The organism is Amycolatopsis jiangsuensis, from assembly GCF_014204865.1.
In the GTDB taxonomy this organism is placed as follows: domain Bacteria; phylum Actinomycetota; class Actinomycetes; order Mycobacteriales; family Pseudonocardiaceae; genus Amycolatopsis; species Amycolatopsis jiangsuensis.
In genome coordinates this window covers 3,461,012-3,516,177 of the sequence record NZ_JACHMG010000001.1, presented here as the reverse complement: position 1 = coordinate 3,516,177, position 55,166 = coordinate 3,461,012, and the positions used below count along the sequence as shown (strand labels likewise).

General features: G+C 70.1%; 56 protein-coding genes and 1 pseudogene (2 of these 57 running past the window's edge). 28 read left to right on the top strand and 29 right to left on the bottom strand.

The features are described 5' to 3' along the window. Positions 1-1,147, bottom strand: the 5' portion of a protein-coding gene (locus BJY18_RS15470; RefSeq protein WP_184780650.1) for an MFS transporter. 86 nt of this gene lie to the left of the window's left edge; 1,147 of the gene's 1,233 nt are visible here — the first part of the coding sequence; the start codon lies at positions 1,145-1,147; its stop codon lies off the left edge, out of view. A 107-nt stretch (positions 1,148-1,254) separates the two neighbouring features. Between BJY18_RS15470 and BJY18_RS15465 the strand changes: the two genes are divergently transcribed. The 7 genes from BJY18_RS15465 (at position 1,255) to BJY18_RS15435 (ending at position 8,232) form a co-directional block, all read left to right on the top strand. Further along, positions 1,255-2,649, top strand: a complete 1,395-nt coding sequence (locus BJY18_RS15465; RefSeq protein WP_184780649.1) for a purine-cytosine permease family protein — start codon at positions 1,255-1,257, stop codon at positions 2,647-2,649. 10 nt (positions 2,650-2,659) lie between these two features. Further along, positions 2,660-3,223, top strand: coding sequence for a helix-turn-helix domain-containing protein (locus BJY18_RS15460; protein WP_312873852.1), 564 nt, complete (start codon positions 2,660-2,662; stop codon positions 3,221-3,223). Positions 3,224-3,340: 117 nt separating this feature from the next. Continuing rightward, positions 3,341-4,351 (top strand): class I SAM-dependent methyltransferase, encoded by a 1,011-nt coding sequence (locus BJY18_RS15455; protein ID WP_184780647.1) that lies wholly within the window; start codon positions 3,341-3,343, stop codon positions 4,349-4,351. Between the two features lie 108 nt (positions 4,352-4,459). Further along, positions 4,460-5,515 carry an ABC transporter substrate-binding protein gene (locus BJY18_RS15450; protein ID WP_184780646.1) on the top strand — a complete coding sequence of 352 codons (1,056 nt, stop codon included), beginning with the start codon at positions 4,460-4,462 and terminating at the stop codon, positions 5,513-5,515. A gap of 25 nt (positions 5,516-5,540) precedes the next feature. Next, on the top strand, positions 5,541-6,326 hold the full coding sequence (locus BJY18_RS15445; protein WP_184780645.1) for an ABC transporter ATP-binding protein: 786 nt from the start codon (positions 5,541-5,543) through the stop codon (positions 6,324-6,326). Then, on the top strand, positions 6,313-7,197 hold the full coding sequence (locus tag BJY18_RS15440; RefSeq protein ID WP_184780644.1) for an ABC transporter permease: 885 nt from the start codon (positions 6,313-6,315) through the stop codon (positions 7,195-7,197). The genes BJY18_RS15445 and BJY18_RS15440 overlap by 14 nt, the downstream gene beginning before the upstream one ends. 45 nt (positions 7,198-7,242) lie before the next feature. Then, positions 7,243-8,232, top strand: coding sequence for a YdcF family protein (locus BJY18_RS15435; protein ID WP_184780643.1), 990 nt, complete (start codon positions 7,243-7,245; stop codon positions 8,230-8,232). A gap of 56 nt (positions 8,233-8,288) precedes the next feature. Here the strand turns inward: BJY18_RS15435 and BJY18_RS15430 are convergent, their stop codons facing one another. Then, the gene (locus tag BJY18_RS15430; RefSeq protein ID WP_184780642.1) at positions 8,289-9,845 is read right to left on the bottom strand and encodes a DEAD/DEAH box helicase; all 1,557 of its coding nucleotides are present in this window, start codon (positions 9,843-9,845) and stop codon (positions 8,289-8,291) included. Between the two features lie 231 nt (positions 9,846-10,076). On the opposite strand from BJY18_RS15430, the gene BJY18_RS15425 reads away from it, so the two are divergent. Beyond that, the gene (locus tag BJY18_RS15425) at positions 10,077-11,801 is read left to right on the top strand and encodes an acyl-CoA dehydrogenase family protein (protein WP_184780641.1); all 1,725 of its coding nucleotides are present in this window, start codon (positions 10,077-10,079) and stop codon (positions 11,799-11,801) included. A gap of 62 nt (positions 11,802-11,863) precedes the next feature. Here the strand turns inward: BJY18_RS15425 and BJY18_RS15420 are convergent, their stop codons facing one another. Next, on the bottom strand, positions 11,864-14,275 hold the full coding sequence (locus BJY18_RS15420; protein ID WP_221457750.1) for a Tex family protein: 2,412 nt from the start codon (positions 14,273-14,275) through the stop codon (positions 11,864-11,866). 128 nt (positions 14,276-14,403) lie between these two features. On the opposite strand from BJY18_RS15420, the gene BJY18_RS15415 reads away from it, so the two are divergent. After that, positions 14,404-15,414 (top strand): chitinase, encoded by a 1,011-nt coding sequence (locus BJY18_RS15415; RefSeq protein ID WP_376774669.1) that lies wholly within the window; start codon positions 14,404-14,406, stop codon positions 15,412-15,414. Between the two features lie 15 nt (positions 15,415-15,429). Here BJY18_RS15415 and BJY18_RS15410 read toward each other — a convergent pair whose 3' ends face one another. Together BJY18_RS15410 and BJY18_RS15405 are read right to left on the bottom strand one after the other, a co-directional pair. Continuing rightward, positions 15,430-17,121, bottom strand: coding sequence for a GMC family oxidoreductase (locus BJY18_RS15410; RefSeq protein WP_184780639.1), 1,692 nt, complete (start codon positions 17,119-17,121; stop codon positions 15,430-15,432). Then, a complete protein-coding gene (locus BJY18_RS15405) occupies positions 17,118-18,575 on the bottom strand; it encodes a flavin-containing monooxygenase (protein WP_184780638.1) in 1,458 nt (485 codons plus the stop codon). The genes BJY18_RS15410 and BJY18_RS15405 overlap by 4 nt, the downstream gene beginning before the upstream one ends. 131 nt (positions 18,576-18,706) lie before the next feature. On the opposite strand from BJY18_RS15405, the gene BJY18_RS15400 reads away from it, so the two are divergent. Then, positions 18,707-19,756: an AraC family transcriptional regulator gene (locus BJY18_RS15400; protein ID WP_184780637.1), complete on the top strand. Its 1,050-nt coding sequence runs from the start codon at positions 18,707-18,709 to the stop codon at positions 19,754-19,756. Here the strand turns inward: BJY18_RS15400 and BJY18_RS15395 are convergent. Continuing rightward, positions 19,683-20,339, bottom strand: coding sequence for a TetR/AcrR family transcriptional regulator (locus tag BJY18_RS15395; RefSeq protein ID WP_184780636.1), 657 nt, complete (start codon positions 20,337-20,339; stop codon positions 19,683-19,685). The two genes, BJY18_RS15400 and BJY18_RS15395, sit on opposite strands and share 74 nt — an antisense overlap. 153 nt (positions 20,340-20,492) lie before the next feature. Here BJY18_RS15395 and BJY18_RS15390 point away from each other — a divergent pair, with 153 nt between their 5' ends. Both BJY18_RS15390 and BJY18_RS15385 read left to right on the top strand, forming a co-directional pair. Then, entirely contained in the window at positions 20,493-20,732 is a 240-nt protein-coding gene (locus BJY18_RS15390; RefSeq protein ID WP_184780635.1) for a hypothetical protein, read from the top strand. A 67-nt stretch (positions 20,733-20,799) separates the two neighbouring features. Further along, a complete protein-coding gene (locus BJY18_RS15385) occupies positions 20,800-21,360 on the top strand; it encodes a GNAT family N-acetyltransferase (RefSeq protein ID WP_184780634.1) in 561 nt (186 codons plus the stop codon). A 6-nt stretch (positions 21,361-21,366) separates the two neighbouring features. On the opposite strand, the gene BJY18_RS15380 is transcribed toward BJY18_RS15385, so the two are convergent. The 3 genes from BJY18_RS15380 to paaI are packed head-to-tail and all read right to left on the bottom strand — an operon-like array spanning position 21,367 to position 23,632. After that, positions 21,367-21,960 (bottom strand): TetR/AcrR family transcriptional regulator, encoded by a 594-nt coding sequence (locus BJY18_RS15380; protein ID WP_184780633.1) that lies wholly within the window; start codon positions 21,958-21,960, stop codon positions 21,367-21,369. Continuing rightward, a complete protein-coding gene (paaK, locus tag BJY18_RS15375; protein ID WP_184780632.1) occupies positions 21,957-23,240 on the bottom strand; it encodes a phenylacetate--CoA ligase PaaK in 1,284 nt (427 codons plus the stop codon). Before paaK ends, BJY18_RS15380 begins: the two co-directional genes overlap by 4 nt. Then, positions 23,237-23,632, bottom strand: a complete 396-nt coding sequence (gene paaI, locus BJY18_RS15370; RefSeq protein WP_184784632.1) for a hydroxyphenylacetyl-CoA thioesterase PaaI — start codon at positions 23,630-23,632, stop codon at positions 23,237-23,239. Before paaI ends, paaK begins: the two co-directional genes overlap by 4 nt. Positions 23,633-23,840: 208 nt before the next feature. Here paaI and paaZ point away from each other — a divergent pair, with 208 nt between their 5' ends. From paaZ to paaE, 6 genes are read left to right on the top strand one after another with little or no spacing between them, the layout of a single operon-like run. Then, entirely contained in the window at positions 23,841-25,871 is a 2,031-nt protein-coding gene (gene paaZ / locus BJY18_RS15365; protein WP_184780631.1) for a phenylacetic acid degradation bifunctional protein PaaZ, read from the top strand. Then, positions 25,868-26,809, top strand: a complete 942-nt coding sequence (gene paaA / locus BJY18_RS15360) for a 1,2-phenylacetyl-CoA epoxidase subunit PaaA (RefSeq protein WP_184780630.1) — start codon at positions 25,868-25,870, stop codon at positions 26,807-26,809. Before paaZ ends, paaA begins: the two co-directional genes overlap by 4 nt. Beyond that, positions 26,806-27,090 (top strand): 1,2-phenylacetyl-CoA epoxidase subunit PaaB, encoded by a 285-nt coding sequence (gene paaB, locus BJY18_RS15355; RefSeq protein ID WP_184780629.1) that lies wholly within the window; start codon positions 26,806-26,808, stop codon positions 27,088-27,090. Before paaA ends, paaB begins: the two co-directional genes overlap by 4 nt. A gap of 13 nt (positions 27,091-27,103) precedes the next feature. Next, entirely contained in the window at positions 27,104-27,961 is an 858-nt protein-coding gene (gene paaC, locus BJY18_RS15350) for a 1,2-phenylacetyl-CoA epoxidase subunit PaaC (RefSeq protein ID WP_184780628.1), read from the top strand. Then, positions 27,955-28,467, top strand: a complete 513-nt coding sequence (gene paaD / locus BJY18_RS15345) for a 1,2-phenylacetyl-CoA epoxidase subunit PaaD (RefSeq protein ID WP_184780627.1) — start codon at positions 27,955-27,957, stop codon at positions 28,465-28,467. Before paaC ends, paaD begins: the two co-directional genes overlap by 7 nt. Further along, entirely contained in the window at positions 28,468-29,544 is a 1,077-nt protein-coding gene (paaE, locus tag BJY18_RS15340; RefSeq protein ID WP_184780626.1) for a 1,2-phenylacetyl-CoA epoxidase subunit PaaE, read from the top strand. Between the two features lie 7 nt (positions 29,545-29,551). On the opposite strand, the gene BJY18_RS15335 is transcribed toward paaE, so the two are convergent. The 4 genes from BJY18_RS15335 to ccrA form a co-directional block, all read right to left on the bottom strand. Further along, entirely contained in the window at positions 29,552-30,673 is a 1,122-nt protein-coding gene (locus BJY18_RS15335) for an adenylate/guanylate cyclase domain-containing protein (protein WP_184780625.1), read from the bottom strand. Between the two features lie 3 nt (positions 30,674-30,676). Next, a complete protein-coding gene (locus BJY18_RS15330) occupies positions 30,677-31,126 on the bottom strand; it encodes a universal stress protein (protein ID WP_184780624.1) in 450 nt (149 codons plus the stop codon). A gap of 352 nt (positions 31,127-31,478) precedes the next feature. Further along, complete coding sequence (locus BJY18_RS15325) at positions 31,479-32,723, bottom strand: chromosome segregation protein (protein WP_376774760.1); 1,245 nt, start codon at positions 32,721-32,723, stop codon at positions 31,479-31,481. A gap of 130 nt (positions 32,724-32,853) precedes the next feature. After that, positions 32,854-34,194 carry a crotonyl-CoA carboxylase/reductase gene (gene ccrA / locus BJY18_RS15320; RefSeq protein ID WP_184780622.1) on the bottom strand — a complete coding sequence of 447 codons (1,341 nt, stop codon included), beginning with the start codon at positions 34,192-34,194 and terminating at the stop codon, positions 32,854-32,856. Between the two features lie 212 nt (positions 34,195-34,406). Between ccrA and BJY18_RS15315 the strand changes: the two genes are divergently transcribed. Both BJY18_RS15315 and BJY18_RS15310 read left to right on the top strand, forming a co-directional pair. Continuing rightward, the gene (locus BJY18_RS15315) at positions 34,407-34,775 is read left to right on the top strand and encodes an SPW repeat domain-containing protein (RefSeq protein WP_184780621.1); all 369 of its coding nucleotides are present in this window, start codon (positions 34,407-34,409) and stop codon (positions 34,773-34,775) included. Positions 34,776-34,817: 42 nt separating this feature from the next. After that, positions 34,818-35,402: a TetR/AcrR family transcriptional regulator gene (locus BJY18_RS15310; RefSeq protein WP_184780620.1), complete on the top strand. Its 585-nt coding sequence runs from the start codon at positions 34,818-34,820 to the stop codon at positions 35,400-35,402. Positions 35,403-35,435: 33 nt separating this feature from the next. On the opposite strand, the gene mce is transcribed toward BJY18_RS15310, so the two are convergent. After that, positions 35,436-35,897: a methylmalonyl-CoA epimerase gene (gene mce, locus BJY18_RS15305; RefSeq protein WP_184780619.1), complete on the bottom strand. Its 462-nt coding sequence runs from the start codon at positions 35,895-35,897 to the stop codon at positions 35,436-35,438. A 140-nt stretch (positions 35,898-36,037) separates the two neighbouring features. Between mce and BJY18_RS15300 the strand changes: the two genes are divergently transcribed. Then, positions 36,038-37,225: an acetyl-CoA C-acetyltransferase gene (locus tag BJY18_RS15300; protein WP_184784631.1), complete on the top strand. Its 1,188-nt coding sequence runs from the start codon at positions 36,038-36,040 to the stop codon at positions 37,223-37,225. 3 nt (positions 37,226-37,228) lie between these two features. Continuing rightward, the gene (meaB, locus tag BJY18_RS15295; protein WP_184780618.1) at positions 37,229-38,191 is read left to right on the top strand and encodes a methylmalonyl Co-A mutase-associated GTPase MeaB; all 963 of its coding nucleotides are present in this window, start codon (positions 37,229-37,231) and stop codon (positions 38,189-38,191) included. A 6-nt stretch (positions 38,192-38,197) separates the two neighbouring features. Here meaB and BJY18_RS15290 read toward each other — a convergent pair whose 3' ends face one another. Continuing rightward, positions 38,198-39,199 (bottom strand): trypsin-like serine peptidase, encoded by a 1,002-nt coding sequence (locus tag BJY18_RS15290; protein WP_184780617.1) that lies wholly within the window; start codon positions 39,197-39,199, stop codon positions 38,198-38,200. 115 nt (positions 39,200-39,314) lie between these two features. Here BJY18_RS15290 and BJY18_RS15285 point away from each other — a divergent pair. The 3 genes and pseudogenes from BJY18_RS15285 to BJY18_RS15275 all read left to right on the top strand — a co-directional run. Beyond that, positions 39,315-39,838, top strand: a pseudogene (locus BJY18_RS15285) (peptidylprolyl isomerase); the annotation flags it as partial. 226 nt (positions 39,839-40,064) lie between these two features. After that, entirely contained in the window at positions 40,065-40,466 is a 402-nt protein-coding gene (locus tag BJY18_RS15280) for a hypothetical protein (protein ID WP_184780616.1), read from the top strand. Next, positions 40,467-41,069 carry a DUF3558 domain-containing protein gene (locus BJY18_RS15275; protein ID WP_184780615.1) on the top strand — a complete coding sequence of 201 codons (603 nt, stop codon included), beginning with the start codon at positions 40,467-40,469 and terminating at the stop codon, positions 41,067-41,069. It abuts the gene before it with no gap. 200 nt (positions 41,070-41,269) lie between these two features. On the opposite strand, the gene BJY18_RS15270 is transcribed toward BJY18_RS15275, so the two are convergent. Next, positions 41,270-41,551, bottom strand: a complete 282-nt coding sequence (locus BJY18_RS15270; protein WP_184780614.1) for a hypothetical protein — start codon at positions 41,549-41,551, stop codon at positions 41,270-41,272. 113 nt (positions 41,552-41,664) lie between these two features. Here BJY18_RS15270 and BJY18_RS15265 point away from each other — a divergent pair, with 113 nt between their 5' ends. Then, positions 41,665-42,861, top strand: coding sequence for a helix-turn-helix domain-containing protein (locus BJY18_RS15265; RefSeq protein ID WP_184780613.1), 1,197 nt, complete (start codon positions 41,665-41,667; stop codon positions 42,859-42,861). 438 nt (positions 42,862-43,299) lie between these two features. Here BJY18_RS15265 and BJY18_RS15260 read toward each other — a convergent pair whose 3' ends face one another. The 3 genes from BJY18_RS15260 to BJY18_RS38020 form a co-directional block, all read right to left on the bottom strand. Beyond that, positions 43,300-43,542, bottom strand: a complete 243-nt coding sequence (locus BJY18_RS15260) for a hypothetical protein (protein WP_184780612.1) — start codon at positions 43,540-43,542, stop codon at positions 43,300-43,302. Between the two features lie 62 nt (positions 43,543-43,604). Continuing rightward, positions 43,605-43,733: a hypothetical protein gene (locus BJY18_RS37465; protein ID WP_281393671.1), complete on the bottom strand. Its 129-nt coding sequence runs from the start codon at positions 43,731-43,733 to the stop codon at positions 43,605-43,607. Next, a complete protein-coding gene (locus BJY18_RS38020; protein ID WP_184780611.1) occupies positions 43,734-44,006 on the bottom strand; it encodes a hypothetical protein in 273 nt (90 codons plus the stop codon). A gap of 57 nt (positions 44,007-44,063) precedes the next feature. Here BJY18_RS38020 and BJY18_RS15250 point away from each other — a divergent pair, with 57 nt between their 5' ends. Both BJY18_RS15250 and BJY18_RS15245 read left to right on the top strand, forming a co-directional pair. Continuing rightward, complete coding sequence (locus BJY18_RS15250) at positions 44,064-44,522, top strand: carboxymuconolactone decarboxylase family protein (RefSeq protein ID WP_184780610.1); 459 nt, start codon at positions 44,064-44,066, stop codon at positions 44,520-44,522. After that, positions 44,519-45,259: an isocitrate lyase/PEP mutase family protein gene (locus BJY18_RS15245; RefSeq protein ID WP_184780609.1), complete on the top strand. Its 741-nt coding sequence runs from the start codon at positions 44,519-44,521 to the stop codon at positions 45,257-45,259. Before BJY18_RS15250 ends, BJY18_RS15245 begins: the two co-directional genes overlap by 4 nt. 51 nt (positions 45,260-45,310) lie before the next feature. Here the strand turns inward: BJY18_RS15245 and BJY18_RS15240 are convergent, their stop codons facing one another. The 10 genes from BJY18_RS15240 to BJY18_RS15195 form a co-directional block, all read right to left on the bottom strand. Beyond that, entirely contained in the window at positions 45,311-46,942 is a 1,632-nt protein-coding gene (locus BJY18_RS15240; RefSeq protein WP_184780608.1) for a monocarboxylic acid transporter, read from the bottom strand. Continuing rightward, complete coding sequence (locus BJY18_RS15235) at positions 46,939-47,289, bottom strand: DUF485 domain-containing protein (protein ID WP_184780607.1); 351 nt, start codon at positions 47,287-47,289, stop codon at positions 46,939-46,941. The genes BJY18_RS15240 and BJY18_RS15235 overlap by 4 nt, the downstream gene beginning before the upstream one ends. Before the next feature lie 66 nt (positions 47,290-47,355). Continuing rightward, complete coding sequence (locus tag BJY18_RS15230) at positions 47,356-49,098, bottom strand: sodium/solute symporter (protein ID WP_184780606.1); 1,743 nt, start codon at positions 49,096-49,098, stop codon at positions 47,356-47,358. Positions 49,099-49,118: 20 nt separating this feature from the next. Next, a complete protein-coding gene (locus BJY18_RS15225) occupies positions 49,119-49,469 on the bottom strand; it encodes a DUF485 domain-containing protein (RefSeq protein WP_184780605.1) in 351 nt (116 codons plus the stop codon). Next, positions 49,466-50,221, bottom strand: coding sequence for a LytR/AlgR family response regulator transcription factor (locus tag BJY18_RS15220; protein WP_184780604.1), 756 nt, complete (start codon positions 50,219-50,221; stop codon positions 49,466-49,468). The genes BJY18_RS15225 and BJY18_RS15220 overlap by 4 nt, the downstream gene beginning before the upstream one ends. After that, positions 50,218-51,249, bottom strand: coding sequence for a sensor histidine kinase (locus tag BJY18_RS15215; protein WP_184780603.1), 1,032 nt, complete (start codon positions 51,247-51,249; stop codon positions 50,218-50,220). Before BJY18_RS15215 ends, BJY18_RS15220 begins: the two co-directional genes overlap by 4 nt. 140 nt (positions 51,250-51,389) lie before the next feature. Then, on the bottom strand, positions 51,390-52,385 hold the full coding sequence (locus tag BJY18_RS15210) for an ABC transporter substrate-binding protein (RefSeq protein ID WP_184780602.1): 996 nt from the start codon (positions 52,383-52,385) through the stop codon (positions 51,390-51,392). 26 nt (positions 52,386-52,411) lie between these two features. Continuing rightward, complete coding sequence (locus BJY18_RS15205; protein WP_184780601.1) at positions 52,412-53,455, bottom strand: ABC transporter permease; 1,044 nt, start codon at positions 53,453-53,455, stop codon at positions 52,412-52,414. A 73-nt stretch (positions 53,456-53,528) separates the two neighbouring features. Beyond that, the gene (locus tag BJY18_RS15200) at positions 53,529-54,290 is read right to left on the bottom strand and encodes an ATP-binding cassette domain-containing protein (RefSeq protein WP_184780600.1); all 762 of its coding nucleotides are present in this window, start codon (positions 54,288-54,290) and stop codon (positions 53,529-53,531) included. A 3-nt stretch (positions 54,291-54,293) separates the two neighbouring features. After that, on the bottom strand, positions 54,294-55,166 hold the 3' portion of the coding sequence (locus tag BJY18_RS15195; protein WP_184780599.1) for a class I mannose-6-phosphate isomerase. Its footprint extends 165 nt past the window's final position; only the last 873 of its 1,038 coding nucleotides appear in the window; its start codon lies beyond the right edge, outside the window — the gene reads right to left on this strand; it ends in the stop codon at positions 54,294-54,296.

Genomic DNA, 55,166 nt, shown 5'->3' with positions numbered 1-55,166 from the left:
GCACGAGTCCGCCGGCCAGCACCACGGCCTGGTCGCCGAAGGCGCCGGCCAGCGGCCCGGCGAGCAGTTCGCCGATCGGGATGCCGAGATAGGAGCCGAAATCGTCGAAGGCGGCCATCCGGGACAGCAGCGGGCGCGGGACGTTTTCCTGCATGGTGGTGTCCCAGGCGATCCCGAACACGCCGAAACCGGCGCCGGCCACCAACGCCGCGGCGAGCAGCACCGGCAGGCTCGCGTGCACGCCCAGCACGATCAGCGGGGCCGCGCCCACGGCCGCGCAGAGCAGACCGAGCGTCAGCAGCCGCGGTATCGCCCACCGGTACATGGCCAGCCCGGCGAGAAGTACCCCGATCGCCCGGACGCTCAGCACCACGCCCCAGCCGGCCGCGCCCACGGTCTGGCGCGCGATGCCGGGGCCGAGGACGAGCCAGCCGCCCGCATGCACGATGTTGACCACGGCGAACGCCGTGACCACTCGCCACATCCATGGGATGCGCAGAAAGGCTCGCCAGCCGGTGCGCACGCCACTCAGGACACCTTCCCGGTGCGACGATTCCGTGGATGGCAGCGTGATCGAGTGGTACAGCAGCGCGGCGAGCAGGAACGAGATGCCGTCGGCGGCGATCGCCCAGCCGCCGCCCACCGTGGCCACCAGCACGCCGCCCAGCGCCGGGCCGGCCACCTTGGTCACGTTCCGCGCGGTGGCCAGCAGGGAATTGGCCCGGCGAAGGTGTAGCCGGTCGACCAGCTGCGGCACGATGCCGCGCAGCGCGGGTGTGGTGAACGCGGTGCAGACGCCACCGGCGAATTCGGTGACCGCGATCGCCGGAAGCGAATAGTGCCCGGTGAGCAGGATCGCGGCCGCGACCAGCTGAGCCGCGCCGGCCCCGAGGTTGGACAGCCGCAGCACCCGGTTGCGCGGGAACCGGTCGGCGACCGAACCGCCGACCAGCACCAGCGCGAGGATCGGCACCATCCCCGCGGTGAGCACGATCCCCAGGTCGGTGGTGCTCCGGCCGCTGCCGAGCACGGCGAACGACAACGCCACCGGGGTCATCGAACTGCCCAGATAGGAGACCAGGCGTCCGGTGTAGAAAACCGCGAACCGCCGGTGCCACAGCGCCGGCGCGCCGGTCGTTTCCCCCATCCCGCGAGTCTGGCACCGCTCGCGCGGGGTCGGGAAGGCCACACCGGCTTGGCCGGGTACCCGGCGCCGGGACAGACTCACCTCCTCAGCCGGGAGAGAGGCACAGCATGAGCGGGATCGACGCCGACGTCTTCGGGGGACGGATGCCGTCCGGGGCCGGGGATCTCACGATCGAGACGCACGGGATCGCCCCGGTTCCCGAGGCCAACCGGTTCGGCAGGCCGTGGCGGCTGGCCGGGGTGTGGTTCGCCCCGAACCTCACCATGACCGCGGTGTTCACCGGCACCCTCGGTGCCACCCTCGGCCTCGGGTTCACCACCGGGTTCGTCGTCGCGCTGGTCGGCACGGTGCTCGGTTCCCTGCCGGTCGCCTGGCTTTCGACCTGGGGACCGCGTACCGGTACCGGACAGCTGCCGCTCGCCCGGCTGCCGTTCGGCCGCGTCGTGGTGCTGCCCGGGCTCGTGCAGTGGCTGGGGTCGATCGCGTGGGACGCGCTGGTCGGCCTGTTCGGCGGGGAGGCGCTGGCCGAGCTGACCGGACTGCCGTTCTGGGCCGCGATGCTGGTGGTGCTGGTGCTGCAGTGCCTGCTCGGGGTGTTCGGCTACGCGGTGATCCACCGGGTCCAGGCGGTGATGAGCGTGGTGCTCGTGGTCGCGTTCGTGGCGCTGGCGGTGAAGGTGGTGCTCGACCACCCGATCACGGTCACCGACTCGGCGCGTGGCGCTGATTTCGCCGGCGCCGTCGTGCTGTTCTCCACGATCACGCTGAGCCTGGCCATTTCGTGGGCACCCTACGCGGCGGACTTCAGCCGGTACCTGCCTTCGACCACCCGACCGGCCGGCGTCTTCTGGTTCACCCTGCTGGGCCTGGTCGCGTCGTATCTGCTGGGGGAGGGCATCGGGCTCGCTCTCGGCACCGCACTGGGCGACCAGACCGCGGCCGGGGTGTCCGCCCTGGTCGGCGGCGGCGTGCTGGGCGGCCTCGCGTTACTGGTGATCGCACTGGTTACGGTGTCGTCCAACGCGATGAACGACTACAGCGGGTCGCTCGCGCTGCAGACAGTCGGGGTGCGTGTGCGCCGTCCGGTGTCCGCGGTGGTGGTGACGGTGCTGGCGTTCGCGCTGATCCTCTGGATGCACAGCGGGGACCTGGCGGCAAAGTTCGAGAACGTGCTGCTGTTCGTGAGCTACTGGATCCCGCCGTTCCTGGGGGTGGTGGTGCCGGACTGGCTGCGCCGCACCCGGGGCGGCCGCCGCGTCGAGGTGCTGGCCGAACTGAACCGGCCGGTGCGGAGCTGGGCAGCGCTGGTGGCGTTCGTGGCCGGGTTCGCCGCCGCGGTGCCGTTCATGAACACGACTGTCTACACGGGACCGGTGGCCGCCGCGCTGCACGGCGCGGATCTGGCCTATTACGCGGGATTCGTGGTGTCGCTACTGGGGTATCTGCTGCTGCGCGGCCGGCGGACCTCCGGCACGCTGGCGGAGCGTGCTGGATCGGCATAGCCTCTTGCCCGTGACGCACGACGACGCCGAGCTGGACAGCCTGGTGCGCAAACGCATCCGCGCTCTGCGGGTGGCGCAGGGATGGTCGCTGGAGGAGCTTGCGGAGCGCGCGCGGCTGAGTCCGTCCTCGCTCAGCCGGATCGAGAACGGACAGCGCCGCCTCGCGCTCGACCAGCTCGTCACGCTCGCCCGTGCGCTGGACACCTCGCTGGACCAGCTCGTCGAGATGGACACCGACGACGTGATCTCGCATCCGATGATCGACAGTGCGCAGGGGTCGATGCGCTGGCCGATCAAAGCCGATCCGGGCATGACCGTGGTGCGCCGCCGCGTGACGGACCCGCCGCCGGACAGTCCCGCGCGCATGCGAGCGCATCCCGGCCGTGAGTGGCTGGTCGTGCTCTCCGGCGCCGCCGTACTGCTGCTGGGCAACCGCCGGTTGCGTGTCGAGGCCAACCAGGCCGCGGAGTTCCCCACGATGCTGCCGCACGCGATCGGCACCGCGGGTGGGCCGTGCGACATCATCGGCATCTTCGACCGCGACGCCCGCCGCGGGCACCGGAACGAGCAGTAGCCGACGAGCCCGGCAACCCGGCCTGCGCATGCGTGTCCGGCAGCGGCAGGACCGATTGTCTTGCCGAATGCGCAAGAAGCTGTGCTGGAGACGCATGGAGTTCGTACTGTCGGTGGCATGACGAACGCCGCTCACTCACACACCTCATCGCCGCACGTCGCACATCGGGATGTTGCGCATCAAGAAGCTGATCATCGGGATGGTGAACGTCAAGACGTCCATCAAGACGCTCGACATGACGTTGGCCATCAGGACGCCGCTCGCCAGGCCGTCCATCCAGACCCCGCTCGTCAGGACGCCGTCCAAAGGGAAGTCCTCGACCTGGATGCCGAGGTGCTCGCCGACCACGCCGCATCGATCACGGCCTGGCTGCCTGTCGAAGCCGATCCTCGCCGGATCGTGGATCTGGGCAGCGGCACCGGGGCGGGCACGTTCGCCCTTCTCGACCGGTTTCCCGAAGCACACGTGACCGCTGTCGACGCTTCCGTCGACCATCTGGCCCGGCTGCGGGAGAAGGCCCGTGAGAAGGGAGTCGCCGACCAGGTGCGGACTGTCGAGGCCGACCTCACTGCGGAATGGCCGGATCTCGGACAGCCCCAGATGATCTGGGCATCTGCATTTCTGCACCATCTGCCGAATCCCGGACCGTTCCTTCGCCAGGTGCACGACGTGCTGGCGCCGGGCGGGCTGCTCGCGGTCGTCGAGATGTCCGGGCTTCCTCGGTTCCTGCCCGCCGACGCGCCGGAGTTCCGGCCGGGGCTGGAGGAACGGTGTCACGAGGTGAGCGATCGACGGTTCGCCGCGCATTTGCCGTACCGGGGTGCCGACTGGGGGCCGCTGCTCACGGCCGCGGGGCTCATTCTTGGCGGCGAGCGCAAGATCACCATCAACGTCGGAATGGACCGTTCCCCAACAATCGGTCGCTACGCGCTCACGGTGATGCGCCGCCTGCGTGCTGCGGTCGCCGACCAGCTGCCGGAGGAGGACCTGGCTGCGCTGGACGATCTTCTCGACACCGACAGCCCTCGCAGCCTTCTGCGGCGTACCGACCTCGCCGTCCGCGCCGAACGCCACGTCTGGGCCGCCCGCCGGCCGGCGGCTTCGGGGCCGAGCAGAGGCGATAACTGAATCTGTCAAGCGATCTCACACATTGTCCCGGGATGCGGATGGCAATGCACGCAACCGGGTGATCGTGGCAGCCTCGCCGGAACCGGCCGTTTCCGAAGGGGCATCCCTGTGCGCACGTTCCCGAGATCCCGTCTGCTCGTCTCCGCGCTCGCCGCGCTCACCGTGGTGGGGGCGGTGGCCGGCTGCTCACGCGCGGACCGCGCGGAGACCGCCACCGACCAGGGTGCCGCCGGCGAGGTACGCGTCGGCTTCTTCCCGAATGTCACGCACACGCCCGCGCTGCTCGGCGTGAAAAAGAACTTCTTCGCCCAGAACCTGGGCAGTACCAAGCTCACCACGCAGACGTTCAACGCGGGACCGGCCGAGGTGAACGCGCTGCTCGGCGAATCGCTCGACGTGGCCTTCCTCGGTTCCGGGCCCGCGATCAACGGCTTCACCCAGTCCAAGGGCGCCATCCAGCTGGTGTCCGGTGCGGTCTCCGGCGGGGCGCAACTCGTGGTGAAGCCGGACATCACCTCGGTCGAGGGGCTCAAGGGCAAGAACATCGCGACGCCGCAGCTGGCCAACACCCAGGACGTCGCGCTGAAGAAGTTCCTGGCCGAGCACCACCTGACCGGCCAGGTGCAGGTGACCAACACCGACAACCCGAAGACCCTCGACGCGTTCCGCAAGGGCGAGGTGGACGGTGGCTGGCTGCCGGAACCGTGGTCGTCGCGGCTGGTGAACGACGCGGGCGCGAAGGTGCTCGTGGACGAGAAAAGCCTGTGGCCGCAGGGTCGCTTTCCGACCACCGTGGTGGTCGTGCGCAGCCAGTTCCTCAAGGAGCATCCGGACACCGTGCGTGCGCTGCTGAAGGGCGAGCTGCAGGCGATCGACTGGGCGAAGCAGAACCCGGCCGAGGCGAAGTCCGTGGTGAACAACGCGTTGAAGGAGCTTTCGGGCAGCACGCTCAGTCCGGCGGTGCTCGACCGGGCGTTCACCAACATCGAGCTCACCACGGACCCGGTCGGTGCGCAGTTCCCGCAGCTGGCCAAGGACTCGGTCACGGCGGGCGTGGTTGACGAGGCCCCGGACCTCAAGGGTTTCGCCGATTTCGGCCCGCTGAACGAAGTGCTGAAGGCGCAGAACCTGCCCGCCGTCTCGGCCCCCGGGCTGGCCAAGTGACGTTCCCACCGGAAGGCGATCCGCGATGACCACCACCTTTCCCGGACCGGCAGCCACCACCTCCGCCGCGGTGCACCTCGAGGACGTGCGGAAGGTGTTCGGCTCGGACGGCGGCGCGGTGCAGGCCCTCGACGGGGTCGACCTGACGGTCGCACCGGGGGAGTTCGTGTGCCTGCTCGGCGCTTCCGGCTGCGGCAAGAGCACCCTGCTGAACCTCGTGGCCGGGCTGGACCAGCCTTCGGCCGGGCAGATCACGCTCACCACCTCGCGGCCCGCGGTGATGTTCCAGGAGGCCGCGCTGATGCCGTGGCTCACCGCCGGCCGCAACGTCGAACTGCCGTTGCGGCTGGCCGGATTCGGCCGCGCCGAACGGCAGGAGAAGGCCGCCGGATTGCTGGAGCTGGTGCGGCTCGGCGACGCCGGTCGCAAGCGTCCGCACGAGCTGTCCGGCGGAATGCGGCAGCGGGTCGCGCTGGCCCGCGCGCTGGCCGCGACGCACCGCGTCGGCAGTGACGACCAGCAGGCGCTGCTGCTGATGGACGAGCCGTTCGCCGCGCTGGACGCGATCACCCGCGACGTCCTGCAGGGCGAGCTGCTGCGGGTGTGGCGCAGCACCGGGACCTCGGTTCTGTTCGTCACCCACGACGTGCGCGAGGCGGTGCGGCTGGGGCAGCGCGTGGTGCTGCTGTCGTCGCGCCCGGGGCGCGTGGTGCGTGAATGGCACGACGTCCCGTCGGCCGACTCGGAGCAGCTGGCCGAGGAGATCACGGCGGACCTGCGTGAGGTGATCAGCACCCATGCCGCAGCCTGACCAGGCGGCCCCGGACCTCGACGAGGCCGTCGGCGCCGGTCTCGACCGGCTCGACACCCCGGTGGGCCCGCGCCGGCCGTCGTTCTGGCGACGGTTCGTGCGCGGTTTCCTGCCGCCGGTGGGCGCGCTCGTGCTGCTCGTGGTGGTGTGGCAGCTCCTGTGGGCCGCGGCGTTCTGGCCGGAGACGACCCTGCCCGCGCCGCTGTCGGTGTGGGACGAGTTCACCGGCACGGTCGCCGACGGTTCGGTCTTCGGCTTCATCTGGACGTCGGTGCACCGGGCCGCGCTGGGCTTCGCGGCGGGCGTGCTGATCGGCACCCCGCTCGGAGTGTTGGTCGCCAAGGTACGTCCGGTGCGGGCCGCGATCGGACCGCTGCTGAGCGGGTTGCAGAGCCTGCCGTCGGTGGCCTGGGTCCCCGCCGCGGTGATCTGGTTCGGCATCAACGACGCGGCGATCTACTTCGTGGTGCTGCTCGGTTCGGTCCCGTCGATCGCGAACGGCCTGGTGTCCGGGATCGATCAGATCCCGCCGATCCTGCCGCGGGTGGGCAAGGTGATGGGCGCGGGCAGGCTGGCCGCGGCCCGGCACATCCTGCTGCCCGCCGCGCTGCCGGGTTTCCTCGCCGGGCTGAAGCAGGGCTGGGCGTTCTCCTGGCGGTCGCTGATGGCCGCGGAGCTGATCGCTCGCTCGCCGAGCCTAGGTGTCGGCCTCGGCACCTACCTCAACGACGGTTCGTCCTACAACTCGATGCCGAAGGTGATCGCGGCGATCTTCCTGATCCTGTTCGTCGGCGTCGCGATCGAGCTCGTCGTGTTCCGTCCGCTGGAGCGTTCCGTGCTGCGGGCGAGGGGCCTGACCACGGCGTTGTGACCCTCGGTGAGCGGGCCGGGACGGCAACCGCGAGAATGCCTGATCATGGTCCCCGCTTTGTTCGCGCTGTTCACCGTTCTCGTGTTCGTGGTGCGCTTCGTCCGCGAACCACGACGGCTGGGGAACGCGGTGTGGTTCGCGATCGCGTTGCTGTTCACCGGGATGTGGCTGTTCAGCCTGCTGCAGCACGCCGGCTGGGCGCAGACCGTTGTCATCCTGGTGTGCGTGGCCGCCGCGGCCTTGGCAGCGCTGCTGCTGCCGTGGGCACTGATCGCGAACGGCGTGGTGATGCTCCGCCGCGAAGGCCGCCGGCCGGCGAACCTGCTGTCACTGCTGGCCGGGCTGGCGATGCTCGGCGTTTTCGCGCTCACAGTGAGCGGCCTGTTCTTCGCGAAACAGCCCTGGCTGCGCACGCTCGCCGTCTCGGCCCTGCTCGTGGCCGGTTACGTCGCTTTCGTGTTCACCGGCCTGGTGCTGTACTCGGTCCTCTACAGCCGGCTGAGCCGCAGGGCCCGCGCCGGTGCGGTGATCGTGCTCGGCTCCGGCCTGCTGGGTGATCGCGTGCCGCCGCTGCTGGCTAGCCGTCTGGATCGCGCGATGCAGGTTTCGCAACGCTCCCCGGAAACCCTGCTGGTGGTCTCCGGTGGCCAGGGGCCGGACGAGCTGACGTCGGAAGCCGCCGCGATGGCCGGATACCTGACCGAAGCCGGCGTCCCGCCGTCGCGGATCGTGCTCGAGGACCAGGCCACCACGACCGACGAGAACCTGCGCTTCAGCGTGGAACTGCTCGCGGGGCGCGGTTTCGAAGGGCGGGTGCTGGCGGTGACGAACAACTACCACGTGTTCCGGACGGCGGTACTGGCGCGCCGCCTGGGCCTGAAGCTGGACGTGATCGGCGCGAAGACCGCGTCGTACTTCGTGCCGAGCGCCTTCCTGCGGGAGTTCGTGGCCCTGCTCGCCCAGTACCGGAAAACCAACGCGGCAGCGCTGGTGGTGCTGGCCGGAGGGCCGGTGCTCCTTGCGGCCCTGGCCTGAGCTGGTCCCCGCCGAGCCACCGTCGTGCTCCGGTCAGGAGACCTTCCCGGAAGGTCTCAGCGGCCTGCCTGGCGGCGGCGCTCGGCCGAACCGGCACCGCCACGGCGGGCGCCGCTCGGCTGCGATTTCGCCGGACGGTTGCCGGTGCGCGTGGACCCGGGAGCGTCCGCCTGGGTGCGGCTTCGCTGCCCGCGTTGACCACCCTGTCCGGTCCGGACACTCCGGTGCTCGGACTGACCGACGCCGCCCTGGCCCGGCTGGGAACCGCGGCGGCCCCCGGTGCGATCCGGCGACCGGCGGGACTGGGCGTTCGTCCTCGCCGCCTGGCCGCCGCGGTTCTCCGACGGCTTTCCGCCGCGACCTCGGCCCCGGCCGGAGCCGGGGGCGGCTCCGGTGGCGGTCACCTTCGACGGCCGGGTGTCCACCACCGGCCGCCGGGACGAAGTGTCGAACGTGCGCTCGCCCGGGGCCAGCTCCGCCAGCAGCGGGTGGTCCGGCCCGATCCGCGTGGTGGTCGGCTTGATGCCGGCCTTGCGGGTCAGCGACCGGACGTCGGCCACCTGGGCGTCCGTCATCAGGGTCACCACGGTGCCCGACGCGCCGGCGCGGGCGGTGCGGCCGGAGCGGTGCAGGTAGGCCTTGTGCTCGACCGGCGGGTCGGCGTGGATCACCAGGGTCACGTCGTCCACGTGGATGCCGCGGGCGGCGATGTCGGTGGCCACCAGGGTCCGGGCGGTGCCGGACGAGAAGGCCGTGAGGTTCTTCGTCCGGGCGTTCTGGCCCAGGTTGCCGTGCAGCTCCACCGCGGGAACGCCCTGTGCCACCAGTTTCCGCGTCAGCGCCTTCGCACGGTGCTTGGTGCGGGTGAACACGAGGGTGCGGCCGGGCGCCGCGGTCAGGTCCACCAGCACCGGCAGCCGGTGCGTTTCCTCGAGGTGCAGGACGTGGTGGGTCATCGTCGTGACCGGCGACTGGGCCGAGTCGACGCTGTGCAGGACCGGGTCGTGCAGGAACTGCTTGACCAGCACGTCGATCCCGCCGTCCAGCGTCGCGGAGAACAGCATCCGCTGGCCGCGTTCGGGCGTGGCCGCCAGGATGCGCCGGACCTCGGGCAGGAACCCCAGGTCGGCCATGTGGTCGGCCTCGTCGAGGACGGTGATCTCGATGCGGTCCAGCTTCACCTCGCCGGACCGCATGTGGTCGGCCAGCCGGCCGGGGCAGGCCACCACGATGTCCACGCCGTCGCGCAGCCGGGTGATCTGCGGGCGCGCGCTCACGCCGCCGAAGATCGTGGTCGTCTTGAGGCCCAGCACCCGGCCCAGCGGCAGGATGGCGGCCTCGATCTGGGTGGCCAGCTCCCGCGTCGGCGCGAGGATCAGCGCCCGCGGGCGGCCCGGGCGGCGGCGGGTGGGACCGGCGGCCAGCCGCGCCAGCAGGGGCAGCACGAAGCCGTAGGTCTTGCCGGAACCGGTGCGGCCGCGGCCGAGCACGTCACGGCCCTCGAGCGTGTGCGGCAGGGTGGCGGCCTGGATCGGGAAGGGTTCGGTCACGCCTTGCGCGGCCAGCGCGTCCACGAGGGCGGTGGGCAGGCCGAGTTCGGTGAAAGTAGTCATCAGTGCGGCGGGCACGCCAGGTGCCCTGATCTCCATACTTGAGAGAAGGGTTGTCCTGCCCGGCGCGGACGAGGTGGCCGCGGCGCGTGGTAGTCGACAACGACGGCCCGAGGCAGAACTGAGCGGACCGTACCCACAGTCTAGCGTGCCGGCCCGCCGCGGCGCGCGTGAGTTTGCCCGCACCGGCCCGGCTTGCTAAGTTACCGGTCGGTAATCACGAGAGGTGGGCACATGAGCGCGACGTCGTTGCTGCTGAATCCGCACGCGTACGACCCACAGCGGTTCGACCAGGAGACCCGGCGGCTGCTGCGCGCCACGATCGACTGGTTCGAGGCACGTGGCAAGCGCAAGCTCACCGAGGACTACCACGATCGCGTCTTCTACGCCGACTTCCTCGAGTTCGCCGGGCGAGAGGGGCTGTTCGCCACCTTCCTCACGCCCGCGCCGGACTCCGCGGGCAATCCGGACAAACGCTGGGACACCAGCCGGATCGCGGCGCTGTCGGAGATCCTCGGCTTCTACGGCCTCAACTACTGGTATCCGTGGCAGGTCACCATCCTCGGCCTGGGCCCGGTGTGGCAGAGCGTGAACGGCGCCGCCCGGAAGCGGGCCGCGGACGCGCTCGCCGCGGGTGGGGTCGGCGCGTTCGGACTGTCCGAACGCGACCACGGCGCGGACATCTACTCGTCCGATCTGGTGCTCACGCCGGACGGCGCGGGCGGCTACCGCGCGAACGGCTCGAAGTACTACATCGGCAACGGGAACTGCGCGCGCACGGTGTCGGTGTTCGGCCGGATCGAGGGGGTCGAGGGGCAGGAGCAGTACGTGTTCTTCGCCGCCGACTCCGAGCATCCGGACTACCACGTGGTGAAGAACGTGGTGCCGTCCCAGATGTTCGTCGCCGAATTCCGGCTCGAGGACTATCCGGTACGCGCCGAGGACATCCTGCACACCGGCGCGGAGGCGTTCAGCGCCGCGTTGAACACGGTTAACATCGGCAAGTTCAACCTGTGCTTCGGTGGCATCGGCATGGCCACGCATTCGCTGTACGAGGCGATCACGCACGCGCACAACCGGGTGCTCTACGGCAAGCCGGTCACCGATTTCCCGCACGTACGACGGGAGTTCGTGGAGTCCTTCGTCCGGCTGGCGGGGATGAAGCTGTTCTCGGACCGCGCGGTCGACTACTTCCGCACCGCGGGTCCGGAAGACCGCCGCTACCTGCTGTACAACCCGATCACCAAGATGAAGGTGACCACCGAGGCGCAGAAGGTGATCGGCCTGGTCGCCGATGTGGTGGCGGCCAAGGGTTTCGAAGCGGACACCTATCTCGCGATGGCCAAGAACGACATCGACGGACTGCCCAAACTGGAGGGTACGGTCGCGGTGAACCTCGCGTTGATCGCGAAGTTCATGCCGGCGTACCTGTTCTCGCCGCAGGAGTATCCGGCGGTGCCGACCCGCGACGACGCTTCGGACGACGGGTTCCTGTTCCGCCAGGGGCCGGCGCGCGGACTGTCGAAAGTCCGTTTCCACGACTGGAAACCGGTCTACGAGAAGGCCGCGCGGATCCCGAACGTCGCCCGCTTCACCGAGCAGGCGCAGCTGCTCGTCCGCCTGCTCGCCGAGGCCACGCCGGACGAGGCGCAGCAGGCCGACCTCGACTTCGGGCTCGCGCTGACCGAACTGTTCACCCTTGTCGTCTACGGCCAGCTGATCCTGGAACAGGCCGAGCTGACCGGTCTCGAGGATGACGTGCTCGACCAGCTCTTCGCTGTGCTGGTACAGGATTTCAGCGCGGCCGCGGTGGATCTGCACGGCAAGGCGAGCTCCACCGGCAAGCAGCAGGAGCTGGCGCTGGCCGCGCTGCGCAAGCCGGTGGTGGACGACGAGCGGTTCGCCCGAGTGTGGGAGAAGGTGCGTGACCTTTCCGGGGCGTACGAAATGAATCCCTGACCTGCGCAGCGAAAAGGCCTCCTCACCGCAACCTGGGTGAGGAGGCCTTTTCCTCGAGGGTGTTACTTGCCGAAGCCGGCGCGGCGTAGTGCGTCTGCCATCGCGCCGCTGCCGCCGGAATCCCGGCGATTGCCGCCGCCGCGGTTCTGCTGCCCGCGACGCTGTCCGCCCTGACCGCCCTGGCCACCGTTGCCGCGATCCCGGCCGCCACCGCCACCGCCGCCGCGGCGTTCCCCGGACGAGGCACCCGGTTCGTCGTCCAGGCGCAGGGTCAGGGAGATCCGCTTGCGCGGCACGTCGACGTCGAGCACCTTGACCTTCACGATGTCGCCCGGCTTGACCACGTCACGCGGGTCCTTCACGAAGTTCTTCGACAGCGCCGACACGTGTGCGAGGCCGTCCTGGTGCACACCGACGTCGATGAACGCGCCGAACGCCGCCACGTTCGTGACCACGCCTTCCAGGCGCATCCCGGGCTTGAGGTCACCGATCTTGTCGACGCCTTCGGCGAAGGTCGCGGTCTTGAACGCCGGACGTGGGTCGCGGCCCGGCTTCTCCAGCTCCGACAGGATGTCGGTGACCGTGGGCAGCCCGAAGGTGTCGTCCACGAACTGCGTGGGCTGCAGCTTCTGCAGCGTGCGCGCGTTGCCGATCAGCTCACGGATCCCGCTGCCGGTGTGGTCGAGGATCCGCCGCACGACCGGGTAGGCCTCCGGGTGCACCGACGAGGCGTCGAGCGGGTCGTCGCCGTCCGGGATGCGCAGGAAGCCCGCGCACTGCTCGAAAGCCTTCGGGCCCAGCCGCGCGACGCCCTTGAGCGAGTCCCGGCTGCGGAACGGGCCGTTGCCGTCGCGGTGCGCCACGATGTTCTCGGCCAGCGAGGTGGTGATGCCGGAGACGCGGGTCAGCAGTGGCGCGGACGCGGTGTTGACGTCCACGCCGACCGCGTTCACGCAGTCCTCGACCACTGCGTCCAGCGACCGCGACAACGAGGTTTCCGGCAGGTCGTGCTGGTACTGCCCGACGCCGATCGACTTCGGGTCGATCTTCACCAGCTCGGCCAGCGGATCCTGCAGCCGTCGCGCGATCGAGACCGCGCCACGCAGTGACACGTCCATGCCCGGCAGCTCCTGGGAGGCGAATGCGGACGCCGAGTACACCGACGCGCCCGCCTCGGACACCACGGCCTTCGTGAGCTTCAGCTCCGGGTGTTTCTTGATCAGCTCCTGGGCGAGCTTGTCGGTCTCGCGCGAGGCCGTGCCGTTGCCGATCGAGATCAGGTCGACGTGGTGTTTCGCCGACAGCGCCGCCAGCTCGGCAATCGAGGCGTCCCATTTGTTCGCCGGCTGGTGCGGGTAGATCACGTGGGTGTCCACGACCTTGCCGGTCGCGTCCACCACGGCCACCTTCACCCCGGTCCGGAAGCCCGGGTCGAGGCCCATCGTCGCGCGCGTGCCTGCGGGCGCGGCCAGCAGCAGGTCACGCAGGTTCGCCGCGAACACCCGCACCGCGTCGTCCTCGGCCGACTGGCGCAACCGCATCCGCAGGTCGATGCCCAGGTGCAGGAGAATCTTCGTACGCCAGGCCCAGCGCACGGTGTCGCCGAGCCACTTGTCCGCCGGGCGGCCCTGCTGGGTCACCCCGAAGCGGGCGGCGATGCGCTGCTCGTAGTCGGTCGGGCCGACCTGCGGTTCCTCGGTGGGCTCCGCGGCCTCCATGGACAGGTCGAGGACTTCTTCCTTCTCGCCACGCAGCATCGCCAGGATCCGGTGCGACGGGAGCTTGGTGTAGGGCTCGGAGAAGTCGAAGTAGTCGGAGAACTTCGCGCCGTCGGTCTCCTTGCCGGACCGGACCTTCGAGGCCAGGTGCCCCTCGGTCCACATCTTCTCGCGCAGCTCGCCGATCAGGTCGGCGTCCTCGGCGAACCGCTCGACCAGGATCGAGCGCGCGCCGTCGAGCGCGGCCTGCGCGTCCGCGACGCCCTTGTCCGCGTCCACGAACACCGCCGCGGCCGCCTGCGGCTCCGTCGACGGATCGCTCAGCAGGCCGTCGGCCAGCGGCTCCAGCCCGGCCTCGCGGGCGATCTGCGCCTTGGTCCGCCGCTTCGGCTTGTAGGGCAGGTAGATGTCCTCCAGCCGGGACTTGGTGTCCGCGGCGAGGATCTGCGCCTCCAGCGCCTCGTCCAGCTTGCCCTGGCCGCGGATCGACTCCAGGACCGCGACCCGCCGCTCGTCGAGTTCCCGCAGGTAACGCAGCCGCTCCTCGAGCGTGCGCAGCTGCGCGTCGTCCAGCATCCCGGTGACTTCCTTGCGATACCGGGCGATGAACGGCACGGTCGATCCCTCGTCGAGGAGACCGACGGCGGCCTTGACCTGTCCTTCGCGCACCCCCAGTTCTTCGGCGATCCGCTGCTCGACCGACTGCACGCTCACTACCCGGCTCCTGCTCCGTCTGCGGTTGCTCCGAGCCTGCATTCTGCCGTCCGCGACCCCCGGCGTCGCGGATGGCCCCCGGCAACGGCCTACGGACGTAGGGTTGACATCCCGTATTGGTCTAGTCCACCTTGGGACGATCTTCCTCACCGTCGTGGAGGTGCTTCCCGTTGTCCCCAGAACGGTCCCGCCGGCTCAGGCCGGTTTTCCTGTCCCTGCTGGCCGTCATGGCCACCCTGCTCGGCATCACCGTGGCCACCGGCAGTGCCACGGCCGCCGAACCGAGAGCGGACGTGCCCAAGCACGCGCTCACCGGGTACTGGCAGAACTTCGTGAACGACGCGAAGCCGCTCAAGCTCGCGGACGTGCCGGAGCAGTACAACATCGTCGCGGTGGCCTTCGCCGACGCGACCGGCAAGCCCGGTGAAGTGAACTTCACCCTCGATCCGGACCTGTCCTCGGCGCTCGGTGGCTACACCGACGACCAGTTCCGGGCCGATGTCAAGACCCTGCAGTCCCGTGGCCAGAAGGTGATCATCTCGGTCGGCGGCCAGAACGGCACGATCAGCGTCGGCGACTCGGCGTCCGCGGACGCCTTCGCGGGCTCGATCACGTCGCTGATCTCCGACTACGGTTTCGACGGCGTCGACATCGACCTGGAGAACGGCGTCAACGCCGAGTTCATGGGCCAGGCCCTGCACGCCATCCACGATGGCGGCGGTTCGGTGATCACCATGGCACCGCAGACCATCGACATGCAGTCCGACCAGGCCGGCTACTTCCAGCTGGCACTGAACACCAAGGACATCCTGACCGTCGTCAACATGCAGTACTACAACTCCGGCACGATGAACGGCTGCGACGGCAAGACCTACTCCCAGGGCAGCGTCGACTTCCTGACCGGGCTCGCCTGCATCCAGCTCAAGGGCGGCCTGCGGGACGACCAGGTGGCCCTCGGCCTGCCCGCGACCAACGCCGCGGCCGGTGGCGGCTACCAGGATCCGAAGAACGTCGTCTCCGCGCTGAACTGCCTGGCCAAGACCAGCGACTGCGGTGACTACAAGCCGGACGCGACCTACCCGAACATCCGTGGCGCGATGACCTGGTCGATCAACTGGGACGCCTCGTCGGACTACGGGTTCGCGAACACCGTGAGCGCGGGGCTGGCCGACCTGCCCTGACGTGGTGCGGGCCGGTCACCGACCGGCATCGTGCAGTGGCAGCCGCAGCGCCCCGGGCGCGGCGGACGGTACGGCGGGTGAGTGCGGCACGACCGGGCTCACCCGCCGGTACCGCTGTCCGAGCGCGGGCCGTGGATCGGGCTCGCCGTGGTTCGGCCAGAACGCCATCGCCCGCTCGGCCTGCGCGGTGATGGTCAGCGACGGGTTCACGCCCAGGTTCGCCGAGATCGCCGAACCGTCCACCACGTGCAGGCCCGGATGTCCGTACAGCCGCTGGTACGGGTCCACGACGCCGGTCTCCGGTGAGTCGCCGATCGCGCAGCCGCCGATGAAGTGACCGGTGAGCGGGATGTTCGCCAGGTCCGTCCAGGCACCTTGGGGCAGTCCGCCGATCTTGCCGGCGACGCGGCGGGTCACCTCGTGCCCGGCCGGGATCCAGTCCGGGCTCGGTTCGCCGGTGCCCTGTTTCGTCGTCATCCGCCTGCCGAGCAGGCCGCGCCGGGTGTAGGTGGTCACGGAGTTGTCGAGCGTCTGCATCACCAGCAGGCCGATCATCCGCTCCGACCAGCGCCGCGGATTGTGCAGCCGTGGCAGGTGCCGCCAATTCCGGGCCAGTTCCCGCAGTCCCAGCACCCATCGGCGCTTGCCGTCCTGTGCGTCCACCAGCACGGTCGCCATCAGGCCGAGCAGGTTGCTGCCCTTGCCGTAGCGCACCGGTTCGACGTGCGTGACGGCGTCCGGATGGATCGAAGACGTGATCGCGACGCCCCGCGTGTAGTCGGTGTCCGTGCGCAGCGAACGCGCGGCGAGGATGGCCTCGGAGTTGGTGCGGGCCAACACGCCCAGTCGCGGCGAGAGACCGGGCAACGTGCCGGTGTCGCGCATCCGGTGCAACAGCCGTTGCGTGCCCAGCGAAGCCGCGGAGAAGACGACTTGCCGGGCGGTGAAAGTCCGCCGTCCTTTTCGGACCCAGCGGCCGGTGCGTTCGGTGTCCACCGCGTAGCCGCCGTCGATCGGGCGCACGGACACCACGGTCGTCAGCGCGTGCACGCGCGCGCCGGCTTTTTCAGCCAGGTACAGGTAGTTCTTCACGGTGGTGTTCTTCGCCCCGACGCGGCAGCCGGTCATGCACTCACCGCACTGGGTGCACCCGCGCCGAGCCGGTCCCGCGCCGCCGAAGAACGGGTCGAGTGTCTGCTCACCGGGCCGTTCGCCGAAGTACACGCCGACCGGGGTGCGCCGGTAGGTGTGCCCGATGCCCAGGTCGACGGCGACCTCGCGCAGCACCTCGTCGGCCGGCGTGGTGAACGGGTTCTCGAGCACGCCGAGCATGCGTTTGGCCTGGTCGTAGTAGGGCGCCAGCTCGGCTTTCCAGTCGGTGATGTGCGCCCACTGCGGATCGGCGTAGAAGGTGTCCGGCGGTTCGTAGAGCGTGTTCGCGTACACCAGCGAACCGCCGCCGACGCCCGAACCGCTCATGATGAACGTGTTGCGCAGCAAGGTCAGCCGCTGGATCCCGTAGCAGCCGAGCTTCGGCGCCCACAGGTACTTCCGCAGGCGCCACGAGGTCTTGGCGAACTCGTCGTCGGCGAAGCGGCGGCCGGTCTCCAGCACCCCCACCCGGTAGCCCTTCTCGGTCAGCCGCAGCGCGGTCACGCTGCCGCCGAAGCCGGAGCCGACGACCACCACGTCGTAGTCGAAGTTCATGCCACCACCCGGTAGTCCGCGGGGTCGAAGGTGCGGGTGCGCCGGTCGTACTCGGTGACCAGGCCGGGCCAGTTGGTGCTCACGCGACCGTCGGGCTGCCGGTACCAGCTCGTGCACCCGGTCCAGACACTGCTGCCGAGGCGCCGCTGCAGCTCCCGGTCGTAGCGTTCCTCGACGTCCTCGCGCACGTCCAGATAGGACACTCCGGGCCGGGCGAGCACCTGCACCGCCTGGCGCAGGTAACGGGCCTGGCGCTCCAGCAGGTAGACGATGGATCCGGTGCCGAGGTTGGTGTTCGGGCCGTAGACGCAGAAGAGATTCGGGAATCCGGGCACGGTCAGGCCGAGGTAGGCCCGTGCGCCGTCGCGCCAGGTCTGCGCGAGTGACCGGCCGCCGAGGCCGAGCACCTTCATCGGGCCGAGGAACTCCGTCGCCTTGAACCCGGTGCCGTGGATCAGCACGTCGGCTTCGTGCTCGGTCCCGTCCGCGGTGCGTACCCCGCGCGGGGTGATCTCGCGGATCGGGTCGGTGACCACGTCGACGTTCGGCTGCGCCAGCGCGGGCAGGTAGTCGTTGGCGAACAGGATCCGCTTGCAGCCCATGGGATAGTCCGGCTTGAGCCGGCGCCGCAGCGCCGGATCCTTGACGTGGCGGCGGCGCAGCTGCGCGGTCCGCAGCTCGAACGGCTTGATCAGCCACGGGTGCCCGGCCAGCGCGTAGCTCGCGTACTCGGCGAGCAGGAAGATCCGCACCCGGCCGAGCAGCTGCGTGGCCGGCACCCGGCGGAACAGCCACTTCTGCCAGCGCGCGTACCGGGTGTCGTGCCGGGCCAGGATGTAGGGCGGGTTGCGCTGGAAGACCGTCACCTTCGCCGCGCGTTTGCGGATCTCCGGGACGAACTGCACCGCGCTCGCGCCGGTTCCGATCACCGCGACGCGCTTGCCCTCCAGTGAGACGTCGTGGTCCCACTCCGCGGAGTGGAACGCCGGTCCGGCGAAGCTTTCGCGGCCGGGGATCGAGGGCAGCGCGGGCCGGGAGAGCTGGCCGACGGCCGGGACGAACACCGTGGCCTCGAAGGTCTCGCCCTGCGCGGTTTCCACGCGCCAGCGGTCTTGGTCGAACGCGGCGGTGGTGACCTCGCGGCCGTAGCGGATGTGCTTGTCGATGCCGTACTTCTCGATCACGTGCTTGAGGTAGGCGTGGATGTCGCGCTGCCCGGAGTAGCGCCGCGGCCAGAACGGGTTGGGCTCGAAGGAGAACGAGTACAGCGGCGAGGGCACGTCACAGGCCGCGCCGGGATAGGTGTTCTCGCGCCACACGCCACCCGGCTCCTGCGCGCGCTCCAGGACCGTGAAGTCGTGGAAGCCGGCCCGCTTCAGCTCGACGGCCGCGCCGATCCCGCCGAACCCGGTGCCGACGATCAGCACCGATGGCGTCCCTGCCGTATCACCCATTCCCCGAAGCTACCCAGGCCCTTCTCCGCGGCGGAAGGCTGCGAACGGTCAGTGAATCGAGAATTCCGGCCAGGTGCGGGTCCGCCGGGTACCGGTCGACGCGACGCGGGTCCTGATCCATAATTCCGGCCATGACCGAGCTGGCCGCCCCCGCGATCCGGGACTGGGACTACCCGCGCGGCACCGCGAGCGTGCTGCTCATGCTGCGGTTCGCCGAGGAACGCGGGATTGCGCCCGAACGGCTGCTGCCCGCAACGTCGCCGGAGGAGCTGCGTGCCCCGGAACGGCAGCTCGACGCCCACCAGGAGCTGGCCGTGGTGCGCGCGCTGTGCTCGACGGCAGGCTCCGGAGACGACGTCGCGCTCGATCTCGGCAGCCGCTATCGCGCGTCCACTTTCGGCATCTTCGGGTTCGCCTGCATCAGCAGCACGACCATGCGGGACGCGATGGAGTTCGCGCTGCGGTATCTGGACCTGAGCTTCACCTTCTGCATCCCGCACGTCGAGCTGGACGGCGACGGCGTCGGACTGGTCCTGGACGACGCGCGGGTTCCCCCAGACGTGGCGCGGTTCCTGGTCCTGCGTGACCTTTCCGCGATCCACACGGTGATGCGGGACCTGCTTCCGGACATCTCGTTGCGGCGTCTGGAGTTCCGGCATCCCGTACCGGACACTGTGGATTCCTATGTGGACGTTTTCGGGCTGGCCCCCGAGTTCGGCGCACAGCAGCACCGGGCGACGCTGGACCCGGCGCTGCTGGACCGCCCGCTGCCGCAGGCCAACGACCAGACCGTGGCGTTGTGTGCCGCGCAGTGCGACGAGCTCGTCGCCCGCCGCCGTAGGCGGTCGGGTACCGCGCAGCTGGTGCGGGAACGGCTGGTGCGGCTCGGCGGGGTGGACGCCGGGATGGACGCGATCGCGCGGCAGCTGACGATGAGCGCCCGGACGTTGCGCCGCCGCCTGACCGAGGCCGGCACCGGCTACCGTCAGCTGCTGGACGAGGTCCGGCACGCGCTGGCCGAGGAAATGCTGAACACCGGCGTGCTGTCGGTGGAGGATGTCGCGCTGCGCCTGGGGTACGCGGAGGCGTCCAGCTTCATCTACGCGTTCAAGCGGTGGACGGGGACGACTCCGGCCGCGTACGTCCGGCGCTCGGTTCCGCGAGTACCGCCGGGTAGGTGACCTCGAGCAGCTGCACCAGTGATTCGACGAGGAAGGTGCGCAACTCCGGACGCTGCAGCGTGCCGCGGACCAGCCATTCCCGGGACGCGGCCCGCAGCATTCCGCCGTAGGCGCGGATCATCGCGCGCAGTGGGGTACGGCCGTGCGCGACGTCGGTCATCAGCGCCGCGGAAAGCACGCGGTCGGCGGCGATTTCGTCCGCTTCGAGCACGATCCGTTCCACCTCCGGATCGTGCGCGGCGGCCTCCGGGCCGATCACGGTGAGCCAGGCGTCGCGGTTGCGCTCCACCACGTCGATCCAGCGGTCGATGCCGACCGTGAGCCGGGCCCGGACCGGCCCGTCGGGCAACGCGTCGACCACCGGTGCGGGCACGATCATCAGCTGCCGCACCACTTCCAGGTACAGCTCGCGTTTACCGCCGAAGTAGTGGTTGATCAGCGGCCGGGCCACCCCGGCCGCCTCCGCGATGTCCGAAGTGGACACCGTGGAGTAGCTGCCGGCCCCGAAGCAGGTGCGTGCCGCGGCCAGGATTTCGGCCCTGCGCTGCGCCGGTTCGAGCCGGCGGCGGGGTCCGCCTGTCATCCGGCCAGCCTCGCCGCCGGTGACCGCGGTTGTCAACCGGGCGGGCACCTGGTCCTCCGCGGGCGGTGCCGTTACCCAACCGGAACGGCGTGCGGGTAACTTCCCCGCCCCGCCGTGCGACGGATCGAGCGAACGCCCACGGTCAGGAGCACGATGGACGGTAGTGAACACAGCCCGGGCAGGTCCGGGCGCCGGGCCTCGGTGTGCCTCCAGCGCCGGCACGTCCGCTGCGACGGTGCCGCGCTGTCCTACGCGGGTATCCTGATCAGCCGCTACGACAACGGGGAGCTGGTCGCGCAGCGCTGGATCCCGCTCGGTGCCGACCCGAGCGAGGAGGACGACGAACTGCTCATCGAACAACTGCGGGCGGCGTTGCTGTGGCAGGCCGACTGAGTAAGTCCGTGGACGGCGCGGCGGCACCCGGTGACACTGGTTCCTCCCGCGGAGAAAGGTACCGCCCGTGCACGTGGTTCTGGAAACCGAGCGGCTGCGGTTGCGACGGTTCACCGAAGCCGACGTGGACACGCTGGTCGAGCTGGACCGCGATCCGGCGGTGATGCGGTTCCTGACCGGGAACCCCACCCCGCGTGCGGAGATCGCGGAGCGGGTACTGCCCGCGATCCTGCGCGACTACGCACTCGGGCCGGCCGGGCGCTGGGCCGCGCACGATCGTTCGGACGGGCAGTTTCTCGGCTGGCTGTCGTTGCAGCCGCCGGCCGACGGCGGTACCACCGAGGTGGAGCTCGGCTATCGGCTGAAAGCCTCGGCCTGGGGTCGCGGTTACGCCACCGAAGGATCCCGCGCGCTGATCGGCCGGGGATTCGCCGAACTGGGCGTGCAGCGGGTCTGGGCGCAGACCATGGCGGTCAACCTGGCTTCCCGGCGCGTGCTGGAGAAGGCCGGACTGGCCTACCTGCGCACCTTCCACCCGCAGTTCGACGATCCGCTCCCGGGCACCGAAGAGGGCGAGGTCGAATACGAGCTGTGGCGGGCGGACTGGCAGGCCCGCCACGGCGGGTGAGCGGCGTCAAGCGCGCAGCCCCTCGAAAGCCATCTTGCAGACCGCGTCCGCCAGGTCGGTGGCCGGGGAGTCACGGCGGGGCCGGTACCACTCGATGAGCGAGTTGACCGTGCCGAACAGCAGCCGGGCCGCGACGGCGGGGTCGAGGTCCGGCCGGACGTCGCCCTCGGCTTCCGCCTGTTTCACCAGGTCGGTCACGAGGTGGTCGAACTCGCGGCGGCGGGCCAGCGCGGCACGCTCGACCTTCGTGTTGCCGCGCACACGCAGCAGCAGCGTCACGAACGGCAGCCGGTCGGCGAGCACCAGCACGCTGCCGCGTACGAGGTGCTCCAGCCGCTCGATCGCGGGCCCGGCCAGCTCGGCGGTCTCGTCCGCGACCGCGAACAGCCCGTCCAGTGCCCGGTCCACCGCCAGCCGCAGGAGCTCCTCCTTGCCCGGCACGTGGTGGTAGATGGCGGATTTCGTGATGCCCAGCTTGCGGGACAGGTCCTCCATGCTGGTCCCGTCGTACCCACGCTCGTTGAACAGCTTCGCCGCCACCTGCAACAGCGATTCGAGGTCGTAGCCGGGCCGCCCGCGCCGGGCCGGGCCGGTGCTCATCCGCGGGCCCGTTCGTCGAGCACCCGGCGCATCTTGCCCAGCGATCGCTCCAGCGTGTCCGGATCGACGACCTCGACCGTCACGCTGACCCCGACCCCGTCCTTGACGCCCGCGATGAGTGCCGCCGCCGCGGTGTCCCGGTCCGCGCCGGACGCGTCGCGGGCGGCCTCGACCCGTACGGTCAGGTGATCCAGCCGGCCACGGGTGGAGCGCACGAGCTGGAAGTGCGGGCTGAGCGCGGCGGTGCGCAGCACGATCTCCTCGATCTGCGTGGGGAACACGTTCACCCCGCGCAGGATGATCAGGTCGTCGCTGCGTCCGGTCACCTTCTCCATCCGCCGGAAAGCCGGGCGCGCGGTGCCCGGCAGCAGCCGGGTCAGATCCCGCGTGCGGTAGCGGATGACCGGCAGCGCCTGCTTGGTCAGCGACGTGAACAGCAGCTCGCCCTGGGCGCCGGAGGGCAGGACCTCCTCGGTGAACGGGTCGATCACCTCCGGGAAGAAGTGATCCTCCCAGATGTGCAATCCGTCCTTGGTTTCCGCGCACTCCTGCGCCACCCCCGGCCCCATCACCTCGGACAGCCCGTAGATGTCCACCGCGTCGAGGGCGAACCGCTCCTCGATCTCCGCGCGCATCTGCTCGGTCCACGGCTCCGCGCCGAAGATGCCGACCTTCAGCGAGGTCGCCCGCGGATCCACGCCCTGGTGCTCGAACTCGTCCAGCAGTGTCAGCATGTACGACGGGGTGACCATGATGATCTCCGGCCGGAAGTCGGTGATCAGCTGCACCTGCCGCGCGGTCATCCCACCCGAGGCCGGAATCACCGTGCAGCCCAGCTTCTCCGCGCCGTAGTGCGCGCCGAGGCCGCCGGTGAACAGGCCGTAGCCGTAGGCCACGTGCACCTTGTGCCCGGGCCGCCCACCCGCGGCGCGGATCGACCGGGCCATCACGGTGGCCCACACGTCCAGATCGCTCTCGGTGTAGCCGACCACGGTCGGCTTCCCGGTGGTGCCGCTGGAGGCGTGCAGCCGCCGGACGTCCTGCTGCGGCACGGCGAACATGCCGAACGGGTAGTTGTCCCGCAGGTCGGCTTTGGTGGTGTAGGGGAACTTCGCGAGGTCGGTCAGCTCGGTGCAGTCGCTCGGGTGCACCCCGGCGTCGTCGAACTTCGTGCGGTAGAAGGGCACGTTGTCGTACGCGTGCCGCAGGGTCCACTGCAGCCGCTCCAGCTGGAGGGCCGCGAGCTCGTCCGCGCTCAGTTTCTCGGCGCTGTCTCTCATGCGTTTTCCCGGGTCTTCTCGATGACGCGGCTGCGGCCGCGGAACTCGGCGACGACCTCGGGACCGTCGGGGGTTTCCCGGTGCACGGTGACGTCGTAGATGCCGTTGCGGCCGTAGCGGGTGCGCTCGGCGGCGGTGGCGACGAGGCGGTCGCCCAGCCGTCCGGCCGCGACGAACGAGATTTCCGCGCCGGAGGCGACTGTCACCGGTCCGTGGGAGTTGCACGCGCAGGCGAACGCGGTGTCGGCGAGCAAGAACAGGTACCCGCCGTGCGCGATCGCATGGCCGTTGACCATCGATTCGGTGATCGTCATGGTGACCACGGCCCGGCCGTCGCCCGCTTCGGCGAGTTCGATGCCGAGCGCGCGGGAGGCCTCGTCGACCTCGAACATGGTGTGTGCGGCGTTGCGTGTCACAGCGGCGGCGACCCTCCTGCGCGGTGCGTAACTTACTGACCGAATGGCCGGTAATTCGCGGATGCGCTCAGTAAAAGCGGGTTACCCCGCGCTGTCAAGCTTCCCTGGGCTTCCGATCGGGCGCGCAACCGGCTACCATGCGAATTACTGAACGTCCGGTTGGTAATTCGGCGAGAGGGTCGGCATGGGTTTGCTCCGCAGCTACGTCTCGGGGGGATGGCACACGGCGCCGGACGAGGGCGCCCCGTTGCACGACGCGGCGACCGGCGAGGAGGTCGCGCGCATCTCCTCGAAGGGGGTGGACTTCGCCCGCGCGCTGGAATATGGCCGCCGCGTCGGTGGTCCTGCGCTTCGTGAGCTGACGTTCCACCAGCGTGCCGCGCTGCTGAAGTCGCTCGCCTCGCACCTGCGTGAGCACCGTGACGAGCTGTACGCGCTGTCCGCGAGGACCGGTGCCACGCTGGGTGATTCCAAGTTCGACATCGACGGCGGCATCGGAGTCCTGTTCAGCTACGCCTCGAAGGGCAAGCGAGAGCTGCCGAACGACACCGTGTACGTCGAGGGTGCGGTGGAGCCGCTGAGCAAGGGCGGCACATTCGTCGCCCAGCACATCGCCACACCGCTGCGTGGGGTCGCGGTGCAGATCAACGCCTTCAACTTCCCGGTGTGGGGTCCGCTGGAGAAGTTCGCGCCCGCGTTCCTCGCCGGCGTGCCCAGCCTGGTCAAGCCGGCCAGCCAGACCGCCTACCTCACCGCGCGGCTGGTCGAGCTGATCGTCGAGTCCGGCATCCTGCCGGAGGGCTCGCTGCAGTTCGTCGCGGGCAGTGCCGGTGACCTGCTCGACCACGTCACCGCGCAGGATCTGGTGTCGTTCACCGGTTCCGCGTCCACCGCGCAGAAGCTGCGGGCACATCCGGCGGTCGTGCGCAACGCGGTCCGGTTCAACGCCGAAGCCGATTCGCTGAACTGCTCGATTCTCGCGCCGGACGCGCGGCCGAGCACACCGGAGTTCGACCTGTTCGTCAAGCAGCTCGTCACCGAGATGACGGTCAAGGCGGGCCAGAAGTGCACGGCCATCCGCCGCGCGTTCGTGCCGGCCGAGATGCTGGACGACGTCGCCGCCGCGGCGAGTGCGCGGCTGGCGAAGGTGACCGTGGGCAACCCGTCGTCCGAAGGTGTCCGGATGGGGGCGCTGGCCAGCCTGGAGCAGCGTGAGGAGGTCCGCCGTTCGCTGAAGGCGCTGCTCGACGCGGGTAGTGTCGTGTTCGGCGATCCGGAGCACGTCGACGTGGTGGACGGGGACGAGGCGACCGGCGCGTTCCTGTCGCCGGTGCTGCTCAAGGCCGATCCGGAGCGGGCCGAACCGCACGAGGTCGAGGCGTTCGGTCCGGTGTCGACGCTGCTGCCCTACACCTCGGTCGAGCAGGTGGTCGAGCTGGCCGCACGGGGTGGCGGGAGCCTGGCCGGATCGATCGTGACCGGGGACCCGGAGTTCGCGCGGCAGGTCGTGCTCGGCGCCGCGCCCTACCACGGCCGGCTGCTCGTGCTGGATTCCGAAGACGCGAAGGAGTCCACCGGGCACGGTTCGCCGATGCCGCAGCTGGTGCACGGTGGTCCGGGACGCGCCGGCGGCGGTGAGGAGATGGGCGGCATCCGCGGGGTGCTGCACCACCTGCAACGCACCGCCGTGCAGGGCAGCCCCACGGTGCTGAGCGCGGTGACCGGCCGCTGGGTCGCCGGCGCGCCGCGGACCGAGGACGACGTGCATCCGTTCCGCAAGTCGCTCGCGGAGCTGAAGATCGGCGACAGCGTCACGGCGGGGCCCCGCACCGTGTCGCAGTCCGATGTGGACCACTTCGCCGAGTTCACCGGCGACACCTTCTACGCGCACACCGATCCCGAGGCTGCGGCGGCGAACCCGCTGTTCGGCGGGATCGTGGCACACGGCTACCTGGTCGTGTCGTTCGCCGCGGGGCTGTTCGTCTCGCCCGAACCGGGACCGGTGCTGGCCAACTACGGGCTGGAGAACCTGCGGTTCCTGACGCCGGTGAAGGTCGGCGACTCGCTGACCGTCACGCTCACGGCCAAGCAGATCACCCCGCGGATCGACCAGGACTACGGCGAGGTCCGCTGGGACGCCGACGTGACGAACGCCGACGGTGACTCGGTGGCCAAGTACGACGTGCTCACCCTCGTCTCGAAGGAGCAGCCGTGACCGCTGTGGCAGAGCCCGAACTGGAAGCGCACTTCGAGCACACCATCGAACGCGACCAGCGCATCGAGCCGCGGGACTGGGTGCCCGAGGGCTATCGCAAGACCATGATCCGGCAGATCGCGCAGCACGCGCATTCGGAGATCATCGGCATGCAGCCCGAGGGCAATTGGATCACCCGCGCCCCCTCGTTGCGGCGCAAGGCGATCCTGCTCGCGAAGGTGCAGGACGAGGCCGGGCACGGGCTGTACCTGTACTCGGCCGCGGAAACCCTGGGCACCGACCGCGCCGAGCTGACCGGGAAGCTGATCACCGGCGGGCAGAAATACTCGTCGATCTTCAACTACCCGACGCTGACTTTCGCCGACGTCGGCGTGATCGGCTGGCTCGTGGACGGCGCGGCGATCTGCAACCAGGTGCCGCTGTGCCGGTCGTCCTACGGGCCGTATGCGCGGGCGATGATCCGGATCTGCAAGGAGGAGTCCTTCCACCAGCGCCAGGGCTACGAGCTGCTGATGACCATGATGAAGGGCACCGAGCAGCAGCGGCAGATGGTGCAGGAGGCGGTGGAGCGCTGGTGGTGGCCGTCGCTGATGATGTTCGGCCCGCCGGACGCCGATTCGCCCAACACCGCGCAGTCGATGGCCTGGAAGGTCAAGCGGCACACCAACGACGAACTGCGGCAGCGCTTTGTCGACATGTCCGTGCCGCAGGCCGAGGCGCTCGGCGTGCGGTTCCCGGACCCGGACCTGCGCTGGAACGCCGAACGCGAGCACTACGACTTCGGCGCAGTCGACTGGGACGAGTTCAAGAACGTGTTGAAGGGCAACGGCCCGTGCAACGCGCAGCGGGTCGCGCACCGGCGCCGCGCGCACGAGGACGGCGCGTGGGTGCGTGAGGCTGCCGTGGCTCACGCGGCGAAGAAAGAGGTTTCGGCATGAAGCACGACTGGCCGCTGTACGAGGTGTTCGTGCGCGGCAAGCGCGGGCTGAACCACGTGCACGTCGGCTCGCTGCACGCCGCCGACCACGAGATGGCCCTGCACCACGCGCGAGATCTCTACACCCGGCGCAACGAGGGCGTGTCCATCTGGGTGGTCAAGGCGGAGGACATCACCGCGTCGTCGCCGGACGAGAAGGATCCGTTCTTCGCGCCCAGCGGGGACAAGGTCTACCGGCACCCGACGTTCTACGACATTCCCGACAACGTTCCGCACATGTAAAGGGTGTCGTGCTGTGTCTTTCGATAACGTCTACGAAGCCATCACCGAGGACAACGACGCGCGCTGGGCGTTCGGCAGCGGGTTCGAGGACCCGCTGTCCGGAGTGGACACGTCCGTACCGTCCGGAGTGGACGGTGCACGGCTGGCTGCCTACTGCCTGATGCTGGGGGACGACGCGCTGATCTTCTCGCACCGGCTGCAGGAGTGGGTCACCCACGCGCCGGAGCTGGAGGACGAGGTCGCGATCGCGAACGTCGGCCTCGACCTGCTCGGGCAGGCCCGGCTGCTGCTCGCCCGCGCAGGCAAGGCGGACGGCTCCGGCCGGACCGAGGACGAGCTGGCGTTCCTGCGCGGTGAGCAGGAGTTCCGCAACGTGCGCCTGGCCGAGCTGGGCGGCGGCCACTTCGGGCACCTGATAGCGCGGCTGTTCGTGTTCGCCACCTGGCGGCTGGCCTTGTTCCAGCGGCTCGAGTCCAGTGTGGACCCGGTGCTCTCGTCGATCGCGGTGAAAGGGGTCAAGGAGCTGACCTACCACCGCGACTACGCGGCGCAGTGGCTGGTCCGGCTCGGCGACGGCACGCCGTTGTCCCGCGAGCGCATGCAGGAGGGCCTGGACGAGGTCTGGCCGTACGTGGACGAGCTGTTCGCCATGCATCCGGACGAGCTGGTGGACGCCGCGACGCTGCGTCCGGAGTTCGATGCAGTGCTGGATCAGGCGTTTGCGGTGGCCACTGTGGACCGTCCGGAGCGCGGGCCGATCGCCGGCGTGTCCGGGCGGACCGGCCGCGACGGCGTGCACACCGAGCGGATGGGCTTCCTGCTCGCCGAGCTGCAGAGCGTGGCACGTGCGATGCCGGGGGCGAAATGGTGACCACCGAAGCGTTTCCTGCCACGGCCGCCAAGGTGGCCGCCACCGTGACCGATCCCGAGCTGCCGATGCTGACCCTGGCCGACCTCGGCGTGCTGCGTGAAGTGTCCGAAAAGGACGGCCGCGTCACGGTGGCGATCACGCCGACGTACACCGGTTGCCCGGCCATGGACACCATGCGGGACGACCTGGAGCACGCGCTGCGTGGCGCGGGCTACACCGAGATCGACATCCGTACCGTGCTGGAGCCGGCGTGGACGTCGGACTGGATCAGCGAGCACGGCCGGCGGAAGCTGGCCGAGGCCGGGATCGCGCCGCCGGGTGCCGCGCCGCGCCGGGCGGAGGGGCCGATCCCGTTGACCCTCGGCCCGTCCGTGCGCCGGGTGGCCTGCCCGCACTGCGGTTCGCCCGACACCGAGGAACAGTCCCGGTTCAGCGCCACGGCGTGCAAGGCGTTGCGGCGCTGCCGAAGCTGTCTCGAGCCGTTCGAACACGTCAAGGAGATCTGAGTGACCGCCACAGTTTCCCGGCGTACCGGCTTCCATCCGCTGCGGGTGGCCGCTGTCGAGCGGCTCTGCGACGACGCCGTGGCGGTCACCTTCGACGTGCCCGCCGAGCTGGCCGAGACCTACGCCTTCGCGGCCGGCCAGTCACTCACGCTGCGCCGGGTCGTCGACGGCCGCGACGAGCGCCGCTCGTACTCGATCTGCGCCGCGGCGGGGGAGCGGCCGCGAGTGGGCGTGCGGCTCGTCCCGGACGGGGTGTTCTCGAGCTGGCTGGTCAACGAGGTGCGGCCCGGCGACACCATCGACGTCGGCGCCCCCACCGGATCGTTCACCCCGGATCTCACCGCGGGCGGGCACCACGTGCTGATCGCCGCCGGCTCGGGCATCACGCCGGTGCTGTCCATCGCCGCTTCGCTGCTGGCGGCGCCGGACGCCACGGTCACGGTGCTGTACGGCAACCGCCGCACCGACACGGTGATGTTCGCCGATGAGCTGGCCGATCTGAAGGACCGCCACCCGGCCCGGCTGGAGCTGGTGCACGTGCTCTCCCGCGAACCCCGGGAGGCCGAGCTGTTCACCGGCCGGCTCGACACGGACAAGCTGGCGGCACTGTTCGGCTCGCTGATTCCGGTGGAGGACGTGGACCACTTCTGGCTGTGCGGCCCGTTCGGCATGGTCAGCGGCGCGCAGGAGCTGCTCGCCGGGCTCGGCGTGCCCGAGGACAAGGTGCACCAGGAACTGTTCTATGTGGACGAGGTCCCGCCGGAGCCGGTGAAGCACGTCGACCCGGCGGTGGCCGGTGCGTCCTCGGAAGTCACCCTGGTGCTGGACGGCCGCTCGACCACGATGAGCCTGCCGCGTGAATCGTCGGTGCTGGACGGCGCGCAGCGCTTCCGGCCCGACCTGCCGTTCGCCTGCAAGGGCGGGGTGTGTGGCACCTGCCGGGCGAAGGTCGTGGCGGGCGAGGTGGATCTGCGCCGCAACTTCGCGCTCGAGAAAGCCGAGGTGGCCGCCGGTTTCGTGCTGACCTGCCAGTCCTTCCCGGTCTCGGACCGGGTGACCGTCGACTACGACGCCTGAGGCTCCCTCACGGATTACGGCGGCGCCGCCTGCCGCGCGAGCCGATCGTGAGGTCCTCGCCGGTTTCCGGGGGTTCGGGGTTGTCCCGGGTCGTCTCGTCCAGGCCGAGCATTTCCGCGGCGCGTTCCTGCGACGAGGCGAACCGGCCGGTCGGCCGCTCGCGTCCCCGCCGCAGCGCGGACGGGCGCAGCCGGTGGTAGCCGCGCACGGCGACCGGGCGGCGGCTGCGAAGCTCGAAGCGCGCCAGCGGTTCCAGCTCGCCCGCGAGTGCGCGGTCGACCAGCACCGTGCCGGGGCGGGCGAGCGAGGTGAGCCGGGCGGCCACGTTCACCACCGAGCCGTACACGTCGCCGAACCGCGACAGCACCCGTCCGGACGCGAGGCCGGCACGGACCGCGGGGAGTTCGCCGGTACCGGTGCGCTCGGCGAGGGTGAGCGCGATTTCCCCGCCGTCGGCGGGAGAATCGGTCACGAACAGCACCTCGTCGCCGATCATCTTCACGACCCGGCCGTGGTGGTCGGCGATCACCTCGGCGGCCAGCGTCTCGAACGAGTCGAGCACCCGGCTCAGCTCCTCCTCGTCGACCTGCCGGGTCAGCCGGGTGTAGCCGACCATGTCGACGAAGCCGACGACCTGCGTGCGGGACTCGAGGTCCTCCTCCGCGTTCGCGAACGCGCGGCCGGCGTAGGCGGCCAGGTGCCGGCGCCAGACGTAACTCTGCACCCGCTCCAGTTCGGGCAGCAGCCCCTCCACGAGCCGGGTGACCTGCGGCTCGTTGCCCGCGAGGTCCGGATTCTCGGTGATCAGCTCCCACAGCATCCGGACCTGCCATTCGGCCAGCCGCGAAAGGTGCTGGCCGAGCGCGCGGGTGACCGCGACCTCGAGACCGGGTTCGACCAGCCCCGACTGCACGAGCTGGTCGGCCGTGCGCATCGCCTCGACGTCGGCGTCGGTGAACACCACCTCGTCGTCTTCGACGGTCGCGAACCCGAGCGCCCGCCACAGCCGGCGTGACCGTTCCTCGGGCACGCCGGCCAGCTTCGCCACGTCGAGGCGGGTGTAGCGGCGAGGGCCGCCCAGCAGCGCGCCTTCGAGGCGCTGCTGCAGATCGCGGCTGGATTCCGGCACGGCTCAGGTGGTGTGCACGATCAGCACGTCGACGCCGGATTTCCGGGCGACCTCGGCCGGTACGGAACCGAGGAGCCGCCCGGCGAGGGTGTTGAGCCCGCGGTTGCCGACCACGAGCAGATCGGCCGAACGCTCGCGGACCACCTTGCGCAACGCGTCCACCGGCTCACTCTCGAGCGCCAGCGTTTCGATGTTCGCGGCACCGGCCTTCGCCGCCCGGTCGCGGGCGCTCTGCAGGGTGTCCTCGGCGGGCGCCGACCCGACCACCTGGTAGGCCTCGTCGCCGAGTTCGTCCTGCGCCCGCTCGACGTCCTGACGGCTGGCGGGGTGGTAAGCGCACACGACGACCAGCGTCGCCGAGGCGTCGGCGGCGACCCCGGCCGCCCGATCCACCGCGGCGAACGACGAGTCGGACCCGTCCGTACCGACCACCACGGTCCGATAGACAGCCATCCACAACCTCCCGGAGCTCGGCTCAGACGGGCCGGCGCGGCCCCTTAGCGAGCGTAGGTTACTCGCCAGTCGGTTTCTCTGCCCAGCGTGGTCGCGGCGAGATTCCTGCCGGTCAGCCGGAGGGGAGCGTCAGCAGGCCGCGGTACCGGCTCGGGAGAACGTGACGTCCGGCTCGGCCTGCCCTCCCGAGACGGCTCGCAGCCCGGCAGCCGACGCGTCGAGCCCAGCCGCGGGAGTCCGGCCCGAAGAGCAGCCGGCCGGCTCCGGCGAACTCCAGCACCGGCAAGGGAAGTCTCGTAGAACAGCTCCCGCAGCTTCCTGCGGGTGACCCCGGCCGGATTCGATACAGCCCCTAGGACTGCGCCTTCGGCACGTCCGAAGCCCGGATCCGGACGGTCTTCTCGACGTCGGATTCCGGCGACGGCTTGCTCTGGTGACCGCGGTTCGGGCCGGACGGTCCGGGTTTGGTGCCCGGCTTGCCGTGCCCCGCGCCGGTGGGCTTGGCCGGGCCGGAGGCGCCTGCCTTGGCGGCGCCCTGGCCACCGGTGCCCGGCTTGGCCGAACCCGGTTTCCCGGGCCCGTCCGGTGCTTCGCCGGCGACCGCGGCCTTGATGTCGGCCGGGACCTCGGCGTCGGTTTCCCCGAGCACGTGGTGCGCTTCGGCCAGCACGGTACGGGCGGAGCGGACCTGCTCGGCGAGGCTGGAGCGGACCGAACGCAGTGCCTCGACGCGCTCGTTGGCCTGGGTGATCCGGCGGTTGGACTCGTCGGTCGCGGTGCGCACGCGGCGGCGGGACTCGTCGGCGGCCTCGGCCAGCCGGGCGTTCGCCTCGGTGATGGAGTCCTGCTTGCGCTTGTTGGCGTCCGCGACCGACTCGCGCTGGCGGCGCTCGATGTCGGCCTTCGCGGTCGTCTCCTCCTCCAGCACCTTCGCGCGGATCGCGGCCGCGTCCTCGGCGGCCTCGCGCACGCGGCGCTCGGCCTCGGACTTGCTGGCCGCCTCCTGCTCGGCCAGCACCCGCATCGCCTCCGCGCGGCGGGTGGCCATCGCGATCTCGAAGTCCTCCTCGACCTGCGTGCGGCGGGCCTCGGACTCACTGTCGAGCCGGCGGCGCTCGGCGTCGGCCTCGTCGGTGATCCGCTTCGCCTCGGCGCGGGCGTCCTCCAGCACCTTGCGGTGCTCGGCCTCCATCTCCTTGCGCCGCAGGTCGAGTTCGGTCAGCAGCTGCTCGTAGCGGGCCCGCATGGCGCTCGCGTCGGTCTCCGCCTTGGCCCGGATGTGCCCGGCCTCCGCCTCGGCACGCGCCCGCGTGTCGGCAGCCTCGTCCTGGGCCAGCCGCAACATCCGCTGCAGCCGCTCGGACAGGCCCTCGACGCTCGTCGGCGGCTGCGCCAGCCGGTCCACCTGGCCGCGCAGATCGGCGATCTCGCCGCGTGCGGTCTCCAGCTGCCGGGCCAGGTCGCCGGACTGGCCGATGGCGGCGTCCCGGTCGGCGGTGAGCATCTTCAGATCGCCGTCGAGCCGTTCCAGATGCTCGTCGACCTGTGCTCGGCTGTACCCGCGCTTCGCCACGTCGAAGCCGGCTCCCAGCGGCACCAGCTCCCGTTCCTCGCCAAGGCTCATGGCCCTACCGTAGTCGCTGCGGGGTCACGGACGGGTGAGCACCCACGGCCGTCCGGCCGCCCGTGCGCCGAGCGGCCGAACGCGGTAGGCCGATGGTCGCCGTTCAGGCGTCGCGGAAGGCGTTGATCGCGTCAACGTGCTTCGCGCGCAGCTGTCCGTCGCGGACGCCGAGGCCTTCCTCCGGCGCCAGCGCGAGCACGCCGACCTTGCCCTGGTGCGCATTGCGGTGCACGTCCAGCGCGGCCTGCCCGGTCTCCTCGAGCGGATAGGTCCTCGACAGCGTCGGATGGATCAGGCCCTTGGCGATCAGCCGGTTGGCCTCCCACGACTCGCGGTAGTTCGCGAAGTGCGAGCCGATGATCCGCTTCAGGTTCATCCACAGGTACCGGTTGTCGTACTGGTGCAGGTAGCCCGAAGTGGACGCGCAGGTGACGATCGTGCCGCCCTTGCGCGCGGCGTACACCGAGGCCCCGAACGTCTCCCTGCCCGGATGCTCGAACACGATGTCCGGATCGTCGCCGCCGGTCAGCTCGCGGATCTTCGCGCCGAACCGCTGCCATTCACGGGAATCCTGCTCGTGGTCGTCCTTCCAGAACCGGTAGCCCTCCGCGGTGCGGTCGATGATCAGCTCGGCACCCATTTTCCGGCAGATCGCGGCCTTCTCCGGACTGGACACCACGCACACCGGGATCGCTCCGCCGTTCAGCGCGTACTGCGTGGCGTACGAGCCGAGCCCGCCGGAGGCACCCCAGATCAGCACGACGTCGCCCTGTTTGAGGTCGGCCCCGTTGCGGGAGACGAGCTGGCGGTAGGCGGTGGAGTTGACCAGCCCGGGAGAGGCGGCCTCCTCCCACGTCAGGTGGGTGGGTTTCGGCATCAGCTGGTTGGCCTTCACGAGCGCGATCTCGGCCAGCCCGCCGAAGTTCGTCTCGAAGCCCCAGATCCGCTGCTCGGTGTCGAGCATCGTGTCGTTGTGCCCGTCCGGGCCCTCCAGCTCCACGTTGAGGCAGTGCGCCACCACCTCGTCGCCGGGTTTCCAGTTGTGCACGCCGGCGCCGGTGCGCAGCACCACGCCGGACAGGTCCGAGCCGACCACGTGATACGGCAGGTCGTGCCGCTTCGCCAGCGGCGAGAGCCTGCCGTACTTTTCGAGGAACTTGAACGTGGGGATCGGCTCGAAGATCGACGTCCACACGGTGTTGTAGTTGATCGCGCTCGCCATCACCGCGACCAGCGCCTCGCCCGGACCGAGCTCGGGCACCGGGACCTCGTCCACGTGCAGGGAACGGCGCGGGTCCTTGTCCTGGCTGGACAGGCCCTCGAACATGCCGACGTCCTCGGCGTGCACGGTCACCCCGCGGTAACTCTCCGGTACCGGCAGCCCGGCGAGTGCGTCGAGGTCGTCGTTCAGGATCGCCTGCCGGATTTCGTCGAGCTGCGTCATCGGAACCTCCAACGGGTCGGGCGCGGCGGGACGGCGGAAACTACTCGCCAGTAACCGAAGGGACCCCACTGTACGAGACAGCAGCCCCGGACACGACCCGAAGTGTGACGCACGAATCTTGACCGCCTGGCCAGTCAAGGCGCACTCTGGACTCAGGAAAACTTCCTGAGCAGCCGTTTCCCGGCTGTTCGTTCCGGTGGAGGTGAGCACGAATGAGTGAAGTCTCGACGCGCGCCTGGACGCGGCCCTACGACTGGGCCGAGGTCGTCATCGGGGTGGTCGCCGCTCTTTCACCCCTTTGGCTGAGCACGACCACGTCCGCGGTGTGGACGATGGTGGTCCTCGGTGCGCTGATCGCGATCGACGGCCTGGTGTCGCTCGCGGCTCCGCGGGCGGTCTACGGCGAGGGCATCCAGATCGTCCTCGGCGCGCTGCTGTTCATCGCGCCGTGGGTGATGGGGTACACCGAGCTGAACGGGGCGTCGTGGACGTCCTGGGTGGCCGGTGCGCTGACGATCATCGCCGGTGCGGCCGCGATGCCGGAGGCCAGTGCCGCGCACCGGGTGGCCGGGCAGCACTGACCGGCCGGAGCCCCGTTCGGGGCAGGTGAAGGAAGGTCGACGATGACCGAGGACTCGGCGAAGGAACGCATCCTGCGTGCGGCGGAGGAGCTGTTCGCCGAGTCCGGCTTCGAGGCCACCCCCACTTCCCGCATCGCGGAGCGGGCGAAGGTGCCCAAAGGACTGGTCCACTACTACTTCCGCCGCAAGTCCGATCTGCTGGCCGCGCTCGTGGACCGGCTGCCGGACGAACGGATCGAACCGGCCGCGGTGGTCGTCCCCGGGGATCTCGCGGGGACGCTCCGCCGGCTGGTGGGCGAGCTGGACCGCCGCTTCACCGGTTCGCTCGGGCTGTCCCACCTGCTGTGGCGGGAGGCCGACACGCACCACGTGGTGCGGGACGCGCTGGCCGAGCGGTTCCAGCAGCTGGTCCGGCTGGTCCGCTCGGTGCTCGTGGCGGCGAGCACGGAGCATCGCCTCGCCGCGGCCGATCTCGACCACGCTTCGGGTCTGCTCGCCCGTGCGGTCAGCCACCGGCACGCCACGGCGCGGCATTCCGGCGACGACCGTCCGGCGGATTTCGACGGCGAGCTGACTTTCGTGGCGAACGCCTTGTCCGCGCGCCCGCCCGCCCAACCGCCCTCGTGAGTGCGCACGCCGGTTCTGTGCACTCACGAGGCGTCAGCGGGTGCCGGCCGGCTCCACCAGTTCCACGAGGACGCCGCCGGCGTCCTTGGGGTGCACGAAGTTGACCCGGCTGTCCGAGGTGCCGCGCTTGGCCTCGGGGAAAAGAAGCCGCAGACCCTGTGCCCGCAGCGCCTCGGCGGCGGCGTCCACATCGGACACTCGGAAGGCCAGCTGCTGCAGACCGGGACCGCTGCGGCCGAGGAACTTCGCGATCGTCGAGTCCTTCCGCAGCGGGGCGAGCAGCTGGATCATCGTCTCGGTGGCCGCGGTGCCCGGCGCCCGCAGCATCGCCTCGCGTACGCCCTGCTCCTCGTTCACCTCCTCGTGCGCGACCTCGAGGCCGAAGTGCTCCCGCTGGAACGCGATCGCGGCGTCCAGATCGGGCACCGCGATACCGACGTGGTCGATCGCGGTCACGAAGGGCTTGAGCACGGATGCGGTGGGCTCGGCGTTCATACCGGGACACAATAGGCGCGCCGACCCGGTGCGGAACCCCACGTGCGCCCCCTCACACTGGCTCCATCAAGAAGCGCCGGGCCCCGGTGGCGCCGGTATCGTGGCAGGACACCCAGTGCGCCGATGCTTTGGAGGACGTCGTGTCCGGTTCCGTGATCCTGGGCGCTGCCCGTACTCCGATCGGGCGGCTGCTCGGTTCGCTGAAGGACTTCTCGGGAGCCCAGCTGGGCGGAGTCGCGATCAAGGCCGCGCTGGAGCGCGCCGGCGTCGCCCCGGAAGCAGTGCAGTACACGATCATGGGCCAGGTGCTCACCGCGGGCGCGGGCCAGATCCCGGCGCGCCAGGCCGCGGTCGCCGCGGGCATCCCGATGGACGTACCGGCGCTGACCATCAACAAGGTGTGCCTTTCCGGCCTCGACGCGATCGCGCTGGCCGACCAGCTGATCCGGGCGGGCGAGTTCGACCTGGTCGTCGCGGGCGGCCAGGAGTCGATGACGCAGGCACCGCACCTGCTGCCGAAGTCCCGTGCCGGCTTCAAGTACGGCGACACCGCGCTCGTGGACCACATGGCCTACGACGGGTTGTTCTGTGCGTTCGACCAGGTCGCCATGGGTGCGTCCACGGAGAAGTACAACTCGCGGTACGGCCTCACCCGCGAGCAGCAGGACGAGTTCTCCGCGCGGTCGCACCAGCGGGCCGCGGCCGCGATCGAGGCCGGATTCTTCAAGGAGGAGATCGCGCCGGTCACGATCCCGCAGCGCAAGGGTGACCCGGTCGTGTTCGACACCGACGAGGGCGTGCGCGCGGACACCACCGCGAGCGGTCTCGGCAAGCTGCGCCCGGCGTTCGCCTCGGACGGCACGATCACCGCGGGCTCGGCCTCGCAGATCTCCGACGGTGCGGCGGCGGTCATCGTGGCCAGCCCGGAGAAGGCGGCCGAGCTGGGCATCACGCCGCTGGCGGAGATCGGCGCGCACGGCGTGGTCGCCGGTCCGGACGCCAGCCTGCACGAGCAGCCGTCCAACGCGATCCGCGCCGCGCTGGCCAAGGCGAAGCTGGACCCGTCGGCGCTGGACCTGGTGGAGATCAACGAGGCGTTCGCCGCGGTCGGCGTGGTGTCCAGTGAGAAGCTGGGCCTGGACGTGGCGAAGGTGAACGTGAACGGCGGCGCCATCGCGCTCGGCCACCCGATCGGCGCCTCCGGTGCGCGGCTGGCCGTGCACCTGGTGCACGAGCTGCGCCGCCGTGGTGGCGGACTCGGCGCGGCCGCGCTGTGCGGTGGCGGCGGCCAGGGCGACGCCCTGCTGCTGCGGGTCCCGTCGGCGTGATCCTTGCCTGCGCCTGATCTCGGCGAACTGGTCGGCCGCGCGCGCGAAGGTCAGCCGCGCGCGGTCGCCAGACTGCTCTCACTCGTCGAGGATTCCTCACCGCGGGTGGCCGAGATCGCCCGCGCGCTCACCCCGTACACCGGCCGGGCTCGCGTCGTCGGCTTGACCGGGCCACCCGGGGTCGGCAAGTCGACATCCACCTCGGCGCTGCTCACGGCCTTGCGTGCCGAAGGGCTGCGTGCCGGGGTGCTGGCGATCGATCCGTCGTCGCCGTTCTCCGGCGGGGCGTTGCTGGGGGATCGGATCCGGATGACCGAGCACGCCACCGATCCGGGCGTGTTCATCCGCTCGATGGCCACCCGCGGGCATCTCGGCGGACTGTCCTGGGCCACGCCGCAGGCGGTACGGGTGCTCGATGCCGCCGGCTTCGACGTGGTACTGATCGAGACTGTCGGGGTTGGACAGTCCGAAGTGGACGTCGTCCGGCTCGCGGACACCACGGTGGTGCTGCTGGCGCCGGGAATGGGCGACGGTGTCCAGGCGGCGAAGGCGGGCGTGCTGGAGATCGCCGACGTGTTCGTGGTCAACAAGGCCGACCGCGAAGGCGCCGAAGCGACCGTGCACGATCTCAAGCAGATGATCTCGCTGGCTCGCCGCGAGCTGCGTGGCCCGAGCTGGCGGCAGCCGATCGTCCGCACCGTCGCGGCGAAGGGGGAAGGTGCCGGCGAAGTCGTGGAAGCCTTGCGGGCACACCACGAATGGCTCACCGAGCACGGTGAGCTGGCCCGTCGCCGCGCGGCCAGGGCCCGTGCGGAGGTCGCGGCGATCGCGTTGCGGCGGCTGCACGCCGAGCTGGCCGACCTGCACCACGGCACCCGGCTGGCGGAGCTCGCGGACCAGGTCGTGGCCCGCGAGCTGGACCCGTTCGCCGCCGCCGACCTCCTGGTCAGCGACCTGAAACGCTGAACCTCGTCAGTTCTGGTGCTGGGCGGCTTGGTAGAGCGGTTCGGTGACGGCCCGGCTGAACTGCGGGCCGGTCAGATACCGCGTGCAGCCGTCGGTTTCGCCGCTCTCACAAGGGGTTCCGGAGGCGGAGAAGAACCCGGCGTGCGTGTTGTCGCCCACGACGGTGCCCAGTCCGGTGTCCGGGTCGAAGTGACGCAGCCGAGGACCGCCACTGGAGCCGCCGCCCATCACGCACGCGGTACCCCACTGGTCGGGTGAGTCCGGATAGTCCGGCGTTCCGGTCCAGTGCCGAGCCTGCCCGGTGCAGTAGGCGAGCCGTTCGCCGGTGTACTCCGGCAGCCCTTCGCGTGCCGGATCGGAGGACGCGCGCGGGTAGCCGAACTGGGCCACGTCGGCGTCTCCGGGCAGGTCGAAGCCGATCCGCTGCGCCGCACCGACGGCGTCCTGCACGCTCTTCCCGTCGGCATTCTTGCCCAGCACCGCGAACGCCTGGTCGTAGGTGTCGAACTTCTCCGCGTTCTGCTGGTCGTTCTCCAGCCACGTCGCGTCGGCCACGCCGTAACGCACAGCGAACTTCCCGTAGGGCGCCTGCCCGTCGTGGTAGCCGGGCACGAACATGAGGTGCGCGTTCCACGCGTTGTTCTCGCCGATCAGGTCGGTGTTGTTGACGCAGTGGCCGGCGGTCACGATCGTGCTGTGGTTCGCGCTGTCGACCACCGTCGCCGTGCAGCTGGCGTCTTCGCCGTGGTCGGTGTAGAAGAGCCTGCCGACGGTTTCGGGCACGGCGTTCGCGGTCGTCCACGGCGCGCCGTCGGCCGCGCTCTTCGGCGGATTGTCCGAGGACGGCTGCGTCAGCGCCGCGATCCGCTCGGGCGTCCAGTAGTCGAACACGGCCTGTTCGTCCGCCGCCGAGGTGGCCAGCGGCTGCACGAGCGGGCCGTCCGCGGCGGGGGCGAACGCGATCCCGGTGGCGAGCGCGGCCAGTCCGGGCAGGAGACGAAGGATCATGCCCGCACGCTAGGCCGCGAGTGTCAGGGACCGGTCAGGAATCGAGGAGAAGCAGACTTTTTTCGGGTGGAGCGCGTCCTATACTGCGAGCTTCGGCGGATGGGGGAGGAACCGGATGAAGCGACTACTCGGGATCGTGCTGGCCGCCCTCGTGTCGGGCATCGTGCTCACGACCGGCGTCGCGGCCGCGGATCCGGCGCCGCCGGCCACCGGTGGACCGTGCGAGTACACCGAAACCCCGGACAACCGGCCGCGCGTCCGGTGCCGTTGCCGCCGGATCCTCGGCACACGCCCGATCGCGGCCAGGTCGGCGTCGCCGTGTTCACCAACCAGGGCACGCTGCCGCTGCGGCTCGACCGGGCCGAGGCGCCGTGCACCGTGCAGAGCTTCCTGCACCTGGCGGGCCACGGCTTCTTCACCCACACCACCTGCCACCGGCTCACGTCCTATCCGACGCTGAAGGTGCTGCAGTGCGGCGACCCGACCGCCACCGGCGAGGGCGGGCCCGGCTATCGCTTCCGCGACGAACTGCCCACGACGTTGCCGCCCGCCCCGTCGGACCCGACCGGCGAGCGCCGGATCTACTCCCGCGGTCTGCTCGCCATGGCCAACGCGGGCCCGGACACCAACGGGTCGCAGTTGGCTTGGTAGTGGCGCCTGCATCACGTAGGCGGCGTCTCTGGGGCAGGTCCATTGACCAAGCGGGAGGAGGGCACTGGGCGAGCCGGCTTGGTGCCGCATGGACCTCGGTCCGCCGACCTGTTCCGTTTGTGTGAGGAACCGGATCCGGTGCGTTAGCATCCGACCGGTTGATCTCGCCGCTATCGGGGTGGCGAGGTGATCGGAACGAGGGGGCTTACGAGCCATGGGCGAACAACAGCCGGAACAACCCAAGATCGAGCTGCCGCCAGTGCCGCCGATTCAGGTCGACGGGTACGGTCCGGGCGGGGGTTACAAGTTCGACGCGGACCAGATCGACGGGGTCATCAAGCAGTGGGAAGACATGCTCGTCGATCTCCAGAATGACCGGGACCACGCGCACAACATCGCTTACGTGAAGGCGCCGGGCGACGAGGTAGCCAGCCACACCTTCATCAACAACGGTGCCGGGCCGTCGGGGCAGTCGTTGTTGGCGCAGCATCAGGCGATGGTTGACTACACGGTGAACTTCATCAGGGCGTTGAGGGCTGCGAAAAACAAGATCACGGTCGAGGAGCAGAAGGCCGCCGACGACGCCAACGCGGCTGGTAAGGGTCAAGGAGTCTGAGTGGTCAGGAAAATGTCTCGCGTCGCTGCCGTGTTCGTGCCGGTTGCGGCTTCGGTGCTGCTCGTCGGGTGTAGCGGTAGCGGTTCTGATGGTTCCACCGGCGGCAGCACCTCGGCGGCGCCGTCGTCGGCGGGTGGTGACTCGTCGCTCAAGGTACCGGCGCCGTTGCCTGCGGACGGGCTGATCGACAACCCGTGCTCGGCGATCAGCGCCGCCCAGTTGACGGAGATCGGGCTGCTCACCGACGGCAAGGTGAGCGCAGACACGCCCAAGCTGTGCCGGTGGACATCCTCGTCCATCGATTTGAACTCGATCAGCTTGTCTGCGGTATCGCAGAACAAGGGCGGCATCGGTGACATCTACGCCCAGAAAGCGCAGTCTGCCTACTTCGAGCCGGTCACGTTGAGCGGATACCCGGGTGTTTTCGCCAGCACCGACGACGGGCGCCCCTCCGGGGTGTGCCAGCTGTGGGCCGGCGTCACGGACCAGCTGGCCGTCTCCATCATCACCAGCATCAACAGCGGGCCGAACAAGACGGACCCCTGTCCGATCGCGCAGAAGGTCGGCAACGCCCTGGTCACGCACCTGAAGGGCGCCGCGTAGCCACCACGACGCTTCGGTGATCGAGAAGCCAGCGGGGCGTCGCTCACCCCTGAGGGTGGTTTGGAACCCGGCAGCCGCACCGGTATCGGGTGCGGTGCGGCGGCCGGGGGTCTATTCGTCGCGGCCGTGCTGTTCGTCGTCGCCGGTCTCGGCGTTGCCGTCCAGCTCAACGGTGCCGTCGTCGCTGATGCACTTGCCCATCACCGGCCACCCCATCCCGGCAGGCAGAGGGGGCAGGCTGAGGTGCCCGGACCGAGCTTGCCCGGCAACACGATCTCGCTGCGGGGATGGCGGTCCGGATAGGTCGCGTCTTCACCACACCACGGCACCGGCCACTGCACGGCCGGGTCGGCAAGCTCGCGCTTGCGGTAGGCGTGGATCCGGCCCTCGTAGGCGAACAGCCGGAGCGCGTAGTCGGTAGAGCGGTGACTGAACCGGGCCACCTCATCGGCCGGTAGCTCGCCGGTGATCCGTAAGCCCATGTGCACCCTCCTCACCGGCTTCGTGGCAATGTGTTACTGCCGTGAGGCTATGAGTGGTTGTTACGCTGGAGGGACACCGAAGGGACACCGGCCAACGGCAGGGGGCATCACGGATGCACGCGCCTGACCTTCCCGGCGACAGCGTTGCCGACCGGCTGAAGGCTGCCCGGAAGCTGAAGGGCGTGACGCAGCTCCAGCTTGCGCAGCGGGCGAACTTCTCCGCTTCCTTGGTCAAGAAGGTGGAGCAGGGTTCCAAGCCGCCGAGCGCGGCGTTCGTCGCCGGCGCGGCGCGCGTGCTCGGGATCAGGGTCGCCACGCTCTACGGCACCAGGACCAGTGAGGTTCTGGACGAGCCGAGCCGGGAATCCGCCGGGGTAGCCGAGCTGCGTAGCGCTCTCGACGCCTACGACGACCCGCGCCCCGAGGGCAACCCGCTCACGCTCGACGCCATCACGGCTCGCCTCGCGGTGATCTCGGAGAAAGCGCAGGCGTTGCGGAACGCGGACATGCTCGCCGAGCTGCCGAACCTGCTGCACCACCTGTACGTCCTGGTCGGACAGCCGGGTCGTGCGGGTGAACTGGCCCGTGCCGCGCTGCACGACGCCTACCGCATGTCCGCCACCGCGGCCGGGCAGTTCCGGCAAGCCGACATCGCGGCGATCGCCTCCGAGCGCCATATTCAGCTCGCGCCCGCCACCGGGGACCCGCTCCGCGTGGCGATCAGCGCGTACCACCGCAGCACCCGCTGCCTGCAGCACGGCGACTACCGCAACGGTCTACGGCTGCTCGACCGAGCGCGCCAGCACGTCGCGGACGGGCCGGATGATCGGGCCGTGGCGATCCAGCTCGACCTGCGCTCTGCTGTCCTCGCCGCACGCGCGGGAGACACGACCGAGGCTGACGGCTATCTGTCCGAGGCGCGCGCATTCTCCGAGGAGTTCGCGCCCCCGGCCGCGCCGTACTACAACGTGGACGCCAGCTCGACGAACATCGTGGTGCACTGGTGCGCGGCCCCGGTCGAGAACTACAACGGCGCCGAGGCTGTCCGGCGCGCCTCGACCGTGACCGTGGTCGACCCCCGGCGCCCGGAACGCGTCGGCCACCACCACATCGACATGGCCCGAGCGTGGATGCTGCACGGCGATCGCGGCCGGACCTTGGACGAGCTGAACGCCGCGCGCCGGGTCGCACCGAATGTCACGCGCCACCATCCCTCGGTCGCCGAGACCGTGCACGCGCTGGCTATGTCCGAACGCCGCACCACCGACTCTCTGGCTGGGTTCGCGCAGTGGGCGGGCATCCAGCTCTGAGCGCGAGAAAGCCCCGGCCACAACGAAAGTTACCGGGGCTGTGCTGGCTACCAGGCGAGGGTCAGTACGACCATTCCCAGCCGTGCGCACTCGGGTCGAAAAGACCGGGCCGTCAGTCAGCTGGAGCGTTCCGCTCTTCGAGGCCGTGGCAATCACGATCTGGCCGGTGTAGGTGCGGTTCGGGGCGTAGGCCGAGGGCAGCTGCTTCGGGGACATGATGCAGGTGTCGGTCTCGGCCTGGTTCGTGACACCGTCCGCGTCGGTCGTAGAGAACGCGTACGGGTTGATCAGGCCGGGCAGGACGCCGAACGTACCCATACCGTTGGCGTCAACTTTGTCGACGCCCGTCTTCACCGTCACGTCCATCAGCACCGTGTGTGTACCCGAAGCGCGCGATGCGTACGCGTCGCACATCGGATCGACGGTGATCTTCGTGATTCAGAAGTCAACCGCCGTACTCCCGTCGTTGTTGCTGATTCCTGCGCGCTCGCCGACCTTCTTCGTGATGTAACCCGATGCTGGCGCCGAGCTGCTGGACGACGCTACCGACGACGGGGCCACGCTGGCTGGTGCTGCTGCATCCGCGGCTTTGGTCGCGGTAGTTGCTGGTTCGTTGCCGCAGGCCGTCAGGCCGAGAGCGACGACAGCCGCAGCGATGGGAAGCGCAATACGCTCGATCATGGTGGTGTCCCTCGGTGTGATGTGCTCGGAAGTCGTGGATGGGCGCCTGTCCGTTACGGCTGTCATGCGAACCTCACCCGGCAGGCCACGGTGTTGGTGTCCTCGAGCGGAGCCTGCTCGGTGCTCGCGATCCGCTTGTCGTCGTAGAAGATCGCGCAGCCCACCGAGTCGTCACCGATCGGTCCGGTCACTTACACGGCCGGGTTCAGCTGCTCGACCTGGTTCGCGGTGTGGAAGTGTGCCGAGTCCTCGCCGGATTCCGGCAAGGCGAACGGGCCGGTGTCGCCGAAGACCTCGCCCTTGACGCGGAGCTGCGCACGCTCGACCACGTCGCGGCCGGTGGCATCGAGCCGGACGCGGACACCCCGCCCGGCACGCCGCCGGTCGACGGGAAACCGGTGCGTACCACGGACCTGGGGCTCGTCCTTCCGCTGTGCCTGTGGTGCGCCCGCTGACTGGACCACCTTTCCCGCACTTCACTGGACCAGGCGGATGGTCCAGTACGCATTAGCGTGGCCGGTATGACGAAGCGAATCGCTCTTGCCCAGGGTGGGCTCTACCGCGCCATGGCCGCATTGCAGGCCGAAGTGGGGAAGGCCGCGGCCGATGCCGGGCTGGACGCGCGGCTGACCGAGCTGGTGAAGATGCGGGCCTCCCAGCTCAACGGCTGCGCGTTCTGCCTCGACATGCACGCGGCGGAGGCCGTCGCGGCGGGGGAGTCGCCGCGACGGCTGTACGTGCTCGAAGGCTGGCGTGAGACCGCGTTGTTCACCGAGCAGGAGCGGGCCGCGCTCGCCTACACCGAAGCGATGACGGTGATATCCGAACACAAGGACGTCCCCGAGGACGTGTACGCCGAGGCGACGCGGGTGTTCACCGAGGACCAGTACCGGGCGCTGGCGTGGTCGGTCGTGGCGATCAATTCGTGGAACCGCCTCATGGTGACCAGTCACGCGCCGCTGCCGGAGCGTGTGGCGTGAGCGCGGAGGCGCTGCGGGCGCTGCACGTACCGGGGAAGCCTCTGGTGCTCCCGAACGTCTGGGACGCGGACACCGCGCGGCTCGTGGAAGCGGCCGGATTCCCGGTGGTGGCAACGAGTTCCGCGGCAGTCGCGGCCGGGCTCGGGCAGCCGGACGGGGAAGGCGCTCCGGTGGCCGAGATGTTCGGCGCGGCCGAGCGGATCGTGCGGGCGGTTTCGGTACCGGTGACCGTGGACGCGGAGGCCGGCTACGGGCTGCCTCCGGCCGAAGTGGCCACGCGGCTGCTCGCGCTCGGCGCGGTGGGCTGCAACTTCGAGGACACCGACCATGCCGGCGGCGGCCGTCGTCCGGTCGCCGAGCAGGCGGACCGGATCGCCGGACTCCGCCGCGGGGCCGGTGACGGCCTGGTGATCAACGCCAGGGTCGACGTGTTCCTCGGCGCGGAGGACGAGAACGCGGTACTGGCCGAAGCGGTGGAGCGCGGACGGGCGTACCTGGCAGCAGGCGCGGACTGCGTGTATCCGATCCTGGTGCGCTCGCCAGAGGTGCTGGGTGAGTTCGTCCGCCGGGTCGGCGGGCCGGTCAACGCGGCACCACTGCCCGGCGGCCCCGGCCTCGCCGAGCTGGCGGAGCTGGGGGTCGCCCGGATCTCGCTGGGCACCGGGCTGTGGCGGCACGTACGCGGACTGCTCGACGCCGCGCTCGACGACATCGCCGCGGGAAAGCTGCCGTACTGACCTCGTGAGTGTCGGGTCCGGTGAGAACCGGACCCGACACTCACGAAGGGGTCAGTGCTGTACGGCCTTTTCGGCACCGGCTCCGGTGAGCGCGCGGACCTCCATCTCGGCGTACTTCGCCGAATCGCGTTCCTTCGACAGGACCGTGCCCAGCCAGCCGAGGAAGAACGCGACCGGGATCGACACCAGTCCGGGATTGTCCAGCGGGAACCAGTGGAAGTCGACGCCCTGCAGCATCGACGTGCTCTTCCCGGTCTTGGGGTCGATCGGCTTCCCGGACACCGCGGGTGAGAACACGATCAGCACGATGGTTACGATCAGCCCGCCGTAGATGCTCCACAGCGCGCCCTGGGTGTTGAACCGCTTCCAGAACAGCGAGTACAGGATCGTCGGCAGGTTCGCCGAGGCGGCCACCGCGAACGCCAGCGCCACCAGGAACGCCACGTTCTGGCCGTTGGCGAGGATGCCACCGAGGATCGCGACGATCCCGATCACCACCGCGGTGATCCGGGCGACCCGGACCTCCGAGCCCGCGACCGCCTTGCCCTTCTTCACCACGTTCGCGTACACGTCATGGGCGAACGACGCGGACGCGGTGATGGTCAGGCCGGCCACCACGGCGAGGATGGTGGCGAACGCGATCGCCGAGATCAGCCCGAGCAGGATGGGGCCGCCGAGGTTCAGCGCGAGCAACGGCGCGGCCGAGTTCACGCCGCCGGGGGCGGCCTTGATGTCGTCCGGGCCGACCAGCGCGCCCGCGCCGTAGCCGAGCACCAGCGTGAACAGGTAGAACACGCCGATCAGCACGATCGCCCACACCACCGAACGGCGGGCGTCCCGGGCGGTCGGCACGGTGTAGAAGCGCATCAGCACGTGCGGCAGGCCCGCGGTGCCGAGCACCAGCGCGATCCCGAGGGAGAAGAAGTCCAGTTTGGACGTTCCGGTCGCGCCGTACTGCTTGCCCGGTCCGAGCAGGGCTTCTCCGGCGTTACCCGCCCGGTCCACCGCACCCTGCAGCAGCGAGGAGAAGTTGAAGCCGTACTTGCCGAGCACCCACAGCGTCATCGCGAGCGCGCCGATGATGAGCAGCGCGGCCTTGATGATCTGCACCCAGGTGGTGCCCTTCATGCCGCCGATGAGCACGTAGGCGATCATGATCACGCCGACCACCGCGATCACCACGGACTGCGCGGCGCCGCCCTCGATGCCCAGCAGCAGCGCGACCAGTCCGCCCGCGCCGGCCATCTGGGCCAGCAGGTAGAAGAACGACACCACGAGCGTGGAGATCGCCGCGGCGGCCCGCACCGGACGTTGTTTCATCCGGAACGCGAGCACGTCGCCCATGGTGAACTTGCCGGTGTTGCGCAGCAGTTCCGCCACCAGCAGCAGCGCGACCAGCCAGGCCACCAGGAATCCGATGGAGTAGAGGAATCCGTCGTAGCCGTAGACCGCGATGGCACCGGCGATGCCGAGGAACGACGCGGCCGACAGGTAGTCCCCGGAGATCGCGATCCCGTTCTGCGGGCCGGTGAACGCGCGTCCGGCGGCGTAGTAGTCGGACGCCGTCTTGGTGTTGCGGCTCGCGCGGAACACGATCACCAGCGTGATCAGCACGAAGACCGCGAAGATGCCGATGTTCAGCGCCGGGTTGCTGCCCTCGACGCCCGCGGCGAGCGTGCTCATACCGGCTCCTTCGGCTGTTCAGGGTGCTCGATGTCGTCGCGGATGCGTTCGGCGAGCGGGTCGAGTTTCCGGTTGGCATAGCGCACGTAGAGCGCGGTGATGACGAACGTGGATACGAACTGCAGCAGCCCGAAGAGCAGGCCGACGGTGAAGTTCCCGGCGAGCTTGGTGCTCATGAAGCCGTGCGCGTAGTCGGCCAGCAGCACATAGAGCAGGTACCAGGCGAGGAACAGCACGGCCATCGGGAACACGAACCGGCGCAGCCGTGCGCGCAGCTGGCGGAACTCGGCGCTTTCGTGCACCTGCTCCCAGTCCGGGTCCGGCGGGTGGTCGTCGGTCATGGGCATCTCCCTCGCGACGCTGCGACTGTGGTCCGCGCCACAGTAGGGAGGTGGCCGGCGCAGCGGAACGGCTCAGCGATGCAAACGCCGGGCGACACGACGAACGGTCGACGAACGGTAGGCGGGTGCCGACGAATGGGGTGGCTCCGGGCCGTGCGCGCGTTCGTCGAGGTGCAGGCGGAGCATGGCGGCCCCGGCCCAGGACGGCGGACGGCCCCGCAGCGAGACCAGTGCCATCACGCCGAACGCCAGGGGCACCGACCAGGGTGCCGGTTGCGACACCAAGATCGCCACCCAGCCGTGCAGCGGCGGTCCGGCCAGCGCGAGCAGGATCGAGCCGGACGACGCGACCAGCCCGGTGAGCACCCCGGCGATCGCGCCCGCGGCGGTCAGCCGCGGCCACCAGATGCCGAGCACCAGCAGCGGGCAGAAGGTCGAAGCGGCAACCGTGAACCCCCAGGTGACGAGGATTCCGGCGTCGATCCGCGCGGTCGGCAGCGCGAGCAGCACCATGGCGGCCGCGGCGAACACCACGGTCACCCGCAGCCGGCGCAGGCCGCCGGGCATCAGGTCGTAGGCCAGCGCCCCGGACATCACCAGCAGCAAACCCAGCGAGGTGGCGAGGAACGCGGCGAACGCGCCCGCGGTGAGCAGCGCGGTGAACAGCTGCCCGGCCCAGCCGTGGTCGACCTGCACCGGGAGGGCGACCACGACGGTGTCGGTTTCGCCGGAGAGGTACAGCTCCGGAACGAGGACCCGGCCGAGCACCCCGTAGACGCCGGGGAAGAGGTAGAAGACGCCGAGCAGCGCCACCGTGATCGCCGCGGTCCGGCGGGCGGCCCGGCCGTCCGGGCTGGTGTGGAAGCGCATCAGCACGTGCGGCAATCCCATGGTGCCGAGCACCGTCGCGATCAGCACCGCCCACGTGCCCAGCAGCGGGTTTCCCTGGTCGGATTCCAGCAGCGGACGCTGCCAGTCCGGCCCGCCCAGCGGCGTTTCCCCGCTCACCGCGGGGACTTGCGCTCCCTCGGCGAAGACCATCCGGTCGCCCTCGTGCACCGGCAGCTCGCCGGGCGGCAGCGTGCGCGGAGTGCCTTGGACGAGGACGGTGGTGGGTTCGCGCAGCGTCAGCGTGACGTCGTGCTCGAACCGCACTGCCGTCTCGTGCGTGAAGTGGGTGAACTCCACCGGTTTCAGGCTCGCGTCGCGGTCCGCTGCGCTCACGTGCAGGACCAGCCACAGCGCGGGAACGAGGAACAGCAGCAGTTTCAGGAAGAACTGGAAGGCCTGCACGTACGTCGCGGCCCGCATCCCGCCCAGCGCGAGCGTGACGCTGACCGCGGTGCCGGCGATGACCACGCCGACCCAGTACGGCGTGCCGCCGACCGCGGTGAGCACGAGACCGGCCGTGCGGAACTGCGGAACCACGTAGATGGTCCCGATCACGAGCACCACCACGGCCGCGAGCCGGCGCAGCGCGGGGGAGGCCAGCCGTGCCTCGGCGAAGTCCGGGACGGTCAGCGCGCCGGAGCGCCGCATGGGCGCGGCGACGAGCACGAGCATCGCGATGTACCCGGCGGTGAAACCGACCGGGTACCAGAGTGCGCCGACGCCGTCCTTGACCATCAGCCCGGCCACACCCAGGAACGACGCCGCGGACAGGTACTCCCCGGACACCGCCGCGGAGTTCACCAGCGGCGAGATCCGCCGGGACGCGACGAGGAAATCCGAGGTGCTGCGCATGGCGGCCACCCCGCGTACGCCGATCAGCAGCGTGATCAGCACGACGGGAGCCACAGCCAGCGCGATGTCCACTCAGCCGGCCTTCCCTGCGGTCACGAGTCGTCCTCGGCCTTCTCCGCGCGCCGCAACTGCCACCAGGCGAGCCCGGCCATCACCGGATAGGCCAGCACCGCGATCATCAACCAGGACAAGGGAATGCCCCACACCCGCACCGAGTCCAGCGCCGGGGCCACGGCGAACACCACCGGCAACCCGAGCACCAGCACGAACATTGCCACCAGCGCCGGAATCCCGCGCCGCCGCTGCACCCGGTAGAGCACCGCGGCGCGTTCGGCCTCGGAGGCACGCAGCCGCGGCATCCGCCAGCGCCCGCGGGCTTGGCGGCGTGACCGGGCGAGGCGGGTCTGCGGACTGGTGACGGCGACGCGTTTGGTGCGGCTCATTGCGGCGGTCCGAGCTGTCCGCGTTGGGCCGCTTCCAGCAGCCGGTCCCGCAGGTCGCGGGCGTGGCGACGGCTGATGGGGACGTCGCCGGCCTCGGTGTGCGCGAGCAGGCCGCCGGTGGTGTCGCTGCGAAGCTCCAGCACCGCGGCCACAGCCAGCAGGTAGCCGCGGTGCACGCGGGTGAAGCCGGTGCCTTCCCAGTACTCCTCGAGGCGTGAGATCGGCATCCGCACCGGATGTACACCGCCGCGCGTGTGCAGGCGGACGTAGTCGCCGTGCGCCTCGGCGAACAGCACATCGTCGCGGCGGACGTAACGGGTGCGGCCGCCGGAGTCGACCGGCAGCGCGGCCATCGCGTCCGGTCCCGGCCCCGGCCGGTCGCTCGGCACCAGCCGGGCCACCTTCGCGAGCGCGGCCGCCAGCCGTTCCGTGCGCACGGGTTTGAGCAGGTAGTCGACCGCACCGATGCCGTACGCGGCCACGGCGTGCCCGTCGTGCGCGGTGACGAAAACGATCACCGGCGGCTCCGACAGCTTCGCCAGCAGTGAGGCCAGCTCCAGCCCGTCGAGGCCGGGCATCGAGATGTCCAGGAACACCGCGTCGAACCGGTCCGCCTGCAACAGTTTCAGCGCCTTCACCGCGTCACCGGCACCGACCACTTCGCCGACTTCCGGCGCCTCGGTCAGCATCCGGCACAGCTCGTCCAGCGCGGGCGGCAGATCGTCGACCGCCAGCACCCGCAGCCCGCTCACGGCAGCACCCCCGGCTGGAACCGCGGCACCCGCACCACCACGCGGGTACCGGCGCCGACCTCGGTTTCCACGGTCAACCCGTACCAGGCGCCGTAGACATTGCGCAATCGTCTGTCCACATTGGCCATTCCGAGGCCGCTTTCGGTGGTGTGCCCGGCGAGAATGTCCGCGGCGCGTTTCGGCGCCATGCCCACCCCGTCGTCCTCCACGGTGATCACGCAGTCGTTTCCTTCCGCCTGCCCGTGCACCTGGACCAGCCCGGTCCCGGAGCGTGGCTCGATCCCGTGCCGGATCGCGTTCTCCACCAGCGGTTCGAGCACCAGATACGGTACGGCCACCGCGAGCACCTCCGGCGCGACCCGCACCTGCACCTTCAGCCGCTCCCCGAGCACCGCCCGCTGCAACGCCAGATACGTCTCCACCGCACGGAATTCCTCGGCGACCACGGTGTACTCGCCGTGGCGCGCGAGGCTGTAGCGGGTGTAGTCGGCGAAGTCGAGCATCAGCTCGCGCGCGCGGTCCGGCTCCGAACGGACCAGCGAGGCGATCACGGTCAGCGCGTTGTAGACGAAATGCGGGGACATCTCCGCGCGCAACGCCCGCAGCTCGGCCTGCGCGGCCTGGTCTGCCGAGGCCTCCAGCCTGCCCCGTTCGAGCGCCTGCACGACGAGGTCCGCGGCCTGGCGAAGCACCTCACCCCGCTCGCCGAGCAGGACCAGCGCACCGGCCAGCTCGTCATGGACGTGCAGCGGCACCGCGGCCAGCCCGCCGCGGGCGGCCGGTTCCTCGCTGTGCAGCACCTCGTCCAGGACGTGCGCGACCGCTTCGTCCGCGGCGGGACGGCCGGACCAGGCCAGCGAGCCGGACAGATCGCTGATCCCCAGGCCGGGCACGCCGAACAGCCGCCGCAGCGCGTGCGCGGCCCGCCGGACGCGGGTGCCGGACAGGCCGTCCATCAGGTCGTCGGTGATCCGCCGGGCCGAGGCGAGCACGCCGGCGGGGGCGCGCCACGGCGCACGCTCGGGCATCGGCGTCCTCCCCTCGGCTAAGGGCTGGGGGAGTGGAATATACCGCCTGGCGAAGCTTGTCCGTTGCGGGCGCAGCTGGCGGCCGGACACGCCGAAGGGGGCCTTCCGGGTGGAAAGCCCCCTTCGGGTGACTCAGGACGTCAGCAGCTCTGCTTGTAGAAGTACTTCGAGTTGGCGTCCATGTCGTCCTTGGTGATCGCGTGCAGTTCGGCACCGAGCTGCCGCTGCACCGGCTTGCCCTCCAGCGCGGCGACCGCCTGGTCCACGCCCTTGGTGCCGATCTGCGCCGGGTCCTGCGCGATCAGCGCCTGGTACTCGCCCTTGCGCAGACCGTCCACTTCGGACGGGCTGGCGTCGAAGCCGACCAGGTTGACCTTGCCGATCTTCCCGCCGTTGCGCAGGCCGGTCGCCGCGCCCTCACCGGTGTTGAGGTTGGTCGCGAAGATGCCCACCAGGTCCGGCGTGGAGGCCAGCGCCGCGGTCACCTTCGACGCGGCCTGGTCCGGTTCGTTCTGGGTGAACTGGATGCCCACGGACTTGAGGTTCGGGTGCTTCTTCAGCTCGTCCTCGAAGCCCTTGGCCCGCGCCGCGGTCGTGGACGTCCCCGCGATCGTGTCGAGGATCAGCACCGACCCCTTGCCACTGCCCACGAGCTTCGCCAGCGTCTGCGCGGCCAGCTTGCCGCCCTCGGTGTTGTCCGAGGAGATCGACGACTCGGCGACGCTCGTGTCCTTCAGCGTCGTGTCCACCTCGATGATCTTCGAACCGCGGTTCTTCACCTGCTGGATCGGCGCGAGCATCGCCTGGTCGTCGGTCGGCGTGACGAGCAGCGCGGCGGGCGGGTTCGAGCCCATCGCGTTGACGATCGTGGTCTGCATGGCCGCGTCGAACTTCTGCGGCGCCTGCGTGGTCAGCTCGTAGCCGAGCTTCTTGGCCTCCGCCTGCGCACCGCACTGCATGGAAATGTAGAACGGCTCGGCCTGCACACCCGGCACCAGCACCAGCTTCTTGCTGTTGGCCGTGTCCCCCGAATCCCCGGACCCGCTCTGGCCCACCTGTCCGGAACCACACGCGGCCACCAGCGCGGCCGAGGTCGCCAGCGTGCCGGCGACCAGGAAGGTCTTGCTCAGTTTCATGGTCAGTACCTCTTTGTACTCGGGGGTCAGCGGGAGTTGCGCCGGCGACGGCGGCGCTGGTCGAACCACACGGCCGCGATCAGCACCGCGCCGACCGCGATCATCTGCCAGAAGTCCTGCACGTGAGTGATGTTGAAGCCCTTCTTCAGCACCGCCGGGATGAACACGCCGATCACCGTGCCCAGCATCGAGCCGACGCCGCCGAAGAGGCTCGTACCGCCCATCACCGTGGCGGAGATGGCGTTGAGGTTGTCGTTGGTGTGCGCCGAAATCGTGGTCGAGGCGTAGTACGCCAGCGACAGGAACCCGGCGATCCCGGCGAGGAACCCGGTGAGCAGGTACACCTTGAGCAGGTGCGCGGTCACGCCGATACCGGAGCGGCGCGCGGCTTCGGCGTTCGAACCCACCGCGTAGGTGTAGCGGCCGAACCGCGTGGTGTGCAGCAGCCACGCGCCGATCAGGGTGATCACCACGGCCACGAGCACCAGGTTCGGCACACCGCCGAGCGAAGTGCCGTAGCCGAGGGTCTTGTTCAGCTCGGTGGGCACGCTGCGCACGTCGGACCCGCCATTGAGCAGGTACGAGGCGCCGAGCGCGGCACCCATCGTTCCGAGCGTGACGATCAGCGGCGGGATCTTGGCCACTGCGATGAGGAACCCGTTGATCAGGCCCCAGATCGTGCCCGCGATGACCGCCGAGATCAGCCCGACGACGATCACCCCCCAGCCGGCGCCCGAGGCGTCCCCGCCGCTGAGTGCCTCCATGATCTTCCCGCCGACCATGCCGGCGAAGATCAGCACCGAGCCCACCGACAGGTCGATGCCCGAGGTGATGATCACGAACGTCATGCCGACCGAGAGCACCAGCAGCACCGAGGTCTCGATCAGCAGCGTCTGGAAGGTGAACAGGGTGGCGAACTCGGCGGGCGCGATCGCGGTGAACACGATGATCAGCGCGATCAGCACCAGCGCGATCCAGAACGTGTTCGCCCCGATCAGCCGCTTGCCCAGCGGGCGCTTGCCGATCCCACCGTCCACAGTGGTCTGAATATCCTTCGTGGGCGCACTCATGCGGCGTCCTCCTGTGTTGTGCGGGACACCCGCACCCGGTCGGTGGCATGAGCGGGCTGGCGCGAGTGTGTGCTCATACCCCCTCCTGAACCAGAGCGCCGGTCATCGCCGCCACGAGGTCCTCCAGCTTGGTGTCCGGACCGGAGAACCGGGCGACGCGCTTGCCCAGCCGCAGCACCTCGACGCGGTCGGACACCGACAGCACCTCCGGCATGTTGTGGCTGATCAGCACGACCGCGATCCCCTTGTCGCGCACCTTCTTGATCACGTCCAGCACGCGTTCGCGCTGCACCACACCGAGCGCCGCGGTCGGCTCGTCCATGAACACGACCTTCGAGGCCCACACCACCGACCGCGCCACCGCCACGCTCTGGCGCTGGCCGCCCGAGAGCGAGCCGATCGGCACGTCGGTGCTCTGCAGCGTCACGCCGAGACGCTGGAACTCCTCCACCGCCTGCCTGCGCATCTCCGGCTTGTCCAGCATGCCGAGCTTGCCCAGCAGCCCCTTGCGCGGAATCTCCCGCCCCAGGAACAGGTTCGCCGCCGGATCCAGCTCCGGAGCGACAGCCAGATCCTGGTACACCGTCTCGATGCCGAGCCTGCGCGCGGTCACCGGCGACTCCAGCGTCACCTCGGCGCCGTCGAGCAGGAGCTTGCCCGCGGTCGGCTGCTCCGCGCCGGACAGACACTTCACCAGGGTCGACTTGCCCGCACCGTTGTCGCCGATCAACGCGGTGACCTCGCCCGCACGGGCCTGGAAGGAGGCGCCGCGCAGCGCCTCCACCGAGCCGTAGTGCTTGGTCAGCTCCACGGCGTCCAGCAGTACCTCGCTCATCGCCTACCTCTCCTCGGGAGCCGGCGGGCGGCACCGGATCGCGGTGACCGTGCCGGACACCTCGGCCTGCCCCGCGGCGAACGGCACCGCATAGGTGTCGCCCTTCGCCAGCGGGAACTCCCCGCCACGCTCGGTGCGCAGCGTGCCCTCGCCCTCGAGGACCACCAGGATCGCGAACGACGGGTCGAGCGCGAACGCGCCGCCGGTGAGCTGGATCCGGTCCGCGCGGAAGAACTTGCCCGAACCGTCGGCCAGCAGGTTCACCGACTCCGCCCGGTCACCGGAGGTGTGCTTCACGATCGTCCCGAGACGCTCGGCGTCCCACCCGGAGGTGTCCAGCGTTTCGATCGCGGTGTCGAAGCCGATGCCGAGGTGGCCCTTCTCCGGCGAGGCCAGGAAGTCACGCCATTCCAGGGTGAGCGAGAAGTCCGTGGGCTGCTGCAGTTCCACCACGAACACGCCCTCGCCGATCGCGTGCGGCAGCCCGGCCGGGATGTACACCGCGTCGCCTGCCTGCACCGGGATGCTGTTCAGCGCGCCGATCATGCTCGGCGAGTCCTGTTCGCGGGTCCATTCGGCGACGGTCGCCTTGCTCTGGGTTTCCCGGAAACCCGGGTATACCCGGGGATCGTCGCCGTAGGTACCGACCACGATCCACGCCTCGGTCTTGCCGAAGTGCGAGTCGAAGTGCCGGCGCGCGAACTCGTCCGACGGGTGGAAGTGCACCGGCAGCCGCTGCCCGGCGTCGAGCAGCTTCACCAGCAGGCCGGTGGAGTCACCGAGCTTGGCGACGTGCTGCTCGCCCAACCAGGCCGCGGCATGGGCGCGGACCTCGTCCCGCAGCCAGACACCGCTGGGCAGCCGGGTGAGGCCGGT

Excerpts from the sequence above, each read along its gene's own strand:
- BJY18_RS15455 (WP_184780647.1), top strand. The coding sequence starts at position 3,341 with ATGACGAACGCCGCTCACTCACACACCTCATCGCCGCACGTCGCACAT.
- BJY18_RS15380 (WP_184780633.1), bottom strand. The coding sequence starts at position 21,960 with ATGAGCACCGGCCCGGCCCGGCGCGGGCGGCCCGGCTACGACCTCGAA.
- BJY18_RS15210 (WP_184780602.1), bottom strand. The coding sequence starts at position 52,385 with ATGAAACTGAGCAAGACCTTCCTGGTCGCCGGCACGCTGGCGACCTCG.
- paaZ (WP_184780631.1), top strand. The coding sequence starts at position 23,841 with ATGGGTTTGCTCCGCAGCTACGTCTCGGGGGGATGGCACACGGCGCCG.
- BJY18_RS15200 (WP_184780600.1), bottom strand. The coding sequence starts at position 54,290 with ATGAGCGAGGTACTGCTGGACGCCGTGGAGCTGACCAAGCACTACGGC.
- BJY18_RS15395 (WP_184780636.1), bottom strand. The coding sequence starts at position 20,339 with ATGACAGGCGGACCCCGCCGCCGGCTCGAACCGGCGCAGCGCAGGGCC.
- BJY18_RS15465 (WP_184780649.1), top strand. The coding sequence starts at position 1,255 with ATGAGCGGGATCGACGCCGACGTCTTCGGGGGACGGATGCCGTCCGGG.
- BJY18_RS15240 (WP_184780608.1), bottom strand. The coding sequence starts at position 46,942 with ATGAGCACGCTCGCCGCGGGCGTCGAGGGCAGCAACCCGGCGCTGAAC.
- BJY18_RS15215 (WP_184780603.1), bottom strand. The coding sequence starts at position 51,249 with ATGCCCGAGCGTGCGCCGTGGCGCGCCCCCGCCGGCGTGCTCGCCTCG.
- BJY18_RS15390 (WP_184780635.1), top strand. The coding sequence starts at position 20,493 with ATGGACGGTAGTGAACACAGCCCGGGCAGGTCCGGGCGCCGGGCCTCG.
- paaD (WP_184780627.1), top strand. The coding sequence starts at position 27,955 with ATGGTGACCACCGAAGCGTTTCCTGCCACGGCCGCCAAGGTGGCCGCC.
- BJY18_RS15310 (WP_184780620.1), top strand. The coding sequence starts at position 34,818 with ATGACCGAGGACTCGGCGAAGGAACGCATCCTGCGTGCGGCGGAGGAG.
- BJY18_RS15330 (WP_184780624.1), bottom strand. The coding sequence starts at position 31,126 with ATGGCTGTCTATCGGACCGTGGTGGTCGGTACGGACGGGTCCGACTCG.
- BJY18_RS15270 (WP_184780614.1), bottom strand. The coding sequence starts at position 41,551 with ATGGGCTTACGGATCACCGGCGAGCTACCGGCCGATGAGGTGGCCCGG.
- paaB (WP_184780629.1), top strand. The coding sequence starts at position 26,806 with ATGAAGCACGACTGGCCGCTGTACGAGGTGTTCGTGCGCGGCAAGCGC.
- BJY18_RS15425 (WP_184780641.1), top strand. The coding sequence starts at position 10,077 with ATGAGCGCGACGTCGTTGCTGCTGAATCCGCACGCGTACGACCCACAG.
- BJY18_RS15280 (WP_184780616.1), top strand. The coding sequence starts at position 40,065 with ATGGGCGAACAACAGCCGGAACAACCCAAGATCGAGCTGCCGCCAGTG.
- BJY18_RS15225 (WP_184780605.1), bottom strand. The coding sequence starts at position 49,469 with ATGAGCCGCACCAAACGCGTCGCCGTCACCAGTCCGCAGACCCGCCTC.
- BJY18_RS15400 (WP_184780637.1), top strand. The coding sequence starts at position 18,707 with ATGACCGAGCTGGCCGCCCCCGCGATCCGGGACTGGGACTACCCGCGC.
- BJY18_RS15235 (WP_184780607.1), bottom strand. The coding sequence starts at position 47,289 with ATGCCCATGACCGACGACCACCCGCCGGACCCGGACTGGGAGCAGGTG.
- BJY18_RS15290 (WP_184780617.1), bottom strand. The coding sequence starts at position 39,199 with ATGATCCTTCGTCTCCTGCCCGGACTGGCCGCGCTCGCCACCGGGATC.
- paaK (WP_184780632.1), bottom strand. The coding sequence starts at position 23,240 with ATGAGAGACAGCGCCGAGAAACTGAGCGCGGACGAGCTCGCGGCCCTC.
- BJY18_RS15430 (WP_184780642.1), bottom strand. The coding sequence starts at position 9,845 with ATGACTACTTTCACCGAACTCGGCCTGCCCACCGCCCTCGTGGACGCG.
- BJY18_RS15440 (WP_184780644.1), top strand. The coding sequence starts at position 6,313 with ATGCCGCAGCCTGACCAGGCGGCCCCGGACCTCGACGAGGCCGTCGGC.
- ccrA (WP_184780622.1), bottom strand. The coding sequence starts at position 34,194 with ATGACGCAGCTCGACGAAATCCGGCAGGCGATCCTGAACGACGACCTC.
- BJY18_RS15410 (WP_184780639.1), bottom strand. The coding sequence starts at position 17,121 with ATGAACTTCGACTACGACGTGGTGGTCGTCGGCTCCGGCTTCGGCGGC.
- BJY18_RS15435 (WP_184780643.1), top strand. The coding sequence starts at position 7,243 with ATGGTCCCCGCTTTGTTCGCGCTGTTCACCGTTCTCGTGTTCGTGGTG.
- mce (WP_184780619.1), bottom strand. The coding sequence starts at position 35,897 with ATGAACGCCGAGCCCACCGCATCCGTGCTCAAGCCCTTCGTGACCGCG.
- BJY18_RS15420 (WP_221457750.1), bottom strand. The coding sequence starts at position 14,275 with ATGCAGGCTCGGAGCAACCGCAGACGGAGCAGGAGCCGGGTAGTGAGC.
- BJY18_RS15315 (WP_184780621.1), top strand. The coding sequence starts at position 34,407 with ATGAGTGAAGTCTCGACGCGCGCCTGGACGCGGCCCTACGACTGGGCC.
- paaI (WP_184784632.1), bottom strand. The coding sequence starts at position 23,632 with ATGTTCGAGGTCGACGAGGCCTCCCGCGCGCTCGGCATCGAACTCGCC.
- BJY18_RS15405 (WP_184780638.1), bottom strand. The coding sequence starts at position 18,575 with ATGGGTGATACGGCAGGGACGCCATCGGTGCTGATCGTCGGCACCGGG.
- BJY18_RS15205 (WP_184780601.1), bottom strand. The coding sequence starts at position 53,455 with ATGAGTGCGCCCACGAAGGATATTCAGACCACTGTGGACGGTGGGATC.
- BJY18_RS15260 (WP_184780612.1), bottom strand. The coding sequence starts at position 43,542 with ATGATCGAGCGTATTGCGCTTCCCATCGCTGCGGCTGTCGTCGCTCTC.
- BJY18_RS15265 (WP_184780613.1), top strand. The coding sequence starts at position 41,665 with ATGCACGCGCCTGACCTTCCCGGCGACAGCGTTGCCGACCGGCTGAAG.
- BJY18_RS15250 (WP_184780610.1), top strand. The coding sequence starts at position 44,064 with ATGACGAAGCGAATCGCTCTTGCCCAGGGTGGGCTCTACCGCGCCATG.
- BJY18_RS15445 (WP_184780645.1), top strand. The coding sequence starts at position 5,541 with ATGACCACCACCTTTCCCGGACCGGCAGCCACCACCTCCGCCGCGGTG.